This window comes from Ruegeria sp. ABM4_193, assembly GCF_056158705.1.
Genome location: NZ_JBSWTT010000001.1, coordinates 2,501 through 60,171 on the forward strand (window position 1 = coordinate 2,501; position 57,671 = coordinate 60,171).

The following is a 57,671-nucleotide window of genomic DNA, read 5'->3' on the forward strand; positions in this document are numbered from 1 at the left end:
TCCTCGTCCCTCTTTGGATATCCCGGCTGAAACGAACAGAGTTGTCCAAGTCAAGTACACTAACCCGCATAACTTAACGGTTATGCATTGTCTTCTATCCTCTGCGTGGGGCCGACCGACATCGGCAGCGCGGGTTCCAGGATGGAAGGCGGGAAAGTATGCTTTTGGTTCAGGAAAAGGGGTTGGTTGTTCCAGCTTCCGACCCATGGATTTGCTTTGCAAATCCAGTCTTTCTTTTTCTGGATCAAATCAAGCGCGAGAAGGGCGTTTGGTGAATGCCTTGGCAGCAAGAGGCGATGAAAGACGTGATACTCTGCGATAAGCCATGGGGAGCTGAGAATAAGCTTTGATCCATGGATTTCTGAATGGGGCAACCCACCTGAAAGCTTCATATTGTTATCTTTGATACTCAATATGGGGTTTAAACAGGTACTTAAGACCTGAATACATAGGGTTTTAAGAGCAAACCCGGGGAACTGAAACATCTAAGTACCCGGAGGAAAGGAAATCAATTGATACTCCCCTAGTAGCGGCGAGCGAACGGGGACCAGCCGAGCCAGATAAGTGACTAGAACATGTTGGGAAGCATGGCCATAGCGGGTGACAGCCCCGTATAGGAAGCTTTGACGGACGTATTAAGTAGGGCGGAACACGTGAAATTCTGTCTGAAGATCGGAGGACCACCTTCGAAGGCTAAGTACTCCTTGCTGACCGATAGCGAACCAGTACCGTGAGGGAAAGGTGAAAAGCACCCCGACGAGGGGAGTGAAACAGTACCTGAAACCGAACGCCTACAATCAGTCGGAGGATCCTCGAGATCTGACGGCGTACCTTTTGTATAATGGGTCATCGACTTGGTCTCACGAGCAAGCTTAAGCCGTTAGGTGTAGGCGTAGCGAAAGCGAGTCTTAATAGGGCGCATGAGTTCGTGGGATCAGACCCGAAACCGAGTGATCTAGGCATGGCCAGGTTGAAGGTAAGGTAACACTTACTGGAGGACCGAACCCACATCCGTTGAAAAGGATCGGGATGAGCTGTGCCTAGGGGTGAAAGGCCAATCAAACTCGGAGATAGCTGGTTCTCTGCGAAATCTATTTAGGTAGAGCGTCATCCGAATACCCCGGGGGGTAGAGCACTGGATGGGTAATGGGGCCCCACAGGCTTACTGATCCTAACCAAACTCCGAATACCCGGGAGTACTAGATGGCAGACACACTGCGGATGCTAACGTCCGTAGTGGAGAGGGAAACAACCCTGACCTACAGCTAAGGCCCCCAATTCATGGCTAAGTGGGAAAGCAGGTGGGACGACCAAAACAACCAGGAGGTTGGCTTAGAAGCAGCCATCCTTTAAAGATAGCGTAACAGCTCACTGGTCTAAATAAGTTGTCCTGCGGCGAAGATGTAACGGGGCTCAAGCCATGAGCCGAAGCTTAGGATGCCGTAAGGCATGGTAGCAGAGCGTAGTGTGACATAGAACTCATCCTGTATTGCCGCCGGTTATGTGGTGCGCGTAAGCGCGCTCAAGTAGCCGAATAGGCGGTAGCGCAGGATAGAGTTCTTTCGATGAAGCCGGCGCGTGAGCGATCCGGTGGAGAGATCACTAGTGAGAATGATGACATGAGTAGCGACAAAGAGTGTGAGAGACACTCTCGCCGAAAGTCCAAGGGTTCCTGCTTAAAGCTAATCTGAGCAGGGTAAGCCGGCCCCTAAGCCGAGGCCGAAAGGCGTAGGCGATGGGAACTAGGTTAATATTCCTAGGCCAGGAGGATGTGACGGATTGCAGGTGTAGTTCAACCTTATCGGATTGGTTGGGCTGCTGAGCAGTTCCTGGAAATAGCCCTCCATCAGACCGTACCCTAAACCGACACAGGTGGACTGGTAGAGCATACCAAGGCGCTTGAGAGAACGATGTTGAAGGAACTCGGCAAAATACCTCCGTAAGTTCGCGAGAAGGAGGCCCGGTTCCTAGGCAACTAGGGGCTGGGGGCACAAACCAGGGGGTGGCGACTGTTTATTAAAAACACAGGGCTCTGCGAAGTCGCAAGACGACGTATAGGGTCTGACGCCTGCCCGGTGCCTGAAGGTTAAAAGGAGAGGTGAGAGCCTTGAATTGAAGCCCAGGTAAACGGCGGCCGTAACTATAACGGTCCTAAGGTAGCGAAATTCCTTGTCGGGTAAGTTCCGACCTGCACGAATGGCGTAACGACTTCCCCGCTGTCTCCAACATCGACTCAGCGAAATTGAATTGCCTGTCAAGATGCAGGCTTCCCGCGGTTAGACGGAAAGACCCCGTGCACCTTTACTACAGCTTCGCACTGGCATCAGGATTGTGATGTGCAGGATAGGTGGTAGGCTTTGAAGCGGAAACGCAAGTATCCGTGGAGCCTCCCTTGAGATACCACCCTTCGCACTCTTGATGTCTAACCGCGGTCCGTTATCCGGATCCGGGACCCTGCGTGGCGGGTAGTTTGACTGGGGCGGTCGCCTCCTAAAGCGTAACGGAGGCGCGCGAAGGTTGGCTCAGAGCGGTCGGAAATCGCTCGTTGAGTGCAATGGCAGAAGCCAGCCTGACTGCAAGACTGACAAGTCGAGCAGAGTCGAAAGACGGCCATAGTGATCCGGTGGTCCCGAGTGGAAGGGCCATCGCTCAACGGATAAAAGGTACGCCGGGGATAACAGGCTGATACTGCCCAAGAGTCCATATCGACGGCAGTGTTTGGCACCTCGATGTCGGCTCATCTCATCCTGGGGCTGGAGCAGGTCCCAAGGGTACGGCTGTTCGCCGTTTAAAGAGGTACGTGAGCTGGGTTTAGAACGTCGTGAGACAGTTCGGTCCCTATCTGCCGTGGGTGTAGGAGACTTGAGAGGAGTTGCCCCTAGTACGAGAGGACCGGGGTGAACGATCCACTGGTGGACCAGTTGTCGTGCCAACGGCAGTGCTGGGTAGCTATGATCGGACAGGATAACCGCTGAAGGCATCTAAGCGGGAAGCCCCCCTCAAAACAAGGTCTCCCTGAGGGCCGTGGAAGACCACCACGTCAATAGGCCGGAGATGTAAGCGCAGTAATGCGTTCAGTTGACCGGTACTAATCGCCCGATAGGCTTGATTTGATCCAGTAACAGAAAGACAAGACCAACCGCCTCAAGGAGAGACGGTAGGCGATCAAACAAGACCAAAAGCATACACCAAACTTGACAAAGGACAGCGCGTGCCAACGCAAACGGCACTGTTGATTGAAAACACAACCGGGCAGGACCGCGCATCCGCTTCGCGAATACGCTGCCTCCTGCTCGTCGCTTTTTTGCTTCGCAAAAACAGCGACGTGGGCTTTTCCTCGGTTTGGTGGTCATAGCGCAAGTGAAACACCCGGTCCCATACCGAACCCGGAAGTTAAGCACTGCCGCGCCAATGGTACTTGGGCTTAAGCCCCGGGAGAGTAGGTCACCGCCAAACCTAGTAAAAGCCCAACAATCTCTCTAATACGATGAAAATAATACCTGGCCTCAAGTAGCCGAATAGGCGATAGGCCCACCAAAGCGTCGCGGGGTGGAGCAGTCCGGTAGCTCGTCAGGCTCATAACCTGAAGGTCAGAGGTTCAAATCCTCTCCCCGCAACCAAAATCCAAACAGCCCGTTCGATCTACAAACAGTCCACTGGACTGTTTGCTTAACGATCAAACCTCGTCAGGCTCATAACCTGAAGGTCAGAGGTTCAAATCCTACTCCCGCAACCAGCGTCGGAAAATCACAACACACACCCCTCGATCTACAAAAAGTCCAACAGACTGTGGGCTTGGATGTCGCTGCCAAAACTACCTAGCTTCCAAATTAAACACACACATATTCACAATTTAATTTGGTTTTTGCAGACTCAACCGTAACGCCCGTGCTAGACCTAAATTTGAAGTAGGGGGACTTCAGAGGGGCGACATGTCTCAGGACCTGAGCAAGTGGCTAAGCGCAATTGGATTATCTGACTACGCGCAAGCCTTTCTAGACAACAAGATAGATTTTTCCATTCTGCCAGACTTGACGGCAGAAGACTTAATTGAAATCGGGGTCACTGCGGTTGGTGATCGTCGAAGGTTGTTGCGTGCCATTGAAACTCTTGACGTGGCTGAAGCAACCACAATGCAAGACACTGCGGCGTCTATAGAACCTGCGCGACGGCAGGTCACCGTGATGTTTGTTGACCTGACTGGGTTTACAAAAATGTCCAGTGACTTGGACGCCGAAGATTTGCACGCCTTGCTCAACCAGTTCTTTGGCAAAGTGGACAATGTTGTTGAGAAATATGGGGGGCGCATAGACAAGCATATTGGCGATGCGGTCATGGCCGTTTTCGGCGCGCCTATATCACATACAAATGACACAGAGCGGGCAGCCAGAGCGGCGGCCGAGATACATGCAGTATTGCCAACACTGACACCACCGCTGTCTTGTCATATCGGAATTGCCTCGGGGCAGGTCATTGCCAGCACTACCGGCAGCCAGGCGCACACGGAATACACCGTTACCGGCGATGGGGTCAATTTAGCCTCGCGTTTGACCGACATCTCAAAAGGTGAAGAAACGCTTGTTTCTCACGACATCCAACGCGCCTTGGGTCCGCTGTTTGTGGGTGAGTCTATCGGTGTGCAGGATATCAAAGGATTGAATGAACCCATCGAAGTCTGGCGTCTGGACCGTTTGGCCCGGAACATTCGGACAAGACGGCATAAGTTCATCGGGCGCGATCGTGAGATGTCGTTGTTTTCAGCAACGTTTGACCGGTGCAAACGGCACGGAGAAGGCGAAGTCCACGTGGTTCTGGGCGAACCGGGTATCGGCAAGACGCATTTGTCCGAGCAGGTGGCCGAGCTGGCCAAAAGCCTGTCCTATTCGATCCACAATGGAGTTGTTATGGACTTTGGTGCGCGTGAAGGGCACTCGGCCATTCAGTCCGTGGCCCGCAGTGTTCTGGGTCTTGACCCATCGGATGGGCCAAAAACGGGCGCCGCCGTGGCCAAGGAAGCGGTCGCCAAAGGTTGGGTCAGCCCTTCTAATGCAGCGCATCTCAACGCTTTGCTTGAGCTTGAGCAAGATCCGGGATTGGCCGAGGTTTATGCTGTCATGGACAACAAGACCCGGCTACGTGGGCGCAGGCAGGTCATTGATGAGTTGTTGATGGCCCGCAGTCAGGACGCGCCCTTGCTGATCCAGATCGAAGATATCCATTGGGCCTCTCCCGACATTCTCGCAGCCTGCGCACATATCGCAGCAGTAACGCGGCAAATCCCTTGTGTCTTGATGATGACCAGTCGGGTTGAAGGGGACCCGATCGATCGAGACTGGCAAATGGCCACAGAGGGCGCGCTTGTCTCTAAACTAGAGTTAGCTCCAATGGGGGAGGACCAGGCGCGGCAACTGGTCGAGGAATTTACGGCCATCGATCCCGAGCTTTTGGACACTTGCGTTAAACGAGCGGGCGGCAACCCTCTGTTCCTGGAACAGTTGCTGCGCAACATTGATGTGCTCAAGCAGGAAACGGTTCCCGGAAGCATCCAAGGCATCGTGCAGTCGCGTTTGGATGCACTGGATCGCACAAGCCGCAGCGCCATTCAGGCGGCGTCAGTGCTGGGGCAGAGATTCTCACCCGAGGTTCTGAATTACATTCTCGGCGAAGGGCATCTGGATACCACAAATCTGATCCGCTCGGCCCTGATACGAGAGGCCGGTGCAGACCTTATGTTTGCGCACGCGCTGATCCGGGACGGATCTTATGCCACGTTGGTTAAATCCGAACGCGCGCGCTTGCATCGACAGGCGGCCAAATGGTTCGAAGATCGTGATGCGACCCTGCGCGCACAGCATCTGGACCGGGCGGGTGCCAACAACGCGGCGCAAGCCTATCTGGACGCAGCCGACAAGCTGATCCACGCGTTCCGGTTCGACGACGCCAGCCCGTTGATCGAACGCGCTTTGGAGCTGCCTTCCCCCGCAGGCGTCCGGTTTGACCTGCTGTGTGCACGGGGTGAGACGCACCGGCTGCAGGGCCTGTCTAACGAAGCTTTGCAGGAGTTCCGGGACGCGGCGGGTCTTGCGGAGACGGATGAGCAAATTAGCCGGGCGCATATTGGCCTTGCACAGGCAGCGCGGCAGGCCAGCCTGTATCAGGACGCGCTTGAGGCGCTGGACACAGCTGAAGCTGCGGCTGAGCGTGCTGGCTCCGAACGGGACGTGGCCCAGATCAACTATGTGCGCGGCAATGTGTATTTCCCCTTGGGTCGCGACAAGGAAGCACTGAGTGCGAATGAGCGGGCTCTCACGTTGGCCCGCAAACTGGATTCCGTGCGCCTTGAAGTGGGAGCGCTCAGCGGATTTGGTGATGCCAACTTCATGAAAGCCACCATGAAAACGGCGACTGGCTTTTACACGCAAGCTGTTGACCGGGCGCGTGAAAAGGGGCTGGTTCGGGATTTGGCGGCCAATCTGCACAACCTGAGCGTCGCGCGCAGCTACACGGGGGATGTCGGGCAGGGGCGCGCAGACGCAAACGAAGCCATCGAAGTTTCGCAGAAGTATTTTGCTTTTGTGCCGGAATGTGTGGCTCAGACCTGCCTGGGTGTGGCCGAAACGTTTTTGGGCGATCTTGATCGAGCGCTAGAAGCATTCCGGGTATCGGCCGAGATTGCTGAGCGTGTCGGGGCAAAACGGCTTGAGGCACAAGCGCTGGAGCATCTGGCCCGCACGCAGGTTTATGCCAGGCAAATGGATCAGGCTTTGGAAACAGGCCGACGGGCGGTTGAGATTGCACTGGAACATGGGCGGAATTTTGTAGGGCCCAAAGCACTTTCGGCGTTGGCGATGGCCGAAACCGACCCGGATGAACAAATGCGCCTGTTGAATTTGGGGGCCGAGATTATCGCAGAAGGGTGTGTCGGCCACAGTCATCTGCATTTTTACCCCGATGCCAGCGCAGTCATGCTGGCGCGAGGTGATTGGCAGGCGGCGAATGACTATGCGGATGGGCTGGCGGTCTTTACGGCAGGGGAACCTTTGCCAATGGTCGATTTGTCCATCCGCCAGACGCGTTTTTTGGCGGAATGCGGGCAAATTGGCATCCTGCCACGCAAACATGAGAGTTTTGCCAATCTGCAAGCCGAGTTTGCCGAGATGGGAATTACTCAATCCCTGCTGGGGCCCGCTGATTTTCTGACGGAACAGGCAGGAGGCTGAATGAGCGTCGAGAAGAAGGTTTGGCTTATCTCTGGCCTGCTGACCCTTGGGCTGGCGGGTCTTTTGTTGAAACTCTGGATCGAGTTGAACCATTTCGAAGGCGATCCGACGCAGTTGCCAGATCAAGCCGCAGTAGACTCATATCTGGGTAAGCTGGATGTGGAGCCTGACTACTATGTGCGGACAGGGATTTTCATAAAGTCATTCAGTTTTCTGGGGGCCAGCGATGTTCAGGTCACGGGTTATATCTGGCAGCACTATGAGACGGGCGTGCATGACCAGATCCTCCCGAATGAGGATGAGGTCGGGTTTCTTCTGCCCGAAGCAGTAGATAGTGCAAACGGTCTGATCGCCGAGGCGTACCGACTGCCGCAACCTGACGGCGTATTGGTGGGTTGGTATTTCGAACAAACCCTGCGCCAGAGCTTTGATTACACAAGTTACCCTTTTGATCACAAAACGGTCTGGGTGCGGTTCTGGCCGTCCTCGTTTGAGGATGCCGTCGCGTTGGTTCCCGATTTCGAGGCCTATCCGGCAACCGGGCCGGACGACATTTTTGGGATCGACAACCAAATCGTGATGGGTACGTGGGAGCGGGAAAACACCTATTTCGACTATAAACTGTCAAATCTGGATACAACGCTGGGCATCGGCCAGAACGCCTATCAAACCAACGCGCCCGAGTTGCACTATAATTTCGTCATCAAACGCAATTTTGGCAATGCGTTTATCGTTCATATGGTCCCCTTGATCGTTGTGATGATGTTGCTGTTCGGTGCGGTCATGACCGTCACCCGCCGCGAGGGTTTGGCCGAGAGGCATGATTTCAGCACGTCCAGCGTGATCGGCACCTGTTCGGTTTTGTTCTTCGTGATCCTGCTGGCGCATGTGCAGCTGCGCGAAGGCTTTGCCGGCTCGCCCGTGATCTACATGGAGTCGTTCTTTTTCCTGATGTATTTCATGTTGCTGGCGGTATCGGTCAACACGTACCTATTCGCCTCCGAGGCGGTGCCGTCGCTGCGGATCATCCACTATCGGGACAATCTTATTCCCAAGGCCAGTTTCTGGCCGTTTGTGCTGCTGTGCATGGTGGCGATCACGGCTTACAACCTCAGCCTGAAGGAAAGCCCTGAGCCGCCGCCAATCAGCACGCAAGACGGTTAAGCTACAGGTTCAAACCCCGGTTTTGGCTCGCCCTGCGCCATGTCCAGCGTGTAATCACTGACCATCTCTGACGTGCCGTCGCGCAAGTTCTTTAGGTATTTCTCTGGCTCCGCGATCACATAGGCGTATGCGGGCTTCATCACACCGTTCACGACCACATTGATCTTCTTGCGGACATACACGTTTTCGGTCGAATTTGGACCGTGGTAACCTTCCAGCTTATCCAGCTCGTGCAAGCCGGATTCCGTCACGCGATAAACCTCACCACTGACCTGTTTGCCCATACCTTGTTGATCCACAAGCGTGGCCATACGGTGCAGGTATCCGCAGTTCGGATTGTCACAGAATGGCTCTTTCGGGACGATCAGCGGCATGGGTTGCCGGGTGCGGGCCGGACCCACGAAGTCGTTTAGAACTTTGCTGTGCGCTTCGTGGTTCGGGAATCCCTGTTTCAGCGAACCATATGTGAAATACAGATAGGTCGGCTCTTGCACCGCCACAAAGCTTTCATCGCGGCCATCTTCCGGGTCAGCAAGCTTCACGTTGTGATCGCGCGCCCAGTTGTCCAGCATGGTTCGGATTTCGGGCTCGATCGTCATGCCCTGCACAAAATCGATGCACGAGGTCGCGTCCATGTTTTCGGCCCCCAGCAGGATTTCAACCATCCTGGGCGCTTTGTTCATTACCGCCACATGCAGTGCAGTGAACCCGTGATCGTTGACGATGTTGACGTCGATATCGCGTTTGATCAGGTCCTGGGCAGCTTCATAGTCCGGTTTGCCCAGATCATGGCCGCTTTCGTTCAGCTCACCTTCACCACCGGCTGCATAGTGCAGCAAGGAATCGCCATGCGCTTCGTCCACGATATTGACCCCGACGATGCCTTCGTCGATGGCGCGGAACACGCGTCTCCATTCGTTGATGTCATCGGCGGCGGCGGCCTCGCGCGCCCATTTGCAGACACGGTATTTCTGGTCGTCCAACTCCTCGAAGGCGTCTGCCAAAGCTTCCATGATCTGGTCAGGCGTGGCCATCATGCCGATACCCATCCGACCATTTGACAAGCGCCCTTCGCGCGGACCGATGAAGTCGACACCCAGCGTCTTCAGCTTGTCGACGTTGTTCTGCGTGGTGATGTTGTTCCACATATTCGTGTTGCAAGCCGGGCAAAGGATCACCGGTTTCTTCTGGTATTGCCATGCCACAAAGACCGAGGTCAGAAGATTGTCAGCAATACCGTTGGCCACCTTTCCCATCGTGTTGCAGGTGATAGGGGCCACAATGACGCAATCGGCCCAGTCGCACAGCGCCAGATGCGAGGCCCGCACTGGCATGTCAAACTTCATATAGCGGAAATTCCACTCATCATCGTCGCGGTAATAATCATGATGGGTGATCTTGGCGTCGATCCTCTCGGCCCCGAAATCGCGAAAGAACTTTTCGGCCGAGACCGAGGGGATCAGTTTCACGTTGTGCCCGGCATCGACGATGCGTTCGACAAGTTCAGGGATTTTATCTGCCGCAGACGAGCCGCAGGCACACAACAATACGTTGCGCTTGCCCACGTTGACCTGATTCATCACCCCTTTGGGATAGCCGAAAGGATTCTTCTCAAGGCTTGGTGTTTCATTCAGGTCGGAAACTGGCAGTCCTTCTTTGCGCATCCTGGCTTGCAATTCACCGGCCCGGATCATGTCCACTATGTCTTCCAGCTCTTCGCTTTTGCTGATGCACTCTCCTTGGAAAAACAAATACGGCACGTCTGGTCGCTCACCAAGCGTTACCAGTTGTCGCCGCATCCGGATCATATTGGGGTCGCGCCCGCCTACGTCGATCTGCTTGACGGTTGTCGCGCCGATGTTCGACAGAATACTGCGCAGCATATAGGACCAGGGGTCCTCATCCTCATAGAACAGAACCATCGTATTGTGCTTGAGGATACTTACAACATCGCTTGGGTCCTCGGGCGGGTCGATTTCTTCGATCATCACCAATGCGGGGTCTTCCAGATCGCGTAGGCCACGAAAAATATTGCCGCGTGGCGCTTGCCAAACCTGAGAGGTCGCGGGGCTCATGTCGACAATGGTGACAACATCGGTGTTTTCTTCATAGGCAATGCAAAGACACCAGAACTCTTCCAGCAGGGCAGTTTCCCGATAGACGTTTTCCGGCGAACGGATCGCTTCGATCCCGGTGACCCGATTGAAATCGATATTGATCATCAGGTGACGATCTTTGTTGGTATTCAGGCTTTTCAACTGTTCCTTGAACCAATCCTGCGGGCTTTGGATCGATGTGTCCTTGCGGGTAGCAAAGCTTTGGAACGTACTGCCCAGATGCACGTTTTCAGACTGGCTAAGGTATTTTTCCGCCATTTCGTGCATGTCTTTTGCAGTGGCGACTCGGCTGACGGCCTCAGTGAACGACGCCTCGGTCGCCCGCAGCAACTCATCCTCGTCTACGCGGTTGTCGCCGTGAATGGCCAGGCTTTCCGCCAGCACACCCAGCGAGTTCATGTTGGGCGTCGCCCGGCGGAACAGGTTGCGGCGCTTTTTGGGATCTTTCGCCAGATAGCGCGTGCTGTCGACGTAGTTGCACCGTTGTTTGAACGTTTTCAGATGGGTTTTGACCGCAGCACGTGCCGAGAAGCGCAGAATGCCGCGTGATCGCATCGAGGTTCCATCGCGGTCCGACATAGCCTTCCACAGCCGTTCGATCGTTGTGACCCAAAGCTTTCCGTATTTTTCAGGATGCACATCCATCATATGCACCAGACCGGTGCTTGGGTTGCATTTGGCGATGACGGCGAAATGGCCACCTGGCATATTTTCTTTGCCATGGGCGACACCGACCTGAAAATTCGCCACCAGAATATCGTTTTCTCCGCCCAGCCGATTGGATTCGTCGATTGCCTCAAGCAGCAGGGGAACGTTGGTTGTGTCTTCATCCATGAAATAGGCCTGAACCTGAACCCGGTCCCGAAGCCCTTGCGAGTGGATGTAGGTGCAGGCGACGTCAAACAGTTCCCCCAGCGAGATACCGTCATTCACCACAAAGGATGACGGCAATGCGCATTCGCGGAAAATGTCATTCACCTCGCAACTGAACCCAAGCGCAGACATGCTGAGCGCTGCGGCTGTCACGCTGCAACAGTTGATTGGTTGCTGAAAATTCTGCAACTGGACGCTCACCAGATCCCCGAACATGGTGGCAAAACAGGGTTTGCGTACCTCTTCCGGTATCTTCCGCCAGTTATCGCTCGACAAATAGGCCAAACATGTGCCGTCCAATGCAAGTGCTTCAAGGCTGACAGGTATGTCCGAGATCTGAAGGTGTTCTTCGTAGAAATAATCGCCCACATCTGCGCTGGCCAGCGGTTGCCCATTCTGACGCAACTGAACGACACCGCGCAGCACAACATACATACCCTTAGCGGGCAGGACCGTGTTTCCGGTCACTTCGATACACTCAAAATGTGGATTGATGACAGCAGGGTTCGCCACTTCGGCCTCACCCGGCAAGACTTTGTAAATCAGGGTCCAATCTGCGTCGCTTGGAATATATGATCTGGTATTGGCAATTTGATCTGTGGTCACAACTATGCCCCCCCGGAGTTGCGTTTCAAATTTCAATTTTGGACCAGCAGAATGTCTGTGTGTTTCCCGGACAGGCATTGGTCTTTGTGCACCAAAGATCGCCCTGTTCTGCGTCTTTTCACTGGTCGAGACTGATCTGTTGATGAAAAAAGTATAAACAAATCGGCCTAATTGGCCGCACAGTATCCGATTTTTAGACAAAAATCACGAATACAGTGAACTTGACGGATGGGTTGCAGGTCCATGGGGCGAAAGCAGGTTGAAGCGGCGCTTGCCGCGCGCCATTCTGAGGGCCCGTTGTCATTCGGAATCCAGGCCGGAGTTTCGCTTAATCGAAGAAAAGATAGTCTAGTCGCATTACGGCGCTGGCCTTTTCCTGACTCACACCAAGAAACCCGGCGATGACAACCTCGTTTTCGCTGCGCGAGGCCGTTTCACGCAAGCGCAGATAATTCTCAAGCCCGGCAGCCCGGATTTGTTGTGATTCATAGTTCAGATCATTGCGCAGCGTCGGCACCAGTTGTGCCACGTTTTCTGCAGGGCTGTTTTCTCCGGCCAGCCCGACGCGGCGTGCATGACCGATCAGATAGTCGTCTGAATACTCGCATTCGATCTCGAGCACATGGGTTTTGGCCTGATCGCCGCAGAAATCCTCAAGCACGTCAAGATTGGCGGGGTCGAGACACAGAACCAGTTGATCCGACCCGAAACTGTCAAACAACATTCTCACCACGGCCCGTCTGTGGCGCGAGCGTTTTGCAAGGCTCGTTTCTATCCCGCCCAGATCGGGCATCTGTGTCTCTTCTTCGTTGAACAGGTACTCGACACAGGGGATATCGGTTTCGGATGCGATCTGATCGACCAGTCGCTTGGCGACGTGCCATTTCTTGCAGACGATGACGAAAAGCTCGCGCTCGGGGTCCAACGCGCGACCGGCTTCCCAGAAACGTTGCCCAAATCGGCGGCCAATACGCCCGCGTCCGGTCAAAAACGCAAACAGGTTGCGACCTTCACTCGAGACCGGAAACTCAATACCTTCACTGGCATAAAGCGACCCCAGGCGATCTTTAAGCTCGTGTGCTTCGGGGCTGATCTTTCGGGCAAACAGATAGTCCTGACCCAAAAGCATATCATAGTGATCGTTGTAGAAAGTGACCGGCATTCCGTAGTCTGAAAACATCAGGAAGGTTGGTGTGCGGTTTTCGATCTCACCCTTCGGTATCAGATGGCGGACCAATGTCTGAAAGAAGGTCTCGTCCGGGATCCAGGTGGTTGAGAAAAACCGGATCACGTCTCGTCGCTGGCGCAAAAAGTCCAGGATCTTCTCAACGGTTCGGCGGCGCAGGCACCACCATTGGCTGCCGATCATAATCTGCAGGTCTTCGGGAATACCCCGGGTCAGACCAAAACGTTTCTGCATCTCGTAGGCGGAGTAAAACAGTTTGGGCTGCGTGCGTTCATTGAAATGATGGCGATAGATCAGACGGTCTTCTTTCATGCCGGTCTTGATCCAGTTGCTTTCAAAGAAATCGTGGCTTTCGATGAAATCCTTGTCGCGTTCGTCCAGAAAACGGTGGGTATATTCGGCAGTTTTTATGGCCATGCAATCGCCAGACAGCATGTAGAAATGCGTGGCGCGGGGGAACGCCTCGACCGCGGCCTTCAAGGCGTTCAGCGTGGCGTGCACCAGTGACCACTCTCCCCACCCGCATTTGATGCGCTTTGCAGCGAAGGTCACATTGGGGTTTTCGCGCAGCGCGCTACGGATCTGGTCATACGCGGCAGAACTGGCACGTGCATCAAAGTGGATCGCCATGCAATCGCCTGCAGCGGTCAGCTGTTCGGCCTGCGCGATGATGGCCTCGGGGTCCTTATGGCACAGCAATATGTAGGCAATCTTTGCCATTGAGATCAGGTAATTTCCGTTTCTGCCCGGTTTCAACCGTGATACTGAGGATGCGCGATTGAATAAACAGAATAATTTTGGTTCTTTATTACCAAACGCTGGCGTATCGGATCGAGACCTGACCAGCGAAGGAGGCACAGCAGATGGGGTTTCCCGGCACCTGGATGACCGAGAGTGAAAGCATGGTGTACCGCGTGGTGCCCAAATGTGCGTGCTCGACCATTGGCCAGATCATGTATTACTCGGATCACGGTCAGTTTTTCGATGGCGACATCCACGATGCCAAGGATGGCATGCATAAATGGGCTTTTGACCAGAGTCAGGGCCTGATCACCAACAACGTGCGCAGCCACGCCTCATATTCATTTACCTGCGTGCGCAACCCTTATACCCGCATCCTCAGCTCGTTCTTTGACAAGATCTGCGGCATCCAACGCAACGGCAAGCGATACCGGGGCAATCTGGTGCCGACGCTGATCTACAACTACGGGATCGAAGTTGGCGGAGATGACGGTAAGGGTGAATTCGATCAAATCGCCAGCTTCCGCCGGTTCCTACTGTTTGCCCGTGATACGATCCGCTGGCGGCGTCCGATGGACCCGGACATTCACTGGTCAGCCATGTCGGGTCATGTGTCGACCTTCATCGTGAATGGCGGGCGTTACGACCGGATTTTCTGGACCGAAGCGTTCAACGACGGGATGCAGGGTGTTCTGAACCATGTGGAATTGAAGCATCCCGTTGCGTTGTCCGAGATTCCGCGGTTCAACGAATCCGAAGGCCACGGCCCCAAACGCGCCCATCCGGTCGAGGATTACTTCGACGATCTGTCGATGCATCTGGTCTATGAAATATACAAACAGGATTTCGAGCTGTTCAAATACGATTTCGAAAACCCGGCCAACAAGATGCCGATCGGCGAAATCGATCTGGATGAAATTCACGCCAAACTGGGTGACTGAGAGCGGCTCGCTCTCTCTCAGAGTTTCTGGCGAAATATTTCCAAAGGTTAGACTTGGAAGGGTCGGTTAACGGCCAGCCGAAAAGACTGGCCGTTACCAAATCAAAGCTGGCGCACAGCCCCTTTTGCCGCGCTGGTGGTCAGCTTGGCATAGGCTTTCAGTGCCGTAGAGACCTTACGTTTGCGCGGCGCGGCAGGTTCCCAGCCTTTGGCGTCTTGCTCCTGGCGGCGCTCAGCCAGTTCTTCATCAGACACGGCCAGGTGGATCGAGCGGTTGGGGATGTCGATCTCAATTGTATCGCCGTTCTTGACCAGTCCGATTTCACCGCCTTCGGCCGCCTCGGGCGAGACGTGGCCAATTGAAAGGCCCGAAGTACCGCCGGAAAAACGTCCATCAGTGAGAAGGGCGCAGGCTTTGCCCAGACCTTTGGATTTCAGATACGAGGTCGGGTAGAGCATTTCTTGCATCCCCGGACCGCCACGCGGTCCTTCGTAACGGATGACAACCACGTCGCCCTCTTTCACCTTGCCGGTCAGGATATCACTGACGGCCTGATCTTGGCTTTCGCAGACATAGGCAGAGCCGGTGAACTTCAGGATGTTTTCATCAACGCCAGCCGTTTTCACGATACAGCCGTCGCGGGCGATGTTTCCGAACAGAACCGCAAGGCCACCATCCTGGCTGAAAGCGTGTTCCTTCGACCGGATCACGCCGCCTTCGCGGTCAGTATCCAGTTCTTTGTAGCGGTTCGACTGGCTGAATGCCTGCGTTGTGCGCACACCACCGGGGGCTGCTTTGAACAGCTCTTGCGCCTTGGGGTTGTTGGCGATCTTGATGTCCCAGTTGGCAATCGCCTCGCCCATCGTGGCCGAGTGCACGGTGCTGCAGTCTTCATGCAGCAGGCCCGCGCGGCTGAGTTCGCCAAGGATCGAGAAGATGCCGCCAGCGCGGTGGACGTCTTCCATATGAACGTTCTCGGTATTCGGCGCGACCTTGCACAGGCACGGCACGCGACGGCTAAGGCGGTCCATGTGGGTCATGGTGAAATCCACCTCGCCCTCATGTGCGATGGCCAGAAGGTGCAGCACCGTGTTGGTCGACCCACCCATGGCAATGTCGAGGCTCATGGCGTTCTCGAACGCGTCAAAAGTTGCGATCTCACGCGGCAGGAAGCCTTTTTCGTCCAGATCATAGTGCCGTTTGGTGATCTCAACGATACGGCGACCCGCTTCCAGGAACAGCTCTTTGCGGTCCGCATGTGTTGCCAGAGTCGAACCGTTGCCCGGCAAGGCCAGACCCAGCGCTTCGGCCAGACAGTTCATCGAGTTGGCAGTGAACATCCCCGAGCACGACCCGCAGGTCGGGCAGGCGTTCTCTTCGATGTGCTGCACTTGCTCGTCGGTGAATTTGTCATCCGCGGCGGCGACCATGGCGTCCACAAGGTCGATTTTCTTGGCATCCAGATCGGCGATGTCGATCTTGCCCGCTTCCATTGGACCGCCAGACACAAAGATCGCCGGAATGTTCAGGCGCATGGCGGCCATCAACATCCCCGGAGTGATCTTGTCACAGTTCGAAATGCAGACCATCGCGTCAGCGCAATGCGCATTGACCATGTATTCCACTGAATCCGCGATCACCTCACGCGAGGGCAGCGAATAGAGCATCCCGTCATGGCCCATGGCGATGCCGTCATCCACCGCGATGGTGTTGAACTCTTTTGCGACGCCACCGGCGGCTTCGACCTCGCGCGCCACCATCTGTCCCAGATCTTTCAGGTGCACGTGGCCGGGCACAAATTGGGTGAACGAGTTGACGATGGCGATGATCGGCTTGCCGAAGTCATCATCGCCCATGCCTGTGGCACGCCACAATCCGCGGGCACCGGCCATGTTGCGGCCATGGGTAGAGGTTCTGGATCGGTACAATGGCATGATGCTGTTTTCCCTATTTCCTCGGGTTGCATGTCTTTAGGTTCGTACGTTATAGCGCACGTAGCACATGTGCGTTATAACGTACAAGAGGATTCGCGAGGCACAGAAATGGATGCTGATGACATTACCTTAAGGCTGCGAGATGTGCGGTCGGCTTCGGGTCTGAGCCTGTCAAAAGCGGCTGAGCTGACCGGCGTCAGCAAAGCCATGCTGGGTCAGATCGAGCGCGGTGAATCCAGCCCGACAATCGCCACGCTGTGGAAGATCGCCAAAGGCTTTCAGGTGCCGCTGAGTGCGTTGATCGATACGGCCAAGGGCGATCCGTCGGTTTTTCAGACCGTCACCTTTCCCGGCAGTATCGAAGTCAAGATCGTCTTCCCTTTCGATCCTGCGCTGAGGGCCGAGACGTTTCACGTCAGTCTGACCCCGAACCAAAGTCACGAGTCACCGGCGCACGCAACGGGCGTCACGGAAGAAGTTTTTGTTCTTGAAGGGTCCCTCGGCATATTGCGCGACGGGACTTGGGTTCCCTTGCAAGCAGGGCAGGGCTTGCGATTTGCCGCTGATCTGCCGCATGGCTATCGCGCGGGTCCGCAGGGGGCAATTTTTCTAAACATGCACCATTACGCGCAACACACCGAGTATTCACAGACGACCAAGACAGGGTCATGACCGCATTTTTCGACAGCCTCACCATCGTTGACGCCATCGGCTCGTTCGGAGCCCTTATTGTGGTTGCAGCCTATTTCGCGACGCAAATGCGGATGATGAACTCTGACGATCTGGCCTTTCCGGTCGTCAACCTGCTGGGGTCGGTGCTGATCGTCTATTCCCTGCTTGAGAATTTCAATCTGGCCTCGATGCTGATCGAAGGGTTTTGGATCTTGATCAGTATCATCGGCATCATTCAGCACTTCCGTCTGCGCCGGGCGCGATAAATCAAGCGGGTATCAGGCGCTAGCGCTATCCAGACTTGAACCTAAAAGACGCGGGGTATAGGGAAAATCCAAGCTCGCTTAGGGGAGGCTTTGATGCAGGACGATCCAAAAACCCTCGTTTCGACTGAATGGTTGGCCGCGCATATGAAAGACCCGGATCTGCGGATTCTGGATGGGTCTTGGTATCTGCCCGCGCAGAACCGCGACGCCAAAGCCGAATACGATGCCGGCCACATCCCCGGAGCGCGGTTCTTCGATATTGACGAAATCTCGGATCACCGATCAGAGCTGCCGCATATGGCTCCTCCGGTCGAGAAATTCATGTCGCGCCTGCGGGCGATGGGCGTGGGCGATGGTCATCAGGTTGTCGTCTATGACGGCGCTGGGCTGATGTCAGCGGCACGTGTCTGGTGGTTGTTCCGTCTGATGGGTCAGGACAACATCGCGGTTCTGGATGGTGGTTTGCCCAAGTGGCAAGCCGAGGGCCGCGAGATCGAGGATCTGCCGCCGGTCATCCGCGATCGTCACATGACTGTTCGAGTACAAAACCAACTTGTCCGGGACGTCACGCAGGTTTCCGCTGCAGCCAAACTGGCCGATCATGAGATCATCGATGCCCGCTCTGCCGGTCGGTTTACCGGCGCGGAAGCCGAGCCGCGCGAAGGATTGCGTTCGGGCCATATCCCCGGGTCCCGCAATGTCCCGTTCGGCCAGTTGCTCAATACACATGGCACAATGAAGTCGCCCGAAGACTGCCGAGCGATTTTTGAGGCCGCTGGCGTCGATCTGTCCAAACCTGCGATTACCTCATGCGGGTCGGGCGTCACGGCTGCGATTCTGAGCCTTGCACTTGAACGTATGGGCAAGAAAGACCACTCGCTTTATGACGGCTCCTGGGCTGAATGGGGTGCCTTCCCAACCCTGCCCGTCGCAACCGGAGAGAACTGATGTTCGAGAACCTCAAGCCGCAGCCTGCCGACAAGATTCTGGCCTTGATGCAGATGTACCGCGAAGACCCGCGTGATCAGAAGATTGATCTGGGTGTTGGCGTCTACAAGAATGCCGAGGGCGTGACCCCGGTAATGCGCGCGGTGAAAGCTGCTGAGCAGCGCATTTTGGAAGAACAGGAAACCAAAGCCTATACCGGCCTTGCGGGTGATCCGGCCTATGCCGATGTGATGATCGGGCTGATTCTGGGCACCTCGGTTCCGCGTGCCAACATTGCCGCTGTGGCGACGCCCGGCGGCACGGGTGCCTGCCGTCAGGCGTTCGAGATGATCCGTATGGCGAACCCGTCGGCGCGCGTGTTCGTGTCGAACCCGACCTGGCCAAACCACCTGTCGATCCTGAACTATCTGGGGATGGAGACCGTTCAATACCGGTATTTCGATGGCGAAACCCGTGGCGTTGATTTCGACGGGATGATGGCCGACCTGAAAACCGCCAAAGCAGGTGACGTGGTTCTGTTGCATGGCTGCTGCCATAACCCAACCGGTGCCAACCTGAACATGGTGCAATGGCAAGAAGTTGTGAACCTGATCAACGAACTTGGCCTCGTGGCGATGATCGACATTGCCTATCAAGGCTTTGGTGACGGGCTGGAAGAAGACGCACAAGCGGCGCGTTTGGTTGCTTCTTCGGTCAAACAATGCCTGATTGCTGCGTCTTGCTCGAAGAACTTCGGTGTCTACCGTGAACGCACTGGTTTGCTGATGGCCATCAGTGCCGATGCAGGTCAAACCGCCCTGAATCAGGGGACGCTGGCGTTTCTGAACCGTCAGAACTATTCCTTCCCGCCGGATCATGGCGCACGGGTGGTGACGACGATCCTGATGGATGACGCGTTGCGGGCTGACTGGGCCACCGAGTTGGAAGAGATCCGTTTGTCCATGCTGGGTCTGCGCCAGCAATTGGCAGACGAACTGCAACGCCTGAGCGGGTCCGACCGTTTCGGTTTCATCGCCCAGCACCGCGGCATGTTCTCACGCTTGGGAGCGGCACCGGAATTGGTCGAAAAACTGCGCGCTGATCACGGTATCTACATGGTAGGCGACAGCCGGCTGAACATCGCAGGCCTGAATGCAACGACGGTGCCGATTCTGGCGAAGGCGATTATCGACGTCGGCGTTTGATCTCAATAACATTCTAAAAAAAAGAAAACCCGGGCGCGAAAGCCCGGGTTTTTTGTTCATTTAATAAGGTCTTAGCCCTTCGAGAACTCAGGATAGGCTTCCATACCCAGTTCCGCCATGTCCAGACCATTGATCTCGTCTTCTTCGCTGACGCGAATGCCAACGGTTGCTTTCAGGATCGACCACAAGATCAGAGCGGCGACGAAGGTGAAGACACCATAAGCCACGATACCGGTCAACTGGGTGATCAGGCTGGCGTCGCCGTAGAAGATGACGGCGATGGTGCCCCAGATGCCTGCGAACAGGTGAACCGGGATGGCGCCGACCACGTCGTCGATCTTGAACTTGTCCAGCATCGGAACCGCGAAGACCACGATGATACCGCCCACAGCACCGATCCAAAGCGCGCCGAACAGGGTCGGGGCCAGAGGTTCAGCGGTGATCGACACCAGACCGGCCAGCGCGCCGTTCAGCACCATGGTCAGGTCAGGCTTTTTGTACAGGACCTGCGTCATGATCAGGGCTGCGACAGCACCGGATGCGGCGGCCATGTTGGTGTTGGCAAAGATGCGCGACACGTCGGTTACGTCACCCACGGTGCCCATCGCCAGCTGCGAGCCGCCGTTGAAACCGAACCAACCCAGCCACAGGATGAAGGTACCTAAGGTCGCCAGCGCCAGATTTGAACCGGGCATCGGGTGAACTTTGCCGTCCTTGTACTTGCCGATACGTGGCCCAAGGATCAGACAGCCAGCCAGAGCGGCCCAGCCACCGACCGAGTGTACAACGGTCGAACCGGCGAAGTCGGAAAAGCCCATGGCATCCAGCCAGCCGCCGCCCCATTTCCACGACCCCGAGATCGGGTACAGGATACCGGTCAGCACGACGACGAAGATCAGGAAGGGCCACAGCTTGATACGTTCAGCCACGGCACCCGACACGATCGACGCGGTTGCCGCCACAAAGACCAACTGGAAGAAGAAGTCCGAGCCGATCGAGGCGTAGTCCAGAGCTGCCTGAGCAGGGTCAACGCCAACCGGATCAAGCACGGTTGGGCCGCCAATGGCAAAGAAACCATTGAAGTCGCCCGGATACATCGTGTTGAAGCCAACCAGCCAGTACATGATCGCGGCAATGGAGAACAGCGCGATGTTCTTGATCATCTGCATGGCGACGTTCTTGGACCGCACCAGACCGCCTTCCAGCATGGCAAAGCCTGCAGCCATGAAGAAAACCAGAAAGCCCGCCATAAGGAACAGCAGGGTGGTAAAGATATACTGGGTGTGCAGCGCAGCCTCGCCTTCAGCGGCTTCTTGCGCCAGACCCATCTGCGGCAGCACGACAAGCGCAGCGGCAGGGATGAGAGATTTCATCAGGTTCATTTTACTTCCTCGAATGAGTGTGGAGTGGCCGCGCTTACAGCGCTTCCTCGTTGGTTTCCCCGGTTCGCACGCGCAGGGCCTGCTCGACATCGAGGACGAAAATCTTGCCGTCACCGATTTTGCCGGTTTTGGCGGTGTTGGTGATGGTCTCGACGATCTGGTCGGCCATTGTGGCCGGTACCACGATCTCGAGCTTGATCTTGGGGACAAAGTTCACGGCGTATTCGGCCCCACGGTAGATTTCGGTGTGACCGGACTGCGAGCCGAAGCCCTTGATTTCGGTCACCATCATGCCGCGCACGCCAGCTTGGGTCAGTGCCTCGCGCACCTCCTCCAGCTTGAACGGCTTGATTGTCGCAATGATCAGTTTCACGTCTTTCCCCTCTGATTGTCCGGCGGGACCGGTTTGTTTGCACCTGCAGAAAAAAAGCGTGAGAGAGTGGTGTAAGAAACGGTGACGGCTCGTAATTGCGCAGCAAAATGGCGCAATGTTGCACAATTTTTGCACAAAACATGCAAGATGACTAAAAAACAGGCAAATTAATGAGGGGAAATTCCGGAAATTCGGACCTCTACATAGACGGGTCACCGGGGTATGGTGGCGCAAAAGAACAACGGGCAGAGTTTGAGCATGACTGAGTCCAAGCGCCAGAAGCCGCGATTGGTTGCGGACAAAAGATACCCGTCAAAGGGTCGTAAACCGTCGGCGCCCAAGCGCCCGGCGGGTAAGAAATCGACTGCGCGCAAGACCACCACCCGAAAAACCACGCGAAAGACCAAACGCAAAAGATCGGGTGGAAACGGCGGTGGAATCTTCCGTCGTCTGTTCCGCTGGATCTGGAGGCTGATCTGGGGTCTGACCTGGCGCGTGGGGGCTATTGTCGCCGCCCTGATCGCATTGGCGGTCGGCATCGTGTATACAACTCTGCCCGACGTGGATGCCTTGTTGGACGGGCGCGCGCGCGGGTCGGTGACCTTGCTGGATCGTGATGGCAAGGTTTTTGCATGGCGCGGGGATCAGTTTGGCGGGGTTATAACGGCGGATACGGTGTCGCCCCATCTGAAGAACGCGGTGATCGCGACCGAGGACAAGCGATTTTATCGCCATTTCGGTGTCAGCCCGCGCGGCGTTGCTAGTGCCGTGCGCATCAACCTGAGCGAAGGACGCGGGCCTTTGTCAGGCCATGGCGGGTCAACCATCACCCAACAGACAGCCAAACTGCTGTGTCTGGGAGAGCCCTATGATCCGTCTGAATGGGAATCTGAAGCCGCTTACGAAGCCGATTGCCGCCAGGGCTCGCTTTGGCGCAAGGCCAAGGAAGCCGTTTATGCCATGGCGATGGAGGTCAAGTACTCAAAGGACGAGGTTCTGACGATCTACCTGAACCGGGCCTTCTTGGGGGCAGGCGCACGCGGGTTCGAAGCGGCCAGCCAGCGATACTTTGGAAAGTCTGCGGCAGAAGTTTCCCCTGCTGAGGCTGCGATGCTGGCCGGTCTGCTGGTGGCACCCACGCGGTATGCACCAACGAATAACCTGCAACGTTCTCAGGACCGGGCACGGCTTGTGATTGGTCTGATGGAGGACCAGGGCTATTTGACCGCAGCACAAGCCAGCGAAGCACGCACCAGACCGGCCGAGCTTTCAGAAGCTGCCGCTGCGCGCGCGGGCGGCTATTTCGCGGATTGGGTCATGGCAAGCGGGCCCGAGTTCTTTACGCGCAACACCACCGAGGATGTGGTAATCCGTACCACTCTGGATCAGCGTATCCAAACCTCCGCTGAAGAAGCGCTGAAGTTCATCTTTCAGGAAAAAGTGCGCGAAGGGTCCGAGGCGCAGGCTGCGATTGTCGTGATGTCGGCAGATGGTGCAGTGCGCGGCATGGTTGGTGGACGCAAGACGCGGGTTTCAGGTGCTTTTAACCGGGCGACGCAGGCGCTGCGCCAAACGGGATCGTCTTTCAAGCCGTTCGTCTATGCCACCGCGCTGGAACTTGGGTATTCGCCTTTGGATACCGTGATGGATGAACCTTATTGCGTGAACATTCCCGGTTCAGGTCAATGGTGCCCCAAGAACTACACCAACAAGTTCTATGGGCAGGTGACGTTGGCAGATGCGTTGATGAACTCTTTGAACATTCCGGCTGTGAAAGTGGCCGAGATTTCGGGTTTGGATAACGTCCGCACCGTCGCCAGCGGCTTTGGTATTGCCAGTGATTTGGCGCAGGGTCCGGCCTTGGCGCTGGGCGCGTCGGAAAGCACGCTGATCGAGATGACCGGAGCGTATGCCGGTATTCTGAACGGTGGGTCGGCAGTAGAGCCTTATGGCCTGACCGAACTGAAGCTCTTGGGTGATGACACGCCTGTCATGGTCACAACGACCGGTATTGGTGAGCGGGTCATCAACGACACAGCCGCCAAACAGCTGACCTGGATGATGGAGCGTGTGGTGTCCGAAGGTACCGGTGGGCGTGCCAAATTGCCGGGCTGGCAGGTTGCGGGCAAAACAGGCACGACCCAAGCCGCGCGGGATGCGTGGTTCATCGGCTTTACGGCTGACTATGTGACCGGCGTTTGGATGGGGTATGACGACAACACGCCATTGTCTGGCGTAACCGGGGGCGGGCTGCCTGCTGAAATCTGGAAAGAGACTATGCTGCGTGTCACCGAAGGGATGACGCCCACACCTTTGCCGATGATCGCACCGGAACCACCAGTTCAGGTTGCACAACCACAGCCCCGGCGCAGGGGAGGCGGCTTTGCTGAGGACATCAATAACCTGCTGAGAAACATATTCGGCGGCAACTAACAAAAAAGGCGGTGCACCGGGCACCGCCTTTTGTCGTTCATTTCTTGCGTGGTTTAGACGCTGGCATCCAAAGCTGCCAGGATCGCGTCACCCATTTCGGTGGTAGACACCGGTGTGACGCCTTCATCCGCCAGCAGGTCGCCGGTACGGACACCATCAGCCAGAACTTTCTCGATCGCGGCTTCAAGGCGGTCTGCCTCTTCACCCTGATCAAAGCTGTACCGCAGCGCCATGGCAAAGCTGAGGATACAGGCAATCGGGTTGGCCTTGCCTTCACCCGCAATATCCGGGGCCGAGCCGTGTACCGGTTCGTACATCGCCTTGGGGCGACCATTGGCCATCGGAGCGCCCAGCGAGGCTGAAGGCAGCATGCCCAGAGAGCCCGTCAGCATCGCGGCGCAGTCGGACAGGATGTCACCAAACAGGTTGTCGGTCAGGATCACGTCGAACTGCTTGGGTGCGCGCACCAGCTGCATGGCGCCGTTGTCGGCGTACATATGGCTCAGCTCAACCTCGGGGTAGTCGGCAGCGACACGATTTACGACTTCACGCCACAGGATGCCGGATTCCATGACGTTGGCTTTTTCCATCGAGCACAGCTTTTTGTTCCGGCGCATGGCCAGTTCAAAGGCCGAGCGTGCGGCGCGTTCAATCTCGGATTCGGTGTAACGCTGGGTGTTGATGCCGACGCGTTCATTGCCTTCTTCGAAGATGCCGCGCGGCTCGCCGAAATAGACGCCCGAGGTCAGTTCGCGCACGATCATGATATCCAGACCGGCAACGATATCCTTCTTCAGCGACGAGAAATCGGCCAGCGCGTCAAAGCACTGGGCCGGGCGCAGGTTGGAATACAGGTCCATCTCTTTGCGCAAGCGCAGCAACCCGCGCTCGGGCTTGAGGCTGAAATCCAGATCGTCGTATTTCGGGCCACCAACAGCACCCAGCAGAACCGCATCCACCTCTTGTGCTTTGGCCATCGTCTCATCAGACAGCGGCTTGCCGTGGGCGTCATAGGCGGCACCGCCGACCAGATCCTCGCTCACGTCAAATTGAAGACCGCGATTGGTGCCGAACCAATCGATGATTCTGCGCACTTCGGCCATAACTTCCGGGCCAATTCCGTCTCCGGGCAGGATGAGGAGCGAGGGGTTGGACATGAAGGGTCTCCTTGCGTTTTGTTGCACAGGCCCTAGCGTCTGCGGTGCATCGGGTCAATGAGACGAACCCGTCAAAACACGAGGAAAACACATGCTGACACCTGGAAATCCGGTTCCTGCGCTGAAAATCGAAACCGTGGCGCAGGGCAGCTTCGATCTTGAGGCAGACAAGGGCGAAAACGGGACGCTGGTGATTCAATATCGCGGGCTGCATTGCCCGATTTGCGTCAAGCAGATGACCGAGGTCGAGGCGTCGCTGGACGACTTTGCGGCGCTGGGCGTCGAGGTCATCATGATCACCACCGATACCGCCGAACGTGCCGCCGAAACAGCCGAGAAAGCCGGGGCAAAACGACTGCGCGTGGGTCACAGCCTGCCATTGGCTGCCGCGCGCGAGGATTGGGGTCTGAACATCTCGACCAAGCGCGAGGGCAGCGCCGAGCCGGACCTTTTCGCAGAGCCCGGTCATTTCTATATCGCACCCGATCAGACGCTCTATTACGCGTGGCAGCAAACCACACCGTTTGGGCGCCCTTCCATGGCGGATATTGCGGGTGGTCTGAAGTTCACGCTGGGCAACAACTACCCTGCGCGCGGAACCTATACAGGGCCGCTTTGACCCTCAAAGACTGGCTTTGAGTCCTTCGGCCAAAAGGTCCCAGACCCTGCGAATACGCGGGGTCTGGCGCATGGCTTGCGGCGCGGCCAGCCACACTGGCATTTTCTTGATGTCGACCCCAATATCCAGAATTTCGACCAGCGGATCGGCCTCGGCCACCTGAATCTGACTGAATCCCAGTCCGCAGCCTGCTCGGATCAATTCCCAATACACGGTCTGGTGGTCGCATCGGGTGGCAAAGGCATCGCGCCCAACGTTCCAACCCCTTTCCTGCATCGAAGCAATTATGCGGTCATCCGTATCAAACCCCACCAGATCATGCTGGAACACTTCTTCTGGTGAGGTCGGGCGACCTGCGCGATCCAAATAGCTTTTGGCGGCGCAAAAACATAACGAGATCTCGCCCAAATGCCGGGTCAGAATGTCCATCTGCTCGGGACGGTACATGCGCACGGCAATATCGGCTTCTCGGAACAGCAGGTTTTCGGTGGCATCGGTGGCAACCAGTTCCAACTGAATCGCAGGTTCCTGTTGTCGGATATGTGCCAAAATCGGCGGTAGGATGTGGTTCGACGCAAAGACCGACGCGGTAATGCGCACCGTTCCGTCCAACTGCTGCGACTGACCCGCTGCCGTCATGCTGAAGGCGTTCATGGCCGTGTGCATCTGTTGCGCCATGGGCAGTAATTGATGGCCCACATCGCTCAGCTTCAGCCCTCTTGCGTGTCGTTCGAAAAGAGAAACCTCCAGCTCGGCTTCCAGGGTTTGAATCTGTCGTCCCAATGTGGGTTGGCTGCGGTCCAGCTGTCGGGCTGCGGCAGAAAGGGATCCGGTTTCGGCCACCGCCAGAAAGCTTTGAATCAGGGACCAGTCGGCATGTGTGAGGGCTTTGTCCATTCAAAAATGAATACATGATCTGCAATTTGGGGCAATTCCCTATTGCTTTCCCATGGGTAATCTCTGCCCCAACAGGAGGGAACCATGCCGCAATCCGTACTTATTCTGGGGGCCACCGGCCGATTTGGTCGCAATGCCGCGCTGGCATTTCGCGATGCCGGGTGGACTGTATTCAGCTTTAACCGCACGCGCGATACGTTGGAACAGGCTGCGCGCGGAGTGGACGTTATCGTCAATGGCTGGAATCCACCCTACCCCGATTGGGCAGGTCTTGTACTGGGCCTGCACCAACAGGTGATTAAGGTAGCGGAGGAGACCGGGGCAACCGTTTTGGTGCCGGGAAACGTCTATATCTTTGGACCTGAAGCACCGGGTCCTTGGTATGGTGGAACTCCGCATAAGGCGCGCAACCCTTTGGGTCGTGTCAGAATAGAGATGGAGGAAGCCTATCGCCGCTCGACCGCGCGGACCATTATCCTGCGTGCCGGGGATTTCATTGACACATGTGCCTCGGGCAACTGGTTTGATCAGGTCATGATAAAACATCTTGCCAAAGGACGGCTGGTCTACCCCGGCAACCCTGACATCCCGCATGCATGGGCCTATCTACCGGATCTGGCCCATGCCGCCGTGCTCTTGGCCGAAAAGCGTCATGAGTTGCCCCGGTTTTGCGATGTCCCATTCGAAGGTTACACCATGACCGGATCACAGATTGCACGCGCGCTGTCACGGGTCACAGGACGGTCAATTGCTGTGAAGCCAATGCAGTGGTGGCCCTTGCATTTGGCCCGACCATTTTGGCGTATGGCCCCGCACCTGCTAGAGATGCGGTATCTTTGGCAGGTGCCTCATCAGTTGGACGGCACGCACCTTACCGAGTTGCTGGGCGCGGTGCCGCAGACTGATTTGGATGTTGCCCTGTGTTCTGCGATTCCAACGCAGCTTGTAGCCCCACCGCCCGCGACCCAGTCCGTCGGCGGCGGTCTGTTGAAACCTGCCAACAACTGACCTTCACCCCGTTTACCTCGTCTTGTTTGTCGGCAAAAACCCTGAGAGCTGAGGTTCACGAGGCGTGTTGACCCACAGCTCACGGTTCGGGTGCATACCGCCGCCGCGCACGGCGGGCACGGCAGATGACCGCATCCGGTGCAAAAGGCGGGTATCCGCTGTGCCACAATTTGGATGTACGCCGCCGTTTCCAGCCACCTCGGCTTCCCAACGCGCCTTGCGTTCAGCAACTACATTCGGGTCGTTCAAAACCGGCGCGTTCAGCTCGTTCACATTCAGATCGGCAATGATCTCGTCGCCGTCTTCGACCAGAGCAATCGGGCCACCCAACGCTGCCTCCGGCCCGACATGCCCAATGACCAGCCCGACCGATCCGCCCGAAAAACGCGCGTCGGTCATCAGAGCCACCGTGATCCCCCGTTCGCGGCACAGGGTCGTGATCCGTGCCGTTGCGTCCAACATCTCGGGCATGCCTGGCGCGCCTGACGGCCCTTCGTATCGAACAATGATCATATCATTGTCTTCAAAGCCCATTGGGTTGGTGTCGAGCATCTCAAGCAGGCGGGCTTCGCCCTCGAACACCCTCGCTTTACCTCGGAACACGTTGTCCTCAAGTCCGCGCTCGACACCTGCAAGCTTCAAAATGGCGCTGAATTCCGGAGACAGATTACCGCCCAGAAGGCGCAGGCCGCCCGTTTCTTTAAAGGGCGCTGACACAGGATAGATCACCGTGCCGTCCGGTGCTGCAGCGCCCAGACGTTCGACCTGTTCCGCCAGAGTTTCGCCAGTGCACGTCGGCGCGTCGCCATTGACCATGCCAGCGTCGATCAGTTCCTTTACGATCACCTGCACACCGCCGACCCTGTCGATGTCCACCATCGAATAGCGGCCGTAGGGTCGTGCGTCTGTCAGGACCGGAACAATTTTCTGCGACCATTCATTGAATTCTTCTGGCGTGACAATGTCTTTCCAGAAATTCGCGTAACCTGCGGCGCGGGCAATTTCGGGCGCGTGCAGCACCACGTTGGTCGAGCCGCCGATCGCCATCGCAACAGTCAACGCGTTGCGCAGTGAGTCGCGCCCGACGATGTCGCGGGGTCGCGTGCCGTTTTCAATCAACTTGGCAAGGTAGCCTACCAACTGGGACGGAAACTCTTCCATGCGGCGCGGGTCGTCCGAAGGCGGTGCCACCATATGCAATGGCTGCATGCCCACAACGCCAATAAAGGTTTGCATCGTATTGTAGGTGAAAATCCCGCCGCACGATCCGATGCCGGGGCAGGCAAGGCAAGCGATGCGTTTGCGGTATGCGGCGTCCTCGCTCCCGGCGACTTGATAGGCGGCGATGATGTCCAGCATTTCGCCGGTTTCCGGGTCTTTCGATGGGTGAATGGACCCATCGGACATCATGATCGCGGGTTGGTTGTGTTCGAGTAAAGCAGCCAACGTACCAACCGGTGGCTTGTCACATGCCACCACAGCAATTGTGCCCCCCAAGCCGGAGGCTGAGAGATGTTCGGAAAACACGTCGTTGGTCACTTCGCGCCCGATGAGTGAATAGCGCATTTCGCGCGTTCCATTACGGATGCCATCGGATGTCGCGATAGAGTATTCGGGCTGAACCAGACGCATGGCGATCTTGCCTGCGTCTTTGCCGATCTGGTCCCGCAGAGCGGCGTGTATTGCTTCGACTTTGGGCTGCACACCAAGATAGCACTGGCTGTCGCCTTTTGTGCCCACAACCCCAACAGAGGGCGCATGGATCAAATCCTCGTCCGTGCCAAGCTCGCGCGCAATGCCATAAGCCTGAGAGTTGCGTCCAGGATGGTCGTCGATCAGTACAGGATTCTTAGCCACGAGGTTCCTCCAATATCTACTTCTAAGCGGAACCTGTTTTTATCGGCTCCGCCAGTCAGTGTGCGCAGGCAGGTATGAAAGTTCCTAAGCAGTGAAACGCATACGAGTGGTTCCGTCAATGAAACTCAAATTGGCGTCGTTTGCTTAAAATATCTCGGGCCGTGCCTTACGGCAGTGTGACGTCGACCCAGACCAACCGGTGCCTGCTTGCTTGATCCGCGTACTCCCGCAGCGGTGCATCTTCCTTGGGCCATAGAACGCCTGAATCCAAGACACGCAGGTCGCGGGACGGCAAAATATAATCAACGCGCATTTCACCCGTGGCTTTCCAGTCGACCGTTGCGGTTGACCCTGTTGGATCTGTTGGCAATGGGTCCTGTACAACGGGATTTTCCAAAAGGGCGTGAATGGCCTGTTTGTGGCCCTCGCCGCGCGACGGGTCCAGATTGGCATCCCCGGCGATGACGAAGGGATCATTGGGAACCGGTCCCAAATCGCCGTTCAGCAGGACGGACCAGAACCGAATCTCATCCCGATTACGCAATCCGTTGCGATCTTCTGGCCCATCGAAAACCGGTGGGGCCGCGTGAAAGGTCATCAGGTTGAGACGCCCCAAGGGGGTATCAATGGGCACCACCCAATGCGCGGTGGAAGACAGGCGTTGCGTTTTGTGCGCTGTTTCAGACGGGAAGGGGTGGTCATCCACAAAGGGTAAAACCGCGCCCGGAAGATCTTGCCAAAGCAGTTCAGAGAAATCCAAAACTTCGTCGGTTACGATTTCATAACGGGATAGAATCGCCAGCCCGCCCTGTCCGGTGAATTGGCCCCAACCCTGCGCGTCACCGGGGCCTTGTGTGCGACCGTCTCCGTCCAGATCCAGCGCTGTTTCCAGGCCAGCGTTGGGCTGCGCAGCGTAGAAGTAGCCATAATCCACACCAGCATTGCGCAGTTTCTGGGACAAGGCTTGGATCGCGGCCCCTTCCAGATCCCAGTCGATACCTTGAAGGGCGATAATGTCAGGTCGTGCAGCTGAAATTACACTGACAACCGCAAGAACCTGCGGGTCATCTCTGCCAATGTCCCGCAGCAAAAGCGCGGGGCCTTTTCGGCTAAGCTCGGTATTGTAGGTGGCGATGCGCACGACCTCTGCCTGCGCCGAGAACGGCAACAGAAACAGGACAAGTGCGCGGATCATGCGGCTTGTGTAGTCTCGCTGGTTGAATAAGCACGACGCTTTTCAACGATAAGTCCTGCGATACGCAGGGTTGCGACACCGCGCATGATCATGCTGGCGGGCAGGAAAGCCCAAGCGCTCATCGTCCAGATCAGTGTCTGGGGATTGTTCAGAGAAATAGGGGCGATCACGCTGCTCATCAGTTTGATGACGGCCGGAATGAGGAAGGGCAGCAGAATGCCGATACAGATGTTCAGGCGGCCATCGCGTTGCAGTCGGGTAACGACATCTCCGCCTTTGGTGGGGTCAAACAGCGGAAGGTTCGTCCACACGTTGAAGGCCCCATTTCCGGTCGGCCAACCACGAACTTTGACCGCATATGCAAAGCTGGCGATGGTCACCAGAGCCGCGACATAGGCTACGCCGGCTGTAACCCGGACCAGTTCGATCAGCGACTGGCTGGCATCCGCTGGCAGCATCAGCACGATCAGGCGCACCGGAGAATAGGGGAAGTCCACCACATTGGCGACCGCAAGACCGACGCCATAAGCGAATGCTGTCAATTCGGTTGGATCAAAAATGTTTTTGCAGATCAGCGTCAGGAACGTGACCATCGACATCAGGCCAACAAACCGAAGTCGGTTTACCGGCGGCGCATCGCGGAATTCGATAAAGCTGGGAAACGCCGAGTTATACTCGGCGAACGTCAGTATGAACGCGAGGATCGCGAGGAAGACCAGAATCTCGGTCCCATTCGTCGATGATACAGGCAGGTACAACGCGGGAGTCAGCACCATCAGTGCCACAAGTACTCCGCGTATCGCCGCCCCTGTTGTGCGTGCAATCACATTCCGAACCCTTTTTCAAACCAGACCAGCCGATCTTTGCCGACTTGAACCCAACTTGTGCCCGTCTCCTCTCGTCTTTGCGACGGATGCCTCGTTAGCGCCAAGATGGACGATAAGCGGCATTTCGCTCAAGACAGGGTGCAGAAAACACGTGATTTCGGGCAAAAAGATGGCGCAACTGGTGCGGGATTGCATCAATTTGGACGCAAATCCGACGTGTATCTCAAAATGAGACCAAGATGTTGTGGTTGCTCGAAAATCAACCCCAAGAATGAGAACGGGGCCGCCTGAGAGACCCCGTTAGGTTGAGTATCCACAAATTCGTCCCCAGAATCAGACCCAGGGGCGGGCTTGACTGGCGTGATCTTCGAATTTGTCGATGTGGTGGTCTTTTTCCATTGTCAGGCCGATATCGTCCAGACCGTTCAGCAAGCAGTGCTTGCGGTGCGGGTCGATGTCGAATTCGATGACCACTCCGTCCGAAGTGGTGATCTGCTGATCTTCCAGATGAACGGTCATGCGGGCGTTTTCACCCTTGTGCGCGTCTTCCATCAGAATCGCGTGGTGCTCTTCCTCGACCACGATGGGCAGGATGCCGTTCTTGAAGCAGTTGTTAAAGAAGATGTCGGCAAAACTGGTCGAGATTACAACCTTGATGCCGAAATCCTTGATCGCCCAAGGTGCGTGTTCGCGGGAAGAGCCGCAGCCGAAATTGTCGCCTGCGACCAGAATCTCGGTCTGGCGATAGGCGGGTTTGTTCAGAACGAACTCTTCGTTCTCGCCGCCATGATCGTGATAACGCATCTCGTCAAACAGAACGACGCCCAGGCCGGACCGTTTGATGGTTTTCAAGTGCACTTTGGGGATGATCATATCCGTGTCGATATTGATCAACGGCATTGGGGCGGCCACCCCGTGGACTTTTTCAAACTTTTCCATGTTCACACTCCTGCGAGAGAGGGCCGCGCCCGTGTCCCGCGTTTAAGCTTCTTTTGTTTCGTCTTTGGGTGCGTTCTTGACGAAGAACGCCATGAAGACCAATCCGAACCCGTTGAACAGCATCTCGATGCCCAGGAAGATGCCCAAGATGCTCAGCAGCACCTGAGGTTCGCTTCCTACATAGGTCCAGATGATACCGGCCAGGATGATCGACAAGATGCCCGAGATCATCGTGGGCCAGAAAAACTGTGTTCCTTTCATCTGGAACGACAGAATGACCCGCGCGATGCCGCCTGCCATGAACAGAATCAGCATCACAGTCGCCAGCGTCAGCGTGCCCTGTAGCGGGTGATCCAGAAAGGACCAGCCCAGAAACAGCATGACCGCACCCATGATGAGCGACAGGATCTTGTTGCCGGTGCCTTCAACGGTGAAACCGCCGACAACCTGCAAGGCGCCCGAGATCAGAAGCAACGCTCCGGTCACGACCGTAACGGCCACAGACGCTACAATTGGCGCGCCCAGCACAAAGATACCGAACGCTATGGACAGAAGCCCCAGCAGGAGCCATTTGATCCAGTCACTCATGTTTTCAATCCCTCAAATATCTAGATATGAGGGCAGCTTACATCAGTTCTCTGACGTCTGTAAGACGTCCTGTGATTGCTGCGGCGGCTGCCATGGCTGGGCTCAGTAGGTGAGTACGCCCACCCCGACCCTGACGGCCTTCGAAGTTGCGGTTCGAAGTCGCGGCACAGCGCTCGCCCGGTTGCAACTGGTCGGGGTTCATCGCCAGACACATCGAGCATCCTGCCAGACGCCATTCGAACCCGGCCTCTTTGAAGATTTCGGCCAGACCTTCTTCTTCGGCCTGTGCGCGAACCAGACCCGAACCGGGCACGACCATGGCGCGCATCCCGTCCTTGATCTTTTTACCTTTCAGAATCTCGGCCGCGGCGCGCAGGTCTTCGATGCGGCCATTGGTGCAGGACCCGATGAACACGGTGTCGATTTCCACATCGCTGAGCTTCTGACCAGCTTCGAGCCCCATGTATTCGATCGAACGGCGGGCCGCATCGACCTTGCCGCCTTCGAAGTCTTCGGGGTGAGGCACAGAGGCGGTGATCGGCAGAACATCCTCAGGGCTGGTGCCCCAAGTCACGACCGGCGCTATGTCTTCGCCGCGCAATGTGATGACCTTGTCGAAATGCGCGCCCTCATCGGTATAGAGCGTTTTCCACCAGTCCATCGCAGCTTCCCACTGAGCGCCTTTGGGGGCGTGCGGACGGCCTTTGACGTATTCGAACGTGGTCTTATCCGGCGCGATCAGGCCAGCGCGGGCTCCGCCTTCGATGGCCATGTTGCAGACCGTCATACGGCCTTCCATCGACAGATCACGGATCGCTTCACCGCAATATTCGATGACATAGCCAGTACCACCTGCGGTTCCGGTCTCACCGATCACGGCCAGAGTGATGTCCTTGGCGGTCACACCCGGCTGCAGTTTGCCGGTGATTTCCACCTTCATGTTCTTGGATTTTTTCTGGATCAGGGTCTGCGTGGCCAGAACATGTTCAACCTCGGACGTGCCGATACCGTGGGCCAGTGCGCCAAACGCGCCGTGAGTCGCGGTATGGCTGTCGCCGCACACAACGGTCATGCCAGGCAGGGTCCAGCCTTGCTCGGGGCCGACAATGTGCACGATACCCTGACGGACGTCATTCACCGGATAATAGTGAATGCCGAAATCCTTGGCGTTCTTGTCCAGAGCTTCGACCTGAATGCGCAATTCCGGGTTTTCGATCCCGTTCACGCGGTCCGGTGTGGTCGGAACGTTGTGGTCCGGCACGGCAATGGTCTTTTCCGGTGCGCGTACCTTGCGGCCTGCCATGCGCAGCCCTTCAAAGGCTTGCGGGCTGGTCACTTCGTGCACCAGATGGCGGTCGATATAAAGCAGGCAGGTGCCATCATCGGCTTCGTGCGCGACATGAGCATCCCAGATCTTGTCGTAGAGTGTTTTGGGGGACATCGGTCCACTCCCGTATTTTAATGAGAATTGGCTGGCGAATTGGCTCAGGCTGCGGTTAGGCGCGCCAGAACCGTGCGGGCGGCCCCAAAGAACCGTTCACGCAGGCGCGTGCGGTCTTGCAGTTTCGGAGCTGGGGCCAAGTTGAGTCTCATGCGATCCAGATATATCGGGCTTGGCTGTCAATCAAGGTTCAATCCGGTGTCAGACTTGCATCGCCCGGCGTTGCTGTCCAAGCTGTGAATATGAACCAGGACCTGATCCCCAGCTCGCTGTCGGACCTCTACAACAACATGGTCGGGGCCTTTTCAATTCAGTTTGAAAGACTAATCGAGCTTGTCGTTACACCCGGGTGGCGGCAGTATCAGCTGATCATCATCCTGTTTCTGTGGTTGCTGGCGTTCCTGTTGAAGGTCCTGACGCAATCCAGATGGGAAGCTTGGGCACGCGCGCGCAGCGGATGGCCAAAGTGGCGCTTGCGAGTGCTGGTGCAGCTCATGCAGCGACTGACACTGGTGTATTTCGTTCTTTTCTCTTGGTCGCTGTATCTGATCATGCAGCACGTTACCTGGCCGTCGCGCAGCTATTTCATCGGTGTGCTGGCGACGCTGGCAACGGCTTGGCTGGCGATTGCGCTTGTTGCAAGGCTTGTCCGCAACCGCACGCTGCGGCGGATCTTCAAATGGGCCATGTGGGTCTATGCAACGTTAATTGCATTGAACCTGACCGACGACGTTTCAGGCTTTCTGGACGGTGTAGCGATTTCCATCGGGGATCTGCACATTTCGGCGCTGGGCATTCTCAAGGCGATCCTGCTGATAGGTATCCTGTTGACACTGGCCCGCGTTGGCACGCGCGCGGCTGAACGTGGATTGCAGAGCAACGATGACATCACCCCCTCAATGCAGGTGCTTTTGGCAAAGGGCATTCAGGTTTTGCTCTATGGGGCGGTGTTTTTGGCAGCTATCCGAACGCTCGGATTTGATCTGACCGGGATTGCATTGCTGTCGGGCGCAATCGGTGTTGGCATCGGGTTCGGCTTGCAGAAAGTCGTGTCAAACCTGATCTCGGGAATCATCATTCTGATGGACCGCTCGATCAAGCCCGGCGACGTGATTTCGCTGGGCGATACCTTCGGTTGGATCAATGCGCTGGGCGCGCGCTATGTCTCGGTCGTCACGCGGGACGGGCGCGAATACCTGATCCCGAACGAGGACCTGATTACCAATCAAGTGGTGAACTGGTCTCATTCCGACAAATTCGTGCGGCTGGATCTGGATTTTGGCACCAGCTATGACGACGACCCCCATCATGTGCGTGCGACAGCGATCAAAGCGGTCAAAGCGGTGACCCGGGTCCTCAGCGGAGGCTCGCACGAGCCGGTCTGTCACATCACCGGGTTCGGCGATAGCAGCGTGGACTACGTTCTAAGGTTCTGGATCAGCGACCCGACCAAGGGCCTGACCAATATCCGCGGCAATGTCTATCTTGCGCTATGGGACGCATTTAAGGATGAAGGCATCTCGATCCCCTTCCCGCAGCGCGAAGTTCGGTTGCTGCCGAACGGCGCAGAGCAGCAACAGATCGCCAAAGAGTGAGCGAACGTGCGGGCACCTGTCTGGCCTTTCATTGAAATGTTGCAATCCCCTTGTTACCTTATTAGTACCCCGGCGCCGGGGTTTCATGGCGCGCAGCAAAGGAGGACTATGTCCTGTCTCTACATACACAGGCGGGTTTGCCCGCCGATGAAGGGGTCAGTGTAATGGCCCACTCTCAGTCAATCAGCGACAAGCTGCTTGAGCGTATCCTTTCCTCACTATCCGACGACAAGGCCGAAGACGTCGTGCAGATCAACCTGCAAGGCAAGTCTTCCGTCGCAGATCACATGGTGATCGCATCGGGCCGGTCGACCCGGCAGGTCTCGGCCATGGCAGAAAAACTGACGGATCGCATCAAGCAGGAATTCGGTTTCACCTCGAAGGTTGAAGGCAAGGATGCCGGCGACTGGGTGTTGATCGATACGGGCGACGTGATCGTCCATATCTTCCGCCCCGAAGTGCGTGAATTCTATCAGCTGGAAAAGATGTGGCTGCCTCAGGGCGGCAGCGCCTCGGCGAACTGAGGCGCCATCCCGGCCCGTATTGAGGGGCCGGAGGCGAGAGAGATATGCGTATCAGCATAGTTGCGGTCGGGCGAATGCGCGCCGGGCCCGAGAAGTCCCTGCTTGACGATTATCTGACCCGATTTGACCGGACTGGCCGTGCGCTGGGCCTTGGCCCCGCTCGTGTGATCGAGGTCGAAGACAAAAAAAATGCAGGCATGGGGGCCGAGGCCGCGCTGCTGCGCAAAGCGCTGCCCAAAGGCGCAGTGATCTGTACCTTGGACGAACGCGGACGGGTTATGTCCTCACCCGAATTTGCCAAGAAACTGGGCGGCTGGCGTGATTCCGGACGGCAGGATCTGGCGCTGATCATTGGTGGAGCGGACGGAATTGACTCTAATCTGCGGGCCGAGGCCGATTTTTCCATCTCATTTGGGTCTATGGTCTGGCCCCATATGCTGGTCCGTGTGATGCTGGCCGAGCAACTGTATCGGGCCGCAACCATTCTGTCGGGCGGCCCTTATCACCGGGTTTGACATGGCGCAGCTTCTGATCGTTTACCACTCGCGAACTGGAGGCGCCCGGCAAATGGCCGAAGCGGCGGCCGAGGCCGGGCGAGACGAAGCAGATGTTGTTTTGAAATTCGCGGATCAGGCAGGACCTGAGGATTTGCTGGCCGCTGATGGCTATATCTTCTGTGCGCCTGAAAATCTGGCCGCAACTTCGGGTCTGATGAAGGAGTTTTTCGACCGTTCGTATTATCCTGTCTTGGGTAAGATCGAAGGTCGACCTTATGCGCAAATGGTCTGTGCTGGGTCCGACGGCGAAAATGCCGCGCGCCAAACCGCGCGCATTGCGACCGGCTGGCGATTGAAAGAAGTGCAGCCGCCTTTGATCCTTTGCACGCATGCACAAACGCCCGAAGCTATTCTGGCTAAAAAGACCATCCCTGAAGAACAGCTTGAGAAATGCCGCGAGATCGGGGCCGCGATGGCGGCGGGCTTGGCCCTTGGGGTGTTCTGAACTTCAGTTCAGGTCAATCACCGTTGTGTCTTCGGCCCAGCCGCCAACATTGTCGCGGGCCTGAACCTGGACCTGCGCCGTGCCTTCGGGTATCGCCACACCGCTCAGCGAGCGGGTGAACGGCTGCTCATCCACATGCGGATGATGCAGGACACGCATCCCTAGTTCATTTCCATTCATGTCCAAAACACGCCAGCCATCGGCGTAGTCATCCCATCCGGTATCGGGATGACGGATCGTCACGTCGAAGCGCCATGTATCGCCGCTGCGGGTGGCCGCGACTTTTTCGATCGTTGGGGGGTCGGCAAAGGCAGGGCTGGCCAGGAAGGCGCTGAGAATCACATATCGCATGGCGCGAACGTACGGGTTATCGCGGCGCATCGGGATCACGTCTCTGTGTAAGGGGATTGGGATATCAGGATTGTTCGGGACTGCGAAGCAAACTCGCGTCGATACAAAACACCGAACGTGATTATGGTGCTCAGCATCAAAGCGATTGGCCCGAGGAACCATGCTAATGAGGCCAGCGCAAAATAGGTGGCGCGCAGGCCACGGTTAAAGCTGCGGGCGGCTGTGACGCAAATTTCGGCCGATTGGGCGGCGCGTGGATACGCCTGCGGGTCTTCGGGATCGTTCGGGACCGAGGCCATCAACACAGCACAATAGCCAAACAAGCGATGCGCCCAGACATATTTCAGGAATGCGTTGGCCAGCAGGAGTACGACAACAAGTATCTTGATTTCCCACACCAAAGCGGGCGCGCTGCCTATCGCGAGGTCACTGGCCACCCCGGCAAGTCTTTCGGTATTGCCCAGCAGGGCCAGCCCGCCGCCGATGGCAATCATAGTAGTGGATGCAAAAAACGTGCTGCCTTGACGCATGGCGGCTACAACCTGTGCATCAAACATGCGCGGCTGACGCGTCACCATCTCGCGCATCCAGTCGCGGCGGTAATTGTCCATCATTTGCGAGACAGATCGCCTCTTTGGTGACGGATGTTCGATCTTCCACCCGATCCACAGCCATGCGCCCAGCAGCAAGCCGAGGGCGGCGTAATCCAAAGGGGCAAACAAAGCGGCACGTTCGATCCAGGTCATAAGCGTGACACTAAAACTGAACGGAAAAACTTGCCAGATCATCAAATTGGTAATATTATTTTACCAAATTGGAGGATCAGCGATGGAAATGCCCCAGCCAAATCCCGATGTTCTTGCCCGCAAGCAAGCCGTTCTGGCGCGCTTGCTGCAGGTTTTGCCCGAAGATGCTGTGATTCACGATCCGGCTGAGACGCGGGCCTATGAATGTGACGCGCTGACCGCCTATCGCTGTCCACCGATGCTGGCAGTTCTTCCGTCATCCACGCAGGACGTGTCCGAAGTCCTGCGAATTTGCCATGAAGAAGGGGTTCCTGTGGTGCCACGCGGCTCTGGCACGTCGCTGGCGGGTGGGGCCTTGCCAACGGCTGATTGTGTCATTCTGGGTGTCGCGCGAATGAATGATGTTCTGGAAACCGACTATGACAACCGGTTCATCCGCGTTCAGACCGGTCGTACCAATCTGAGCGTGACCGGTGCGGTCGAGGAAGAGGATTTCTTTTATGCGCCCGATCCGTCCTCGCAACTGGCCTGTGCCATTGCGGGCAATATCGCGATGAATTCGGGTGGCGCGCATTGCCTGAAATACGGTGTGACTACGAATAACCTGCTGGGCGTGACCATGGTGATGATGGACGGCAGTGTCGTGGAAATCGGCGGCGCGCATCTGGATGCCTCTGGCCTAGACCTGCTGGGTGTTATTTGTGGCTCAGAGGGGCAGCTGGGCGTGGTGACCGAGGCCACGCTGCGCATTCTGCGTAAACCCGAAGGGGCGCGGCCGGTTCTGATGGGGTTCGACGACAATGAGGTCGCGGGTCAATGTGTCTCTGACATTATCAAATCTGGCATTTTGCCGGTGGCGATTGAATTCATGGACACGCTTTGTATCAGAGCCTGTGAAAATTTTGCTCATGCAGGGTATCCCGATTGCACCGCCTTGCTGATTGTCGAGGTCGAGGGCTCGGAGGCCGAGATCGACTATCAGTTGGCGAAGATCATAGAGATCGCCAAGCGCCACAATCCCGTTGAACTGCGAGAAAGCCAGTCGGCAGAGGAAAGCGCGAAGATTTGGCTGGGTCGCAAATCGGCTTTTGGCGCGATGGGTCAAATGAACGATTACATGTGTCTGGACGGCACCATCCCGGTATCCTCCTTGCCCGAGGTTCTGCGCCGGATCGGAGAGTTGAGCGAGGAATACGGCCTGCCCGTGGGCAATGTCTTCCACGCGGGTGACGGTAATATGCACCCCTTGATCCTGTTTGACGCCAACAAACCGGGCGATCTGGAGAAATGCGAAGCGTTTGGGGCAGATATCCTGAAGCTGTGTGTCGATGTAGGCGGGTGCCTGACCGGAGAACACGGTGTCGGCATCGAAAAGCGGGATCTGATGGCGCATCAATATGCGCCAGCTGATCTTGAGGCGCAGATGGCGATTAAAGATGTGTTCGATCCGCAGTGGTTGTTGAATCCCGCGAAGGTGTTCCCCTTGGACGCATCCGAGGCGCGGCGCCTTGCGGCGGAATAGGGGCTCTGCCCCAATCGCGCAGGCGCGATTTCTCCGGAGTATTTATGAAAAGATGAAGCACATGAGACCTGAGACGGAAGACGAATTGGCAGACCTGGTGGCCGGGTTGAACGGGCCGGTTCGGATAGCTGGGGGCGGTACACGCGGTGTGACCGGGCCGGACCTTGAATTGAACGTTTCCGGGCTGAGCGGTATCACCCTTTATGAACCCGGTGCCCTTACACTTGTGGCCAAGGCAGGTACGCCGTTGGCCGAGATTGAGGCCGCGCTGGACGCAGAGGGGCAACAACTGGCGTTTGAGCCGATGGACCATCGGGGATTGCTTGGAACTTCGGGCGAACCGACCATCGGTGGTGTTGTGGCGGCGAACGTATCTGGGCCGAGACGGATACAGGCCGGGGCTTGCCGGGATTTTCTATTGGGCGTTCGCTTTGTCGATGGGCGCGGTCATGTGGTCAAGAATGGCGGGCGGGTGATGAAGAACGTTACCGGTTATGATCTGGTCAAGTTGATGGCCGGGTCATGGGGCACCTTGGGTGTGTTGACCGAGGTTTCGCTGAAAGTGCTGCCCAAGCCAGAGGCCGTTGCGACGCTTGTTTGGGAGGACTGCGGATGGGTCGAGACGTCCAAACTGTTTTGTGACGCGTTGGGATCGCCATACGAAGTCAACGGTGCGGCTCGGTTGCCCGAGGGCGGCGGTAAGCCGTCCCGGACGTTGCTGCGGATTGAAGGGTTTGACCAATCGGTCGAGTATCGCATTGCCAAGTTGCAGGAGCTTTTTGCGGAAATGAAGCCGGATCAGGTTGTCACTGATGCGGCCGAAAACACCGCTATTTGGCGCGAAGTGCGTGATATTGAGCCTTTTGCCGACAAACCGGGCAATGTCTGGAAAACCTCGGTCAAACCGACTGACATGACCCATGTGGTCGGTGACGCCAACCCGAACAGGGTCGTGGATTGGGGTGGGGGTCTGATCTGGACATTGGCACCGAAAGGCACTGATCTGCGATCTGAACTGAGTGATGTTGAGGGACATTCGACCTTGGTGCGCGCGGCCCCGGAAGACATGCAAAATCTGGGGCGTTTTCAGCCGGAAAATGCTGCTGTTTCGGCTCTAACACAAGGGATACGGGCAAGATTCGATCCGCGATCTGTGTTCAATCCGGGACTCATGGGGTAGGGCGATGCAGACAACTTTTACGGAAAAACAGCTGGAAGATCCGGCGATCCAGCGCTCGAATGAGATTCTGCGCAGCTGTGTGCATTGTGGGTTTTGCACTGCGACCTGTCCCACCTATCAGGTGTTGGGGGATGAATTGGACAGCCCGCGCGGCCGTATTTACCTGATCAAGGACATGCTGGAAAACGAACGTGTCCCGGATGAAAAGACGGTCAAGCATATTGATCGCTGCCTGTCCTGTCTGGCTTGCATGACTACCTGCCCATCAGGTGTGCATTACATGCACCTGGTCGATCATGCGCGCGAATACATCGAGGCGAATTACAAACGTCCTTTAACGGATCGTATCCTGCGTTCGGTTCTGGCCCAAATCCTACCTTATCCGATGCGATTCCGTTGGGCCTTGATCGGAGCAAAGTTGGGCCGCCCGTTTCGGTTTCTGATGCCCGATGCCCGGTTGCGGGCCATGCTGGATATGGCCCCAAAGCACATCCCGCCGGTCAGTCGCAACGACGACCCACAAAGTTTTGCGCCCAAAGGAGACCGGAGAAAGCGCGTCGCGCTGATGACCGGCTGCGCGCAAAAGGCTCTAAATACCGACATTAACGATGCTACGATCCGGTTGCTGACGCGTTTGGGGTGCGAGGTTGTGGTGGCCGAAGGCGCCGGATGTTGCGGAGCCCTGACACACCATATGGGCAAAAGTCGTGAAAGCCACGCGGCTGCCGCAGCCAATATCATGGCCTGGACGCGCGAAATGGACGGTGACGGCCTAGACGCCATCGTTATCAACACGTCTGGCTGTGGAACGACGGTTAAAGACTATGGGCACATGTTCCGCAATGACCCTTTGGCCAAGGATGCGGCGCGTGTCGCGGGTATTGCCATGGATATCAGTGAGTTGGTCATGCAGCTGGACCTTCCTGAAGGGCGTGACCAAGACCTTACGGTTGCCTATCACGCGGCCTGTTCATTGCAGCATGGACAAAAGATTAAAACCTATCCCAAGGACCTGCTGAAACGGGCCGGATTTAAAGTTGTTGAGCCGGCTGACAGTCATTTGTGCTGTGGCAGCGCTGGCACGTACAATCTGATGCAGCCCGAAATTTCGGGCCAGTTGAAACAGCGCAAGGTCAAAACGCTGGAAGCAAAAAAGCCGGACCTGATCGCCGCCGGAAACATCGGATGCATGATGCAGATCGGGTCGGGGACGCAATTGCCAGTCGTTCACACCGTCGAATTGCTGGATTGGGCGACTGGTGGCCCAAAGCCAAGATCCTTGCAACAGCAACGAGACGCAGTGCCGATCCTGAAGTAAAGCACATGATGCCGACCCGCATCAGTTGACCTGGATTTTCTGGCGGTTCCTGATTGCCCTATTTTCGCCCAACGCGACCCGTAGGACAAATAGGTCAGAATGAGTCCCGGAGAACCGCGTGCGCAACTGGATCAAGGCGATTGTTTTCTGTGTCATGCCGATTGCGGCCACAGCGCAGGATACCGGGCTGGAAAGCCTGGACACCTCGGATTCCGGGCGAGAATGGATGGCCGTGGGACGGTTGGATATTGCCGGCAGAGGTTTTTGCACCGGAACGCTGGTGTCGCCAACCTTGGTGCTGACCGCAGCGCATTGCCTGTTTGACAAGGTTTCCGGGCAACGTATCAACCCGTCGGACATTGAGTTTCTGGCCGGTTGGCGTTTGGGGCGCGCTTTGGCCTATCGGACGGCGCGGCAAGCCGTGATCCATCCGGACTATCAATATGGTGCGGACTCGACGACCGACCGGGTGAGCGCAGATGTGGCCTTGATCGAACTGTGGCAACCAATCCGAAACACTGCCGTCATTCCATTTGAATCGGGGGATCAGCCGCGCCGTGGCGCAGAAGTTGGTGTGGTGTCTTATGCGCATGACCGGTCCGAGGCCCCTTCGCTGCAACAGGTCTGCTCGGTCATGAACCGGCAGCAGGGTGTCATGGTCATGTCTTGCGACGTCGATTTTGGCTCGTCCGGCGCACCGGTCTTTTCCTTTGCGGGCGCGCGTCCCCAGATCGTGTCGGTTGTTGCGGCCAAGGCCAGTTTGGACGGCCAGAACGTGGCAATTGGCACTGCTGTTGAACACTCGCTGCAATTGCTGCGCAATGAGTTGTCTGCCGGGCGTGGATTTGGGCTTTCAACGCCGGGATCCGGGTCGGGCAAGAATATCGGTGCAAGGTTTATTCGGCCATGATCAGAGTTTTACTGAGTCTCATTTTAGGTTTGTGCATTCTGGCAACCACGTCCCACGCGCAAGCGAACAAGCGCAAGTTGACGGACCGGGACGACCTTTACGGCTGGGAGGCGATAGGCCGATTGGACATAGGGGACGAGTCATTTTGTACGGGTACGCTGATCGCGCAGGACATGGTTCTGACAGCAGCGCATTGCGCAGTGGACGGGCGCACGGGAAAGGCATTTGCCCCAGAAGACATCACGTTTCGCGCAGGCCTCAGCAACGGCAACGCCCTGGCCGAGAGCCGGATCACGCAGGTCGCTATTCATCCCAGCTATGGCTCTAAACCGCCGCTTTCCCATGATAGCGTTCGGATTGACGTCGCACTGTTGCGCCTCGATAAGCCCATCCCCTACTCTGTCGCAGATCCCTTTGCACTGTACAGCGGGCGTGTTCGGGGAAATGAGGTCAGCATTGCCTCTTATGGACGCGGGCGGTCTGAGGCGATCACACGGGAACGTTCGTGCCGTATCATTGATCGTCAGCAGGGTCTGATCCTGTTTGATTGCGACATCACCTTCGGCTCGTCCGGGTCCGCTATTTTGGCAAAGAACGGCTCGCGTTGGCAGATTCTGTCTGTTGTTTCGGCGGTTGGTACAAACGGCAGCCGGAAGGTCGGATTTGGCATGGAGTTGGACGGGATCGTCTCTGAGCTTAAGGCGATTATGCGGCGCGATGCGCCGCAGCCAAAAGCGTCGATCCGCCGGTTGCAGGTGGGGTCCGGCAAGTCCGGGTCTGGTGCGAAATTCATCAGCTCTGGCGGGGGTTGAACTCGGTCAATTCGCTACCCATGTGAAGTGTATCGGATCGCCACAACGGGGTCCGGTATCAATCACTGCCCGTCCAGTTGGAGGGCACAAATCGTAATTCGCTCGAGGATGAGGATACGACACATGCGTACATTTGACTTTGCACCGCTGCACCGCGCCACCATTGGCTTTGATCAGATCGCCGATATGATGGATCGCGTTCTGACCAATGATGTGGCTCAGCCCAGCTACCCCCCTTACAACATCGAAAAAACCGATGCCGACACCTACCGGATTTCCGTCGCCGTCGCCGGTTTTTCCGAAGCAGACCTGTCTGTTGAAGTGAAAGAAAACTCGCTGGTCGTGGCTGGCAAGAAAGCCGCCGAGGACAAAGACCGCAGCTATCTGCACCGTGGCATCGCCACCCGCGCGTTCGAGCGTCGTTTTGCACTGGCCGACCACGTCCGCGTCACGGGCGCCAGCCACGAAAACGGCATGCTGAACATCGACCTGAAGCGCGAAGTGCCCGAGGCGCTGAAACCGCGCCGGATCGAGATCTCATCGGCCAAGGCCATTGAAAAAGACGTCGTTGACGCCAAGGCCGTCAACTAACACTCCTGAAAAGCTTTGCGGCAGTCGCCTCCTCCCAGACTGTCGCAACACACGCCCCGCGTTCCTCCAGACGCGGGGCGATGTATTTGATAGATGTATCTGAATCAGCCAAACCGGATTCCAAAACAAAATCGGCACCCACATTGTTGTGAGCACCTTTCCATTGGCGCGGTTTTACTATCGAAGCACCGTTGTGCCTGATCAGGTTGAAGTTCTTCGCCTGCGGTTGGCCACTAACCCAAGTCCAAGCAGGCCCGCTCCCAGCATCAGGATCGATGGTGGAATGGGAACTGCGGCAACCTGCATCCCGTCAATTGAGAAGCCGTCATTCAAAAAAGCATTGGCCCCACCTTGCGTGGAATAGTTAGCAAGGGAGATCGATGCAGAGTTGGTCGGCGCTCCGAAATCAATTGTAACCAATTTGATGTTGCCATCTGCCAATTTGCCACCGGTGCGGAGTTCAAAATCGCTTCCACCTGCCGATATACGCAAAAAACCACCCGCATCGCTGGCATCGGTCAGCGCAAAAGCCAGTTTGTCGAACGCTTTTCCACCAGCGAGTGCCACGTCCCATTGGATGCCTGAAGTATCATTGCTGTCCAGAAACCAAGATCCCCCGCTAGGTGACAGGTTTTGGCGTCCAAAAACACTTCCTGAGCGCAAGGCAAGCTGGGTACCTGTGTTGCCGGAAAGCCCGGACACTGTACCGCCTGAACCTGTACCGCCAAGAGTTGAGAACGTTCCCACAGTGGTCGAGAACCCGTTGGCGACTTCTCCTTGACCAAGAGCTGCGCCCAATGACTCAAAGTCTTCTGACACGCCGTGGCCGGAACCGAAAATCGTATTGTAGGATGTCGGATCGTAGTCGATCACGTTTATCGACACTGCATGCGCACTAACGGCAAAAAGTGAAGAGAAGCTTGCAGCTAAAATTAGACAAGACAATTTCATAACGTAACACCCCACAACCCTTGGATAATCATAGCTCAAAAGCCTGAAAACACGAAGCATTCCTTAATAAATGTAGAGCTTCTTTTCGCATTGAAAAGTATATCTCAACAAAATAGGCATGTTAGTCGAATTATTGAATGTGAGTAAGTCCTCTTTTAGGCGCAACAATTCAAAGAGGTATGGCCCTGCGCAAGCATTGCACAGGGCCAGAGTGGTATTGAACAGAGAATCAATTCCCAGCCGTCACTGACCCGATCGACCAGAACATCGTCTCGCCCGAGGCATCGTCGACACCGTCATTGTCAGTCATCACAAACGCCTCGCCCGAGGGCAGGATGGCCAGACCTTCGATCTTGTCCAGAACGTATCCGCCGGTCGAGGTCAGGTCGGGCAGCAGGTCGCGGACCTCTTGCTTGCTGACCACTGGCAATGCGCCACCCAGCGGGGCCGGGGTCATTTCGGACAGCGGGATGCGGTAGATCTTTTTGGTTACGGCGCGGTGGTCGTGCTGGTTGTCGCGCTCGATGACATAGACATGATCACCAAAGGCCACGATTTCCGACAGGCCGACCCAGCCTTTTTCGGGGTCCGTCTTGGGGTAATGCACGGCACCCCACTCCTTGGTCTCAAGGTTATAGGCCACCAGTTTCACGTGGTTCTCAGGGTCGTCTTTCCATTCGCGTTGTACAGCCATCCACAGGGTGTCACCAACCTTGGTGATGCCTTCAAAACCAAAGCGTTTTTCAACGGCCATCAGTTCCGACGGTAGGCCGATTTCGCCCTTGCGGTCCTTGATCAGACCGTCAGCCGAGACGTGATAGATCGCGTGCGGGATGACGCGGTCGGTGCGGCCTTCGGAGGCGACGTAAAAGCCACCCTTGCCGTCCAGCGTGATGCCTTCCAGATCCAGCTTCTGCGCCGGATTACCGTCCTGACGGTGAATGCGGATCACGTCCACGATCCGTGCTGGTTGTTGGCTAGGGTCGATCTTGAAGATCGACGGCTGGAAGCCATAAAAGCTGTCATTGACCGCATAGATCATGCCGTCTTCATCCGCGACCAGACCGGAGAGAGCTCCCCATCCAATAAGCTCATCCGCACCAGCGGAGGTCAGGTGCGGATAGTTGGCCGGGGCGTCCTGATACTCAAAGATCGAAACATGCGCGCGCGGGCCGCCATCTTCGATCAGGTCTTTTTCATTGGCCGAGATCAGAAGGTTGCGTTCGGGAATCGCCACATAACCTTCAGGACCAACGCCGGAGGGCAGCAGCTGTTTCAGCACCGGGTTGGCCGGGTCGGTGGCGTCATAGACACCTACGACCGAGGCGCGCTCGGCCCCGACGAAGATCATCGGTGTGCCGCCGAATGTAGCTGCGGTCACGCTTTCCGGCTCCACTCCTTTGCTGTCCGAGCGTTTGTCGGGGTAGTGGCCGATCTGAATGATAGCCTTCTCGAAATCGGTGCCGTTTTCATAAACAACGGTCCCGTCTTTGTGGAAGATCGTCCAACCGCGCGACCCGCCTTCATAGTCACCTTCGTTGGCGGTCGCGAAGTGATTGTCGTCGATCCATTTCACCGCGTCCGGTTCGCGCAAACGGCCCGGCTGGCTTTCGGTGAAGATCAGCGCGCCGCGCTCATCAGTGGCGTCGATGCCTTCGAGATCAACCGCGCCTGCAGAGAAATGGCTGACCACGTTGCCGTCCCTGTCGACCACTGCGATGTGGTTGTTTTCCTGCAAAGTGACGACGGTTTCACCCAGAGCGTTGATGTCAACGAACTCCGGCTCAGGGTCGGTCGGCGCGACCTCTGCCAAACCGGTCAGCGAGGCCATCTTCATGCCCGCGCAATCCAGCGTGCCGTCTTTCAGCGGCACAAGTGCAAGCGATCCGGCAGGCAGCTGCGGGATGATGCCGTCATTCAGGTCTTCGTCGCGTTCGTTTTCAATGGCGACGGCGACAAAGCTGCCATCGGGGGCGATCGCCACGCTGTCGGGCTGACCGCCCAGATCACAGGCACCGGTTTCCGATTTGCCCGCGATATCGACCGAGATCAGTTTGCCGGACGGGGCGGTATAGCTTTCCGACGTGTTCACGCCCACAAAAGCCGTCGCGCCAACGATACCCACGGATGTCGGCTCGCCGCCCAACTCCATCGCACCCAACGGGGCCGGGCTTGCAGGGTTTGTTATATCGATCATGCCGATCACGCCCAGCGGGCTGTCGGTGTAGACCAACGTCATGCCGTCAGCGGTGGCCGCGATGATCTCGGGCGAGGTCTCACGGGTTGTATCCGCTCCCTCGGCCATGTTCTTGACGACCGGGAAGGACGCAATTCGGTTGAAGTTCATCTCTGCCACGGCCTGACCAGCGGTCAGGGCAAGGGCAGATGTCAGGCAGGCATAGCGCAATGACATCGGTAAGTATCCCCTCTCAGTTGGATATGAGGGGGATGAACCCGGGTCATTGCAGGGATGTGACGGTTTATTTGCAGTTTTATGACAAACCGAACGGCCCCGGCACTTTGCACCGGGGCACTAAAGGATCAAACCGACAGGCAGACGTACTTCATTTCCAGATAGTCTTCCATGCCGTGATGGCTGCCTTCGCGGCCCAGACCGGATTGCTTGACGCCACCAAACGGGCCCAGCTCGGTTGAGATGATACCGGTGTTCACACCGACGATGCCGTACTCCAGCGCCTCGGCCACTTTGTAGACGCGGCTCAGGTCTTTGGCATAGAAATACGAGGCCAGACCAAAGATCGTGTCATTCGCCATGGCAATGACATCGTCCTCATCTTCAAACTTGAACAACGGGGCCAGCGGACCAAAGGTTTCGTCCTGAGCCACCATCATGTCTTGGGTCACGCCCGTCACGATGGTCGGCTGGAAGAAGGTGCCGCCCAGATCGTGGGGCAGGCCGCCGGTCAGAACAGCACCGCCCTTGTCGGTTACGTCCTTGATATGCTCTTCAACCTTGGCAACGGCTTCAGAGTTGATCAGCGGGCCAGTAGTCGTTCCGTCTGTCAGACCGTCACCAACTTTCAGCGCCTCAACAGCGGCTTTCAGCTTGGCGGCAAAGGCATCGTAGACACCGGCCTGCACGTAGATACGGTTTGCGCAGACGCAAGTCTGGCCGTTGTTGCGAAATTTGCACATCATCGCGCCTTCGACCGCTGCATCCAGATCGGCGTCGTCAAACACGATGAACGGCGCGTTGCCGCCCAGTTCCATCGAGCATTTCATCACCTGATCGGCGGCCTGTTTCAGCAGGATGCGCCCAACCTCGGTCGAACCGGTAAAGGTCAGCTTGCGCACACCGGGGTTCTCGCAGAATTCCTTGCCGATTTCGCTGGCGCGTGACGATGGTACGACGTTGAACACACCAGCCGGAATGCCGGCCTTTTCCGCCAATACAGCCAACACCAGAGCGGACAAGGGTGTTTCCTTCGCTGGGCGTGCCACAAAGGCGCAACCCGCAGCAAGGGCTGGCCCGGCCTTGCGGGTGATCATCGCGTTGGGGAAGTTCCATGGTGTGATCGACGCAGCAACACCGATGGGCTGTTTCAAAACCATGATCCGCTTGTCACGCTGGTGACCCGGGATCATCTCGCCATAGACACGTTTGGCTTCTTCACCAAAGAACTCGATGAAGGAGGCGCCGTATCCGATTTCACCTATCGCCTCTGCAAGGGGTTTGCCTTGCTCGGCCGTCAGAATTTTGCCCAGATCCTCAGCGTTTTCCATCATCAGATCGAACCAGCGGCGCAGGATCACTGCGCGTTCCTTGCCGGTCAGCTTGGCCCACTCTTTTTGTGCGGCCTCAGCCTGTGCAATCGCGCCTGCCACCTGAGCACGGCTGACATCGGCCACCTCGGCCACCACGTCGCCACGGGCGGGGTTGGTCACTTCAAAAGTACCATTGTCCCCATCCACCCACTGGCCGCCGATATAGGCCTTGGTCGCCAAAAGGTCGGGGTTTTTCAAAAGAGATTTCAGATCGGTTGTCGCGTCCAGCATGGGTCAGCCTCCGGCAGGAATTTTGTTCAACGCACCCAATCAGGTGGGGTCTGGATTGTCTATGTCCACAATGGTGGTCGGATCAATCCAGATTTGATCATATGCCACACGAGCAGCTTAGCAATTCGCGCCTATCTTTTTCAGGCTGAGTTTGCCAAGGTTCAGGGGATTTTTGACTCGCAGGGGATGTAAATAGACGTAACATTCCCTATCTTATTGGGTAATAGAAGAAAAAAGGGATAGAACCGATGTCGAACCAGCAATTTGAGGCGCTGATCAAAGAAACGCAAACCAAGGTGCGCGAAAGTCAGTCGCAGATCGAAGGGCTGACATCGCGCATCGAAGCAGCGCGGGCCAAAATCGGCACCGCCGAGGCCGATATCGACATCGAAAACGCCACGCTTGAGGATGTTCACGCCCATACCGAGGTGATGAACGCCAATATCGCCGAGCTGATCATGGGTCTGGACGACGTGACCAACGCCTTTTCCAAGGATTTCGATGAGATGCGCTCGAAAACCGGGTGGGAGTCGTTTGTCGGCATCTTCTCGAAAGGCAAATCCGAGTCGATGCGGCAGGAACGGATGCGCACTGCCAATATCGACGACAAGCTGCAGGACCTGATCGCCAAATCCGACGTGATCGTGAAATTGCTGCAAGGGCAATTGTCGGTGCTGGAAGAACAGCGTGTGAAGGTTGAAGACAACCTGACCGTGACACTGGACGATCGCGAGGCAACGGTGGCCGAGCTTGAAGCTTTGCGTAATGAAATTCAAGGAATGGATCCGACGATCATTACGCTGGAGAACAAGATCAGCGTCGAACAGGATGCCGCCGCGCGGACCCAGTTAGAGACTGAATTGGCCGAGCTGAACAAGCAATACAACGCCAAGGTTCAGGAAGAGCAGGTCAAGCTGGCCAAGTCGCAGACGCTGGAGCGCTATATCGAGAAAGGCAAGACCTGGGTCGATTCATTGCAGAACCAGGCGGCGACACAGATGGTGCTGATCAACAAGCTGCAAACGGACACGCAGCAGCGCGTGGTGCTGTATGACGCCCTGACCAAATCGCTGAAAACCGCACAGCAGCAGGACGTGGCCCACCGCATCAACGAGATCGGCGTGCAGACCGACCAAGAGGCGCAAACCGCCATGGCCGCCATCGGCACCGCGACCAACCAGAAAATGGCCGACATGCTTGAAGCGCATGAGGACCACATGGTCTTTGCCCGCGACGTGCTGGAGAAAAAGGCCAAGGCGGACGAACGCTTTGCCCGCCGGTTTGCCTCGATTGTCGAGAAGCACGATAAGAACTTGTATGGCGGATGAAGTGGTTTAGCCGAAAAGACGTACGGCTTCTCAGGATTGGCCTCTTTCTCGTAGTTTGGCCGATTCCGATTTATGGCCTTACAGCTCTTTTGCATAAATTGGGTGCTGAAGGCGGAACTTATAAGCTGCTCGGTTTTCTCACTCTATATGGCGGACCGGTTAGCATAATCTTCGGGCTTATCATCTTCGCGTTGTACCTGATCTCAGACGTTTTTCTCCTGCCATGGCGGCTCAATCAATGCCGTGGAACTGGTTGTAGTGAATCCAAAAATGACTAACCCCACCCAAGACCATGTTGGACTGACCGACACCTTCGCCTCGCGCCGCTATTTCCGCAAATTCGAGGTGATCACCGTCCACCTTCTGCGCGTGGCCGCGACGATGGAGGCCGAGGGCGCGATCAGCAAGCAAGAGGTGCGGATCATCTCGCGTTATCTCTCGGGACTGCTCTACACGTTCCGGGCGCTCAGCATGAAATACCTGCTGGTCGGGCGCGATACGGGGCGGTTCTTTGGCAGTCTCGCCATGGACAAGCGCGACAGCGGGTTTCCGGTGGCGGCCGAATTGCTGACAATGGCCAATGACGCGCAGCAGGCGCAGGTGCATCTGGCGAATATGCCCTCGGAAGACGACCTGAAAACCGACATGGTGCGGACGATTATTGGCGACCGAGAGATCCCCACCAAGCTGCAATTCGCGCTGTCTCAAAGGCTCTATTACGAGGAATTGCTGAAAGGTCAGCTGTTCTGGGCCCGCAACGATCCCGAATGTCACTGGATCGGGAATGAGGGCGAGCGGCGCAAGTTCCTGATCCATTGGGCGGTCTATGACAGCCAGATCAACCTGCCGGTCATCTACCTGATGCAGTTGGAAGACAGCGGCAAGACTGCTCTGCCCAAAGACCAACGCCGCTGGCCCGAGGTGCAGGCCCATCTGATGGCGCAGTCTTTGGGCGGGTTGAAACTGGTGACCATCGCCAAAGGCTTTGATCAGGATTTTGACGACCTGCACCCCAAACACCTGCGCCGCATTCATGTGGGGCCAATGTATTCCTCGGCCTATACCGAGCAATCCGGCCCGCTGCGGCAGGTGCTGGAGGACGCACAGGCACCCGAAGGTCAAGATTGGGCGCTGGCCTGGACCACCGAGGAGCTGGAAAGCGAACAGGTGATCGAGGAACGCGCCGGATGGTTTTCCACCGTCGAACGCGAGATCTTCGCGCTGGACCCCTTTGGCGGTCAGGGGGCCGAGACCGGGGCCACGCGCACGCAGCGATCAATCATCCTGCCCCAACGCCCGTTTCAGGTACTGGCCGAGCGCAACCCGCCGGGGTTTGCCGATGTGAACAAGTTCGTTGTCAGCAAGGCGGGGCAGGTATTGCGCTATTAGTTTCGCCTTCGGCGAGAGTATTTTTGAAAAGATGAAGCAAGAGCGGTTCAAGAGATGAGTTTGATGTCAGATCAGATGGAATTACGCGAGGACGACATTCGCAAGCACTATCAAGCAGCGACCGCTTTGCTGAACGGGTTTGAACACGCGCCGAGGATTGGCAAGGCGGTGGAAGCGGTTGTTGAACGATCTCCGGGGGTTTCTACGGGGCGGCGGTTTCGATCCACGACACCGGGTCTGGTCACGCGGCGAACCGTGCGTTCGGACGGAGTGCATCTGGTTGAACGGATCGAGGCGTCGGACGATGGGGATACGCTGGTGTCTCCGCCTCAGGCTACGACACAGCAAGCCATTCGCCGTGCGATTGCTATCGCTGTTGCTGTGGCCGAGGCTTATGCGGACCAGACGCCGTTGGCCGATCTGAAACGGGCCAATCTGGCCGGGGATTTGCCAGCCGCGCGCAGGACTGAATTCTCGGAACTGCTGACGGCTGAGGCTTTGATCACCTTGCACACGTTCGGCAATGCGCTGGCTTACTTGATGTCCTCGCATCTGGGCGAGACCACCGTCGATATTGGCGAGATCGAAGAGGTTTTGACCGACAATGGCCAACTCGCCCTGCATGGTGCGTTGTGGGAGCTGGATCAGACATTCGCCAAACACGCCCCTGACGACGCCCACCTGATCGCCGCCACAAGTGCCTATGCCGAGCAGTTGATGGAAAAGGCCGTCCTGCGCGCCCAGTCTGCTGGCCAATTGGGCCCGTTCCAGAACGCCGCCTGGCATATCGAGGCCGATGATCTGACAATCCAGGGTTTTGAGCCGGCCTCGAAGGCCAAATCCACCACCCTGACCATGACGTTCAAGAAACCGAACGAGGTGGTCGGCAACCATATCGCCAAGTATCAGGCGATGAAACTGGCCAAGATGCTGATGGCCTATGATTTCGACCGTCGCCTGAACCCGTTTGCGGAGCTTGGCGGGTTCATCTTTACCTTCATGGGCGACGGCAAACCGGGCACCGGCAAGACCACGCTGATCCAGATGATGGCCGGGCTGATCAATGACTATTGCCAGAACGCGGGCTATCCCTTCCGCTATCAGAACCTGAGCACTGACAATATCGACAGCTATCAGGGTAAGTCCGGCCAGAACGCCAAAGCGTTTATCAACACGATCATCGACCCCTCGGTCATCGGCTTCGGCACTATCGACGATATCGACCAACTGGCGGGCAAACGCGGCGACAGGCAATCATCAGCCGGGCAGTTGGAAATCACCGCTGTTCTGATGGAGAGCTTTGCGGGGGCCAACACCGTCGTGCGCGGCAATTGCACCTTTGGCATGTTCTCGAACTACCCCGAGAATGTGGACGACGCCCTGCGCCAGCGGGCGGGCGCGCGGTTTCTGGTGGACGGGCCGCAAACGCGTGAGGATTACATCGACATCCTGCACTTGCTGATGGGCCGCAATCACGACATCCCGCTGGGCGAACACGACGCCTACGCCGCGCAGGAGATCAAAAAGGCGGTCGCCGCCAGTTTCGAAAGCCATTCCCGCCCGCATGAGGACGCCTTGCTGCAGGTCTATGACCGGGTATCCGGCGAGATCGGCCAGATGGACACGATCGCCAAGCTAGGCACCTACCTCAAGGCGATCCAACAGGCGGATGAGCGGTTCACCGGCCGCGCGATCAAGAACATCACCGACGCGGTCAAGGTCCGCGCAATGGATTTCGAACTGCCCGACGAGTGGATGGAGAACCCCGACCTGTTCCTGTTCCGCGACTACGACACCAAGAAAGCGATGATCGAGGACCTGCGCCAGCCGATCACTGTCGAGATGGTGATGCAGGAGATCAACCGCTACGCCGACAGCGAGTTCCGCTATGCCGACAAGAGCGACGAGGTCGCCATCGAGAACGCCGTCCGCGAGATGGGCCGGATGGAAGAGGCTAAGCGGCGGTATTTGGAGGGGAAGGCTCAATACGTTGATTGAACGCGCACGAATATTTGTGGAATCCATACTATGCGGGGTGCGTAGCGATAAGCCTTTGGAAGTTGGGCGGGCGCTTACGAAGCTGTTTTTGGTTATAGTGTCTGTACTTGCATTCCTTCCTCAACACACGGCGGAAGGTGGTTGGAGTCCACGCATTTTGGCGCTCTTGACTTCACCTGCCAACGAAATAGGTGACACCTTTGCTGGTGTCGCGGGTGTGCTGGCCTTTCTTTGGATTATAATTACCGTTTGGTTGCAAAGCCAAGAACTGTCCGCGCAACGAGAGGAGTTGCGTCTGACTAGATTAGAGATGAAAGAGCAACGTGAAGCTACGCAGGACATGGCCCGTGCGATGGCTATTCAAGCGAAAATCTCTGAAGATGAGCTGAAGCAAAGCGAATTCATGAGGGCCAAGGAACTGTTATTGAGTCGGCTCGAAAAGCAAGTTTCTGATATAGTAAGTTTTCGCGAGACAGTTGGATTTCCAACCAAATCAGGTGTTCATTTGCAAGGAGTGAGTTCCGATAGGATTTCGGCGTTTCGTGACAATTTGTTTTTTCACGTTTTCGGAACCTACGAATCCACACTGGATGAAAACTTAATCAAAATGCGAATAGACCTCGAAAGCTCATTAATAACTGCGCAGGGAGCCGCAGAAGTAGGAGCTGTTACGGGCACAACGATAGGAGCGGATTCGCTGCAGCGAATTCGTGCTGGGTTCATTGAGGTTCTGGATTCTACAGAAGCGTTGTCTAGAGCTGATCAAATCTTTCTCGAAAAGTTGGGTTTAGTCCGAATAGTTGAGCTGATTGAATCATTATTGAGCATGGAATTGTTCAAGGAAGTCGAACGATGATCCGCCTCATCGAAAAAGGCCTGATGTTCGGCAACCTCGTCCACATCTCCAGCCCGGCTCTGGTCGAGCGGTATAACCGCGCGATGCAGCATCTGGCGGGCAAGGCCACGGCGTTAACGGATTTCCATGTCGATATATCGGGCTATTCGCCCGAGGTGGGGATTGAGCTGGAGGATGAGCTCTACCTCAATCCCAACGGGGTTAACCGACAGTTCATCCTGCTGACGACCGAGCAGAAACGCGCGCCTTTGCTGAACGTCAAATTCTCGACCTCGCGCGATATCCTGCGGGAATTCATCGAGATGAACGAGGCGCAGTTGTTCGCCCTGACCGCCACCGATGCGGTGGCCGGAGAGCTGGTGAACTCGGTCATCAAACTCAGCACCCCGCGCGATCTGCTGAACCTGCGTAAGATCGAGATTGAGGCTGACACCGCTGGCGGCACCCTGCGCAAGGCACAGCAACTGGCGGGTATGGTCGAACGGTTCAAGACCGAAGAGGATGCGTGGTTCGACGATGTGCTGATCGCCAAGATGATCGAAACGGCCAAGGAAACCGGTGACGTTACCCGCAACCCCGTGCGCTTGCGTCACACGGATTTTGAGCAGCGCAATTTCTGGACCGCGCATTTTGGCGGGCTCTATCTGTTTCCCGACCTGGATCACCCGGCGGCCATCTGCATGGGCGAAAAGCCGGACGATCTGCCAATCAAGTACACATTCGACCCGTCACTGCGGAACCAGATTGCCAAGTTTCTGGACTACAATGATCTGGTCGAACCGATTGTCAAAGCGCGCGGCGTGGATGCCGCCGCGATTCTGCAACAGAAGATGGATTTCCTGACCGTCGATGCGGCTGCGGATGCAGATGTCGACCTGACCGGGCTGGATCGCAGCGACATGCGTCGGCTGGCGCGCAATCACTCGGATCGATTGCCCGAGGCTTATCACGGGCTCGCTCAATTGCTGCGCTGGGCGAGCGATGGGGGGCCATGGCCACGCATCACCTCGGACCATCCAGCCTATTTCTATACCTTGCGCGCGGCGGATACGCCGAACCGCGATCTGGTGAACATGCTGCTGTCCGAGCTGGCTCCGCTGGACCCGCGCCAGATGTTCATCTGCCATAAAGAGCTGTTCTACCGAACATATTCGGGCTGGCCCGAGCGCAAGAAAGCCTATGTTGCCGACTTCCTTGCACGTGAGTATCAGGTGGACAAGCAAGGTGCTCGTGCTGCGTTGTTTGGGCATGAGCCGGATATGAGCGGCAATGACCGGGTCAGCGATGACATAATCGCCCGGGTCGGTCCCTGGGGTTCGGTGAGGAAAGGCTGATATGATCGGATTGTTGCGCCTGTTGCTGATCTTGCTGGTGATTCAGACGATTGCCTATGTTGCGCTGTCTTTCTATTCGCGCGGCATTCGGCGGCGTAAGCTGGAGGACTGGTGGGACGAAAAAGGCAAAACGGGCAACAAAGAAGCCTTTGTCGAACGCGGATTGCATGTGTATGACAATTCGTTCCGGCGTAAACTGATCCTGGGTGTCTATATTGTGCCGTGGGTGGCGATTAGCGCGCTGATCTACATCGTGAATTACATGTGAGGAATTAGGCATGGCCTATGTGAAATGGGCGTTCATTATCATCTTCTGGGGCACGATTGCGGCGGTCCTGCAGTACTCGTTGCCGCAGCATGACATTGTGCGCATCGTCAATACCTATGAAGAACGGCAGGATCTGAACGACTGGACCCGGATTTTCTGGTCCGAGCCGCAGGATCAATCCGCGAGCCTGGCCAATCGGGACGTGCAGTTCATTCAGGCTGTGCGCGACAGCGGTAAGCCCATCGTTTATCGAAACGAGGATACCGGCTGGGGCTGGCCCCTCTATTTCAAGTTCGACACAGCCAACCTGTATACCGAAGCCAATGATGCCAAATCGACCAAAGAGAACCCGAAATGGGTGGTTGTTACTCATTACGGCTGGCGTAACGAGTTTCTATCGATATTTCCAAA

General features: G+C 56.6%; 45 protein-coding genes, 1 tRNA gene and 2 rRNA genes (1 of these 48 cut by a window edge). 30 read left to right on the forward strand and 18 right to left on the reverse strand.

Annotated elements, in window-relative coordinates:
- Positions 1-247: 247 nt before the first annotated feature.
- The 5 genes from ACXADZ_RS00020 (at position 248) to ACXADZ_RS00040 (ending at position 8,384) form a co-directional block, all read left to right on the forward strand.
- Positions 248-3,113 (forward strand): 23S ribosomal RNA (locus ACXADZ_RS00020).
- A 228-nt stretch (positions 3,114-3,341) separates the two neighbouring features.
- Positions 3,342-3,456 (forward strand): 5S ribosomal RNA (gene rrf / locus ACXADZ_RS00025).
- 87 nt (positions 3,457-3,543) lie between these two features.
- Positions 3,544-3,620 (forward strand) — tRNA-Met (locus ACXADZ_RS00030).
- Between the two features lie 312 nt (positions 3,621-3,932).
- A complete protein-coding gene (locus ACXADZ_RS00035) occupies positions 3,933-7,220 on the forward strand; it encodes an ATP-binding protein (protein WP_475191614.1) in 3,288 nt (1,095 codons plus the stop codon).
- Entirely contained in the window at positions 7,221-8,384 is a 1,164-nt protein-coding gene (locus tag ACXADZ_RS00040) for a hypothetical protein (RefSeq protein WP_171096638.1), read from the forward strand.
- Here the strand turns inward: ACXADZ_RS00040 and ACXADZ_RS00045 are convergent.
- A complete protein-coding gene (locus tag ACXADZ_RS00045) occupies positions 8,381-11,980 on the reverse strand; it encodes a flavoprotein (protein WP_475191616.1) in 3,600 nt (1,199 codons plus the stop codon). The two genes, ACXADZ_RS00040 and ACXADZ_RS00045, sit on opposite strands and share 4 nt — an antisense overlap.
- Positions 11,981-12,308: 328 nt before the next feature.
- On the reverse strand, positions 12,309-13,886 hold the full coding sequence (locus ACXADZ_RS00050) for a DUF5928 domain-containing protein (protein ID WP_475191617.1): 1,578 nt from the start codon (positions 13,884-13,886) through the stop codon (positions 12,309-12,311).
- A gap of 143 nt (positions 13,887-14,029) precedes the next feature.
- Here ACXADZ_RS00050 and ACXADZ_RS00055 point away from each other — a divergent pair, with 143 nt between their 5' ends.
- Positions 14,030-14,848, forward strand: coding sequence for a sulfotransferase family protein (locus ACXADZ_RS00055; RefSeq protein ID WP_475191619.1), 819 nt, complete (start codon positions 14,030-14,032; stop codon positions 14,846-14,848).
- A gap of 101 nt (positions 14,849-14,949) precedes the next feature.
- On the opposite strand, the gene ilvD is transcribed toward ACXADZ_RS00055, so the two are convergent.
- Complete coding sequence (gene ilvD / locus ACXADZ_RS00060) at positions 14,950-16,782, reverse strand: dihydroxy-acid dehydratase (protein WP_171648544.1); 1,833 nt, start codon at positions 16,780-16,782, stop codon at positions 14,950-14,952.
- A 108-nt stretch (positions 16,783-16,890) separates the two neighbouring features.
- Between ilvD and ACXADZ_RS00065 the strand changes: the two genes are divergently transcribed.
- The 4 genes from ACXADZ_RS00065 to ACXADZ_RS00080 all read left to right on the forward strand — a co-directional run bounded on the left by ACXADZ_RS00065 (position 16,891) and on the right by ACXADZ_RS00080 (position 19,852).
- On the forward strand, positions 16,891-17,454 hold the full coding sequence (locus ACXADZ_RS00065; protein WP_475191621.1) for a helix-turn-helix domain-containing protein: 564 nt from the start codon (positions 16,891-16,893) through the stop codon (positions 17,452-17,454).
- Positions 17,451-17,720, forward strand: a complete 270-nt coding sequence (locus ACXADZ_RS00070) for a CBU_0592 family membrane protein (RefSeq protein WP_171096622.1) — start codon at positions 17,451-17,453, stop codon at positions 17,718-17,720. The genes ACXADZ_RS00065 and ACXADZ_RS00070 overlap by 4 nt, the downstream gene beginning before the upstream one ends.
- Before the next feature lie 93 nt (positions 17,721-17,813).
- Entirely contained in the window at positions 17,814-18,668 is an 855-nt protein-coding gene (gene sseA / locus ACXADZ_RS00075; protein ID WP_475191624.1) for a 3-mercaptopyruvate sulfurtransferase, read from the forward strand.
- Complete coding sequence (locus ACXADZ_RS00080; protein ID WP_171096618.1) at positions 18,668-19,852, forward strand: amino acid aminotransferase; 1,185 nt, start codon at positions 18,668-18,670, stop codon at positions 19,850-19,852. The genes sseA and ACXADZ_RS00080 overlap by 1 nt, the downstream gene beginning before the upstream one ends.
- Before the next feature lie 71 nt (positions 19,853-19,923).
- Here the strand turns inward: ACXADZ_RS00080 and ACXADZ_RS00085 are convergent, their stop codons facing one another.
- Entirely contained in the window at positions 19,924-21,234 is a 1,311-nt protein-coding gene (locus ACXADZ_RS00085) for an ammonium transporter (protein WP_475191625.1), read from the reverse strand.
- 34 nt (positions 21,235-21,268) lie between these two features.
- Positions 21,269-21,607: a P-II family nitrogen regulator gene (locus tag ACXADZ_RS00090; protein WP_170537262.1), complete on the reverse strand. Its 339-nt coding sequence runs from the start codon at positions 21,605-21,607 to the stop codon at positions 21,269-21,271.
- Between the two features lie 258 nt (positions 21,608-21,865).
- Between ACXADZ_RS00090 and ACXADZ_RS00095 the strand changes: the two genes are divergently transcribed.
- Complete coding sequence (locus tag ACXADZ_RS00095) at positions 21,866-24,040, forward strand: transglycosylase domain-containing protein (protein ID WP_475191632.1); 2,175 nt, start codon at positions 21,866-21,868, stop codon at positions 24,038-24,040.
- A 53-nt stretch (positions 24,041-24,093) separates the two neighbouring features.
- On the opposite strand, the gene leuB is transcribed toward ACXADZ_RS00095, so the two are convergent.
- Positions 24,094-25,197 (reverse strand): 3-isopropylmalate dehydrogenase, encoded by a 1,104-nt coding sequence (gene leuB, locus ACXADZ_RS00100; protein ID WP_171671547.1) that lies wholly within the window; start codon positions 25,195-25,197, stop codon positions 24,094-24,096.
- 91 nt (positions 25,198-25,288) lie between these two features.
- On the opposite strand from leuB, the gene ACXADZ_RS00105 reads away from it, so the two are divergent.
- Entirely contained in the window at positions 25,289-25,816 is a 528-nt protein-coding gene (locus ACXADZ_RS00105) for a redoxin domain-containing protein (protein WP_475191635.1), read from the forward strand.
- Positions 25,817-25,819: 3 nt separating this feature from the next.
- Here the strand turns inward: ACXADZ_RS00105 and ACXADZ_RS00110 are convergent, their stop codons facing one another.
- On the reverse strand, positions 25,820-26,713 hold the full coding sequence (locus ACXADZ_RS00110) for a LysR family transcriptional regulator (protein WP_475191636.1): 894 nt from the start codon (positions 26,711-26,713) through the stop codon (positions 25,820-25,822).
- 84 nt (positions 26,714-26,797) lie between these two features.
- Between ACXADZ_RS00110 and ACXADZ_RS00115 the strand changes: the two genes are divergently transcribed.
- Entirely contained in the window at positions 26,798-27,721 is a 924-nt protein-coding gene (locus ACXADZ_RS00115; protein WP_475191639.1) for a Rossmann-fold NAD(P)-binding domain-containing protein, read from the forward strand.
- 12 nt (positions 27,722-27,733) lie between these two features.
- Here the strand turns inward: ACXADZ_RS00115 and ACXADZ_RS00120 are convergent, their stop codons facing one another.
- The 6 genes from ACXADZ_RS00120 to leuC all read right to left on the reverse strand — a co-directional run bounded on the left by ACXADZ_RS00120 (position 27,734) and on the right by leuC (position 34,568).
- Positions 27,734-29,578 (reverse strand): dihydroxy-acid dehydratase domain-containing protein, encoded by a 1,845-nt coding sequence (locus ACXADZ_RS00120; RefSeq protein WP_475191643.1) that lies wholly within the window; start codon positions 29,576-29,578, stop codon positions 27,734-27,736.
- A 166-nt stretch (positions 29,579-29,744) separates the two neighbouring features.
- Positions 29,745-30,773, reverse strand: coding sequence for an endonuclease/exonuclease/phosphatase family protein (locus tag ACXADZ_RS00125; RefSeq protein ID WP_475191645.1), 1,029 nt, complete (start codon positions 30,771-30,773; stop codon positions 29,745-29,747).
- Positions 30,770-31,600 (reverse strand): hypothetical protein, encoded by an 831-nt coding sequence (locus tag ACXADZ_RS00130; RefSeq protein ID WP_171096603.1) that lies wholly within the window; start codon positions 31,598-31,600, stop codon positions 30,770-30,772. The genes ACXADZ_RS00125 and ACXADZ_RS00130 overlap by 4 nt, the downstream gene beginning before the upstream one ends.
- Positions 31,601-31,933: 333 nt before the next feature.
- On the reverse strand, positions 31,934-32,539 hold the full coding sequence (gene leuD, locus ACXADZ_RS00135; RefSeq protein WP_171096601.1) for a 3-isopropylmalate dehydratase small subunit: 606 nt from the start codon (positions 32,537-32,539) through the stop codon (positions 31,934-31,936).
- Between the two features lie 42 nt (positions 32,540-32,581).
- A complete protein-coding gene (locus ACXADZ_RS00140; RefSeq protein ID WP_171096599.1) occupies positions 32,582-33,127 on the reverse strand; it encodes an HdeD family acid-resistance protein in 546 nt (181 codons plus the stop codon).
- A 37-nt stretch (positions 33,128-33,164) separates the two neighbouring features.
- Positions 33,165-34,568, reverse strand: a complete 1,404-nt coding sequence (gene leuC / locus ACXADZ_RS00145; RefSeq protein ID WP_475191651.1) for a 3-isopropylmalate dehydratase large subunit — start codon at positions 34,566-34,568, stop codon at positions 33,165-33,167.
- Positions 34,569-34,810: 242 nt separating this feature from the next.
- Between leuC and ACXADZ_RS00150 the strand changes: the two genes are divergently transcribed.
- From ACXADZ_RS00150 to ACXADZ_RS00165, 4 genes are all read left to right on the forward strand, one after another.
- Complete coding sequence (locus ACXADZ_RS00150; RefSeq protein WP_475191654.1) at positions 34,811-36,163, forward strand: mechanosensitive ion channel family protein; 1,353 nt, start codon at positions 34,811-34,813, stop codon at positions 36,161-36,163.
- A gap of 164 nt (positions 36,164-36,327) precedes the next feature.
- A complete protein-coding gene (gene rsfS / locus ACXADZ_RS00155) occupies positions 36,328-36,687 on the forward strand; it encodes a ribosome silencing factor (RefSeq protein ID WP_058276550.1) in 360 nt (119 codons plus the stop codon).
- Positions 36,688-36,731: 44 nt separating this feature from the next.
- On the forward strand, positions 36,732-37,202 hold the full coding sequence (gene rlmH / locus ACXADZ_RS00160) for a 23S rRNA (pseudouridine(1915)-N(3))-methyltransferase RlmH (RefSeq protein WP_475191655.1): 471 nt from the start codon (positions 36,732-36,734) through the stop codon (positions 37,200-37,202).
- Position 37,203: 1 nt separating this feature from the next.
- Positions 37,204-37,689: a flavodoxin family protein gene (locus ACXADZ_RS00165; RefSeq protein WP_475191658.1), complete on the forward strand. Its 486-nt coding sequence runs from the start codon at positions 37,204-37,206 to the stop codon at positions 37,687-37,689.
- Between the two features lie 3 nt (positions 37,690-37,692).
- Here the strand turns inward: ACXADZ_RS00165 and ACXADZ_RS00170 are convergent, their stop codons facing one another.
- Positions 37,693-38,070: a hypothetical protein gene (locus ACXADZ_RS00170; RefSeq protein WP_371808746.1), complete on the reverse strand. Its 378-nt coding sequence runs from the start codon at positions 38,068-38,070 to the stop codon at positions 37,693-37,695.
- Between the two features lie 5 nt (positions 38,071-38,075).
- Positions 38,076-38,786, reverse strand: a complete 711-nt coding sequence (locus tag ACXADZ_RS00175; protein WP_475191663.1) for a DUF599 domain-containing protein — start codon at positions 38,784-38,786, stop codon at positions 38,076-38,078.
- Positions 38,787-38,868: 82 nt separating this feature from the next.
- Here ACXADZ_RS00175 and ACXADZ_RS00180 point away from each other — a divergent pair, with 82 nt between their 5' ends.
- The 6 genes from ACXADZ_RS00180 (at position 38,869) to ACXADZ_RS00205 (ending at position 45,119) form a co-directional block, all read left to right on the forward strand.
- Positions 38,869-40,308 (forward strand): FAD-linked oxidase C-terminal domain-containing protein, encoded by a 1,440-nt coding sequence (locus tag ACXADZ_RS00180; RefSeq protein ID WP_475191666.1) that lies wholly within the window; start codon positions 38,869-38,871, stop codon positions 40,306-40,308.
- A 61-nt stretch (positions 40,309-40,369) separates the two neighbouring features.
- The gene (locus ACXADZ_RS00185; RefSeq protein ID WP_475191667.1) at positions 40,370-41,488 is read left to right on the forward strand and encodes an FAD-binding protein; all 1,119 of its coding nucleotides are present in this window, start codon (positions 40,370-40,372) and stop codon (positions 41,486-41,488) included.
- 4 nt (positions 41,489-41,492) lie between these two features.
- Positions 41,493-42,806, forward strand: coding sequence for a glycolate oxidase subunit GlcF (gene glcF / locus ACXADZ_RS00190; RefSeq protein ID WP_475191669.1), 1,314 nt, complete (start codon positions 41,493-41,495; stop codon positions 42,804-42,806).
- Positions 42,807-42,924: 118 nt separating this feature from the next.
- The gene (locus tag ACXADZ_RS00195; RefSeq protein WP_475191671.1) at positions 42,925-43,716 is read left to right on the forward strand and encodes a trypsin-like serine peptidase; all 792 of its coding nucleotides are present in this window, start codon (positions 42,925-42,927) and stop codon (positions 43,714-43,716) included.
- The gene (locus tag ACXADZ_RS00200) at positions 43,713-44,528 is read left to right on the forward strand and encodes a trypsin-like serine peptidase (protein WP_475191674.1); all 816 of its coding nucleotides are present in this window, start codon (positions 43,713-43,715) and stop codon (positions 44,526-44,528) included. The genes ACXADZ_RS00195 and ACXADZ_RS00200 overlap by 4 nt, the downstream gene beginning before the upstream one ends.
- 123 nt (positions 44,529-44,651) lie before the next feature.
- On the forward strand, positions 44,652-45,119 hold the full coding sequence (locus tag ACXADZ_RS00205) for an Hsp20 family protein (protein WP_171096579.1): 468 nt from the start codon (positions 44,652-44,654) through the stop codon (positions 45,117-45,119).
- Between the two features lie 201 nt (positions 45,120-45,320).
- On the opposite strand, the gene ACXADZ_RS00210 is transcribed toward ACXADZ_RS00205, so the two are convergent.
- The 3 genes from ACXADZ_RS00210 to ACXADZ_RS00220 form a co-directional block, all read right to left on the reverse strand.
- Positions 45,321-46,070, reverse strand: coding sequence for a hypothetical protein (locus ACXADZ_RS00210; RefSeq protein ID WP_475191678.1), 750 nt, complete (start codon positions 46,068-46,070; stop codon positions 45,321-45,323).
- Between the two features lie 229 nt (positions 46,071-46,299).
- On the reverse strand, positions 46,300-48,483 hold the full coding sequence (locus ACXADZ_RS00215) for an esterase-like activity of phytase family protein (protein WP_475191681.1): 2,184 nt from the start codon (positions 48,481-48,483) through the stop codon (positions 46,300-46,302).
- 128 nt (positions 48,484-48,611) lie between these two features.
- Positions 48,612-50,087, reverse strand: a complete 1,476-nt coding sequence (locus ACXADZ_RS00220; protein WP_475191682.1) for an NAD-dependent succinate-semialdehyde dehydrogenase — start codon at positions 50,085-50,087, stop codon at positions 48,612-48,614.
- A gap of 248 nt (positions 50,088-50,335) precedes the next feature.
- Here ACXADZ_RS00220 and ACXADZ_RS00225 point away from each other — a divergent pair, with 248 nt between their 5' ends.
- From ACXADZ_RS00225 to ACXADZ_RS00255, 7 genes are all read left to right on the forward strand, one after another.
- Positions 50,336-51,415 carry a hypothetical protein gene (locus ACXADZ_RS00225; protein ID WP_475191685.1) on the forward strand — a complete coding sequence of 360 codons (1,080 nt, stop codon included), beginning with the start codon at positions 50,336-50,338 and terminating at the stop codon, positions 51,413-51,415.
- 270 nt (positions 51,416-51,685) lie between these two features.
- The gene (locus ACXADZ_RS00230; RefSeq protein WP_475191687.1) at positions 51,686-52,804 is read left to right on the forward strand and encodes a hypothetical protein; all 1,119 of its coding nucleotides are present in this window, start codon (positions 51,686-51,688) and stop codon (positions 52,802-52,804) included.
- A gap of 54 nt (positions 52,805-52,858) precedes the next feature.
- The gene (locus ACXADZ_RS00235; protein ID WP_475191691.1) at positions 52,859-54,802 is read left to right on the forward strand and encodes an AAA family ATPase; all 1,944 of its coding nucleotides are present in this window, start codon (positions 52,859-52,861) and stop codon (positions 54,800-54,802) included.
- Complete coding sequence (locus ACXADZ_RS00240; RefSeq protein ID WP_475191694.1) at positions 54,795-55,658, forward strand: hypothetical protein; 864 nt, start codon at positions 54,795-54,797, stop codon at positions 55,656-55,658. Before ACXADZ_RS00235 ends, ACXADZ_RS00240 begins: the two co-directional genes overlap by 8 nt.
- Positions 55,655-56,992: a DUF6638 family protein gene (locus ACXADZ_RS00245; RefSeq protein ID WP_475191697.1), complete on the forward strand. Its 1,338-nt coding sequence runs from the start codon at positions 55,655-55,657 to the stop codon at positions 56,990-56,992. The genes ACXADZ_RS00240 and ACXADZ_RS00245 overlap by 4 nt, the downstream gene beginning before the upstream one ends.
- 1 nt (position 56,993) lies before the next feature.
- The gene (locus ACXADZ_RS00250) at positions 56,994-57,260 is read left to right on the forward strand and encodes a hypothetical protein (protein WP_171096559.1); all 267 of its coding nucleotides are present in this window, start codon (positions 56,994-56,996) and stop codon (positions 57,258-57,260) included.
- A gap of 10 nt (positions 57,261-57,270) precedes the next feature.
- Positions 57,271-57,671: the 5' portion of a DUF1523 family protein gene (locus ACXADZ_RS00255; RefSeq protein WP_475191702.1), read on the forward strand. It continues 244 nt past the right edge of the window; only the first 401 of its 645 coding nucleotides appear in the window; it begins with the start codon at positions 57,271-57,273; its stop codon lies beyond the right edge, outside the window.

Coding starts and splice junctions, on each gene's coding strand:
- ACXADZ_RS00070 (WP_171096622.1), top strand. CDS start 17,451: ATGACCGCATTTTTCGACAGCCTCACCATCGTTGACGCCATCGGCTCG.
- sseA (WP_475191624.1), top strand. CDS start 17,814: ATGCAGGACGATCCAAAAACCCTCGTTTCGACTGAATGGTTGGCCGCG.
- ACXADZ_RS00055 (WP_475191619.1), top strand. CDS start 14,030: ATGGGGTTTCCCGGCACCTGGATGACCGAGAGTGAAAGCATGGTGTAC.
- ACXADZ_RS00050 (WP_475191617.1), bottom strand. CDS start 13,886: ATGGCAAAGATTGCCTACATATTGCTGTGCCATAAGGACCCCGAGGCC.
- ACXADZ_RS00035 (WP_475191614.1), top strand. CDS start 3,933: ATGTCTCAGGACCTGAGCAAGTGGCTAAGCGCAATTGGATTATCTGAC.
- rsfS (WP_058276550.1), top strand. CDS start 36,328: ATGGCCCACTCTCAGTCAATCAGCGACAAGCTGCTTGAGCGTATCCTT.
- ACXADZ_RS00215 (WP_475191681.1), bottom strand. CDS start 48,483: ATGTCATTGCGCTATGCCTGCCTGACATCTGCCCTTGCCCTGACCGCT.
- ACXADZ_RS00250 (WP_171096559.1), top strand. CDS start 56,994: ATGATCGGATTGTTGCGCCTGTTGCTGATCTTGCTGGTGATTCAGACG.
- ACXADZ_RS00210 (WP_475191678.1), bottom strand. CDS start 46,070: ATGAAATTGTCTTGTCTAATTTTAGCTGCAAGCTTCTCTTCACTTTTT.
- ACXADZ_RS00110 (WP_475191636.1), bottom strand. CDS start 26,713: ATGGACAAAGCCCTCACACATGCCGACTGGTCCCTGATTCAAAGCTTT.
- ACXADZ_RS00065 (WP_475191621.1), top strand. CDS start 16,891: ATGGATGCTGATGACATTACCTTAAGGCTGCGAGATGTGCGGTCGGCT.
- ACXADZ_RS00095 (WP_475191632.1), top strand. CDS start 21,866: ATGACTGAGTCCAAGCGCCAGAAGCCGCGATTGGTTGCGGACAAAAGA.
- ACXADZ_RS00175 (WP_475191663.1), bottom strand. CDS start 38,786: ATGACCTGGATCGAACGTGCCGCTTTGTTTGCCCCTTTGGATTACGCC.
- ACXADZ_RS00225 (WP_475191685.1), top strand. CDS start 50,336: ATGTCGAACCAGCAATTTGAGGCGCTGATCAAAGAAACGCAAACCAAG.
- ACXADZ_RS00220 (WP_475191682.1), bottom strand. CDS start 50,087: ATGCTGGACGCGACAACCGATCTGAAATCTCTTTTGAAAAACCCCGAC.
- ACXADZ_RS00080 (WP_171096618.1), top strand. CDS start 18,668: ATGTTCGAGAACCTCAAGCCGCAGCCTGCCGACAAGATTCTGGCCTTG.
- ACXADZ_RS00235 (WP_475191691.1), top strand. CDS start 52,859: ATGAGTTTGATGTCAGATCAGATGGAATTACGCGAGGACGACATTCGC.
- ACXADZ_RS00170 (WP_371808746.1), bottom strand. CDS start 38,070: ATGCGCCGCGATAACCCGTACGTTCGCGCCATGCGATATGTGATTCTC.
- leuD (WP_171096601.1), bottom strand. CDS start 32,539: ATGGAAAAGTTTGAAAAAGTCCACGGGGTGGCCGCCCCAATGCCGTTG.
- ACXADZ_RS00200 (WP_475191674.1), top strand. CDS start 43,713: ATGATCAGAGTTTTACTGAGTCTCATTTTAGGTTTGTGCATTCTGGCA.
- ACXADZ_RS00205 (WP_171096579.1), top strand. CDS start 44,652: ATGCGTACATTTGACTTTGCACCGCTGCACCGCGCCACCATTGGCTTT.
- ACXADZ_RS00150 (WP_475191654.1), top strand. CDS start 34,811: ATGAACCAGGACCTGATCCCCAGCTCGCTGTCGGACCTCTACAACAAC.
- ilvD (WP_171648544.1), bottom strand. CDS start 16,782: ATGCCATTGTACCGATCCAGAACCTCTACCCATGGCCGCAACATGGCC.
- ACXADZ_RS00230 (WP_475191687.1), top strand. CDS start 51,686: ATGACTAACCCCACCCAAGACCATGTTGGACTGACCGACACCTTCGCC.
- ACXADZ_RS00165 (WP_475191658.1), top strand. CDS start 37,204: ATGGCGCAGCTTCTGATCGTTTACCACTCGCGAACTGGAGGCGCCCGG.
- ACXADZ_RS00245 (WP_475191697.1), top strand. CDS start 55,655: ATGATCCGCCTCATCGAAAAAGGCCTGATGTTCGGCAACCTCGTCCAC.
- ACXADZ_RS00140 (WP_171096599.1), bottom strand. CDS start 33,127: ATGAGTGACTGGATCAAATGGCTCCTGCTGGGGCTTCTGTCCATAGCG.
- ACXADZ_RS00085 (WP_475191625.1), bottom strand. CDS start 21,234: ATGAACCTGATGAAATCTCTCATCCCTGCCGCTGCGCTTGTCGTGCTG.
- ACXADZ_RS00040 (WP_171096638.1), top strand. CDS start 7,221: ATGAGCGTCGAGAAGAAGGTTTGGCTTATCTCTGGCCTGCTGACCCTT.
- leuC (WP_475191651.1), bottom strand. CDS start 34,568: ATGTCCCCCAAAACACTCTACGACAAGATCTGGGATGCTCATGTCGCG.
- rlmH (WP_475191655.1), top strand. CDS start 36,732: ATGCGTATCAGCATAGTTGCGGTCGGGCGAATGCGCGCCGGGCCCGAG.
- ACXADZ_RS00125 (WP_475191645.1), bottom strand. CDS start 30,773: ATGATCCGCGCACTTGTCCTGTTTCTGTTGCCGTTCTCGGCGCAGGCA.
- leuB (WP_171671547.1), bottom strand. CDS start 25,197: ATGTCCAACCCCTCGCTCCTCATCCTGCCCGGAGACGGAATTGGCCCG.
- ACXADZ_RS00185 (WP_475191667.1), top strand. CDS start 40,370: ATGAGACCTGAGACGGAAGACGAATTGGCAGACCTGGTGGCCGGGTTG.
- glcF (WP_475191669.1), top strand. CDS start 41,493: ATGCAGACAACTTTTACGGAAAAACAGCTGGAAGATCCGGCGATCCAG.
- ACXADZ_RS00105 (WP_475191635.1), top strand. CDS start 25,289: ATGCTGACACCTGGAAATCCGGTTCCTGCGCTGAAAATCGAAACCGTG.
- ACXADZ_RS00180 (WP_475191666.1), top strand. CDS start 38,869: ATGGAAATGCCCCAGCCAAATCCCGATGTTCTTGCCCGCAAGCAAGCC.
- ACXADZ_RS00115 (WP_475191639.1), top strand. CDS start 26,798: ATGCCGCAATCCGTACTTATTCTGGGGGCCACCGGCCGATTTGGTCGC.